The following is a 56,600-nucleotide window of genomic DNA, read 5'->3' on the forward strand; positions in this document are numbered from 1 at the left end:
CCGCGCCGGATCCTCCGGCGCCTCGGTCAACGCGACCAGTTCCCGACTCCCGGGCTCCGCCGCCCCGTCGTCCGCGGGGGCTTCGGAGACTTCTGGGGCTGCGGGGGCTGCGGGGGCTGCGGGGGCTGCGGGGGCTGCGGCAACCTCAACGACCTCGCCGTCCGCTACGACCTCGGCGTCCACCACGTCCCCGTCGGGCTGACCGGACCGGCCGGACTCCCCCGCACGGGACCCCGTACCGACCTCGGCACCCGCCTCGGCACCGGCCTCGGCCCCCGCCCCGGGCGACCCACCGTGTCGGAACGGGCGCCGGACCAGTTTGGCGAGACCCAGCCACGCCTGCCGCCCGGCCTCCCCGGCCACCCCCGTGGCCAGCGCCGCGAGCACCGCCGCCGAGATCGGATCCATGAGCACGCTCCCCGGGTCGACTACCTGCACCCACCATAGGAGCAACGGGCGCCCAACCCGCCGGGTTCGGGGAAGCCTCACCCGGTGACGGCCGGGAACGTAGTGTGGGGGAATGGCCGAGGAGACCCACAACAGTCTGGACGGGCGGGCGGACGTGGTCGTCCAGGCCGGGCGCATCGGGGAACTGCACCAGCACTGGCACGGGCCGACCCCCTCGGACCCCCCGGTCCCCTACCAACTGCCGCCCGCACCCGTGTACTTCGAGAACCGGCTCGCCGAGCAGGAACGCGTCGCCCGGGCCGCCGAAGCGCACGGGGACGGGCCCGGCCCCCTGGTCGTCGCCCTGACCGGCATCGGCGGCATCGGCAAGACCGCCCTCGGCTTCCAGCTCGCCCGCACGCTCGGCGCACGCTTCCCCGACGGGGTGCTCTACGTCGACCTCGACGACCTGCGCCGCGACGGCACCGTAGAGGTGTCCGAGGCGGTGGCGGAACTCCTGACCGGCCTCGGGGTCACCCCGGACTGGTGGGAACGCACCTTCGCGGGCCGCTCCCAGCAGTACTGGACCCGTACCCGGGACAAGCGGCTCATCGTCGTCATCGACAACGCCCGCTACGGCGCCGAGGTCCTGCCGCTGCTGCCGTCGTCCGCCGGCAGCCTCGCCATCGTGTCCAGCCAGGGCGCCCTCTACGACCTGGACGGCGTCGCCGCGGTCGACGTGCCCGTCGACCCGCTGGCCACCGACGACGCCCTACGGCTGCTCGGCCGCCTGGTGGACGACCCGCGGTTGACGGCGGAACCCGCCGCCGCGGCCGAACTCGCCCGGTGCTGCGCCGGGCTGCCCGCCGCCCTGCACGTGGCGGGCCGCTGGGTGCGCAAACACCGCCGGCGCGCCCTGCCCCGGCTGGTCGCCGAGCTCACCACGGAACTCCACGAGAAGGGCATCCCGATGGTGGAGGCGGTGTGGGACGCCGCCCACGCGGGGCTCGGTGCGGACGCCGCGCGGCTCTACGTCCTGCTCCCCCAGCACCCGGCGCCCTCCGTCACCGTGCACGACGCCGCCGCCCTGCTGGGCACGGACCTCCCCGCGGCCGAGGACGCGGTGGAGGAGTTGGAGACCGCCGGACTGCTGGACGGCCGGCCCGGCGGACTCGGACTGCACGCACTGCTGCGCGGCCACGCCGAACGACGGGCCCGGGACGCCGACCCGGAGGGCACCGTGCGCGGTGCGGGACGCGAACGGCTGATCCGCTGGTACCGGCGTCAGGCGGCACGCGCCGACCTGCTCGCGGCGGGCCCGCGCCTGACCTTCGCCGCACCCGGCCCGCCCGTGCCCGGCGTCCCCGACCTGGAGTTCACCGACAAGGCCGCGGCACTGCGCTGGTTGGAGTCGCGCCGGCTCGCCCTGTTCGGCTGCGTCCGGCTGGCCTTCGACAGCGGACGGTACGAGGACGCCTGGGCGCTGTGCGAACCGCTGTGGACCCACTTCCTGGACCACCCGCACCACGCGGACGTCACCGACGCCTTCCGCATCGGCGTCGCGGCGGCCGACCGGGCCGAGCACCTGCCCGCGCAGGTGCGCATGCGGTGCCAACTGGCCCGGCCCCTGTGGGAGCAGAAGCAGTACGAACGGGCCGCGGAGCAGGTGGAACAGGCCCTGCGGGCCGCCGAGTCGCTGGGCGGGACGCCGCAGGAACGCAAGCTGCGGGCCTCGGCCGTGGAGTTCCGGGGCCTGCTGAAGTCGGCCCGGGAGGACTGGACGGGGGCCGCCGCCGACTTCACGGCCGCCCGGGACGCCCACGCGGCGATCCCCAACGCGTACGGGGTGCTGCTCCAGACGTCCCTGCTGGGGCGCACCGCGCTGAACCGCGGGGCGGCCGACGAGGCGGTCGTGCTGCTGACCCGGGCGCACCGGATGGCGCGGGAACAGCAGCGGGAGCGGATGACCGCACGCACCGGCTTCGAACTCGGCCGTGCGCTGCGGGCGGCCGGGCGACCGGCCGAGGCGGTGGCCCTGGTGCGGGCCGCCCTGGACGGCGCCCGGGAACGGGGCTCCACCTCCGACGAAGTGCGCGTACTGGAGGAACTGGCGCGCCTCGAAGAGGAGTTGGGGCATGCCGCGGAGGCGGCGGAGCACCGGGCGGCGGCCCGGGCCCTGGCGGAGCGCTCCGGCGGACTGGCCGGACCGGACGGGGGCCCGTAGCCCGCGCGGGCCGGTCAGAGTTCGTGGCCGAGGTCGCTCTCGTCGGCGGCCGTCAGCTCGGCCCGGACAGTGAGCGGACCGATCGTGCAGTGCAACGCCACCGGCCCGGTCCACGGCGGGGCGGTGGCCAGCCAGGCGTGCACCGCGGACAGCACCGCCGCGGGATCGGCGCGCAGGACCCGCCCGGCCGTGCGGTGCGGCTCGACGCGGACGCCGAACGTGCCCGCCGTGCGGTGCCGCAGCAGACAGCGCCCCGGGGAGAACACCACGGCGGCGGTCCGGCAGCCCGGGTGGTCGGCGAGGACCCGGTCCGTCCAGCCGGCCGCCGTCCACGCGCTGGTGTGCGGGGCGGTGGCGGCGGGCCGGGCCCGGCACCACACCACCGCGGCGCCCTGCGTCTCGCGCTCGGTCGCCTCGGGGTGTTCGGCGGCCAGGTGGTGCACCGCCTCACGGGTGTACGGGGGGAGTCGGGTGACCCCCACCTGGTGTCCGTCCACCTCGGCCCGGACCGCGAAGGCCGCCGGCCGTCGACGGGGGCCCGCCGGGCGGGGCAGCGGCCGGGGCGTGACCGGCACGTTCCGCGGTTCCAACCGCAACAGCCGGTAGAGCCGGTCGCGCAGCCCCGGCAGGGCCCGGCCGGGCAGGGCGAACGCGGCGGCCGCGGCGGCGCGGCCGGCCCGGTGGCCGGCGGCGTCGAGGGCCCGTTCCACCTCCGCGGCCCCCGCCGCCCGGGGCAGTCGGGGCGCCCGGGACAACAGGCGGTCCATGGGGCTGCCGGGGATCAGTTCGTCACCGCCGTCGTGGGCGCCGATCACCGGGCGGCCCAGGGCCGCGGCGTACAGCGCGGTGGAACCGTGGTCGCTGATCACCGCGTCGGCCGCGACCAGCAGCGCCGCCCACTCCTCGTACGGACCGGCCAGGACCAGGCCCGCGCCGCGCGCGGGGGCGAGATGGCGCGCGAGGTCGAACGAGCCGGTGCGGCTGTACTCGTTGGGGTGCAGCACCAGGGCGAGTTGGTACGCGTCGTGGGGCAGCCCGCCGAGCAGTTCGCCCGGCAGTTCGGGACGGCGGGCCAACAGCGACTGGGGTCCCCAGGTGGAGGTGAGCACGAGCAGGCGGCGCCCGCCCGTGCCCAGGGAGGCCCGGTAGTCGTCCCGGCGGGCGAGCGAACCGAGCAGCCGGTCCAGGGTGGGGTCCCCCACGACGGTCGCCCGGGCGGCGGCCTCGGGGCAGTACGCGAGGAGCCGGGCCACCTGCTCGTCGTGCCCGAGGGCGTGCAGGTCGGCCCAGGGCGCCCCGTCGTCGAGCAGGTAGTGCGGATCGAGGCCGGAGGGGAGCTGCGGTGAGCCGTCCGCGCCGACCGTCTTGTTGAAGCCGGCGCCGTGCGGCAGCAGTACCCGGGGGCCGGTCAGCGCCCGCAACGCGCCCTTGGGGCTGGCGGCCAGCACCAGATCGTGCCGGCGGCTGCGGGCCTGGGCCCAGTCGAGGGTGCGGGCGCCCGCCCGCTCCAGCGCGGCGAGGGCGTCCACGTCGAACTCCGAACCGGGGACGAGCGTGACGCGCACGGCGAGGCGTTCGTCGCCGTCGAAGACGGGCAGGACGTCGAGCAGCCGGTGCAGGGCCGTCGCCGAGCGGACCGCGAGGAGCACGGTGCGGCGTTCGCGGGCCGCGGGGGCGCCGACCGTGATCCCGGGGCCGGAGACCCCGGTCGACGTCCCGGGCCCGACGGCGCCCAGCCGGGTCCCGGAGCCGGAGGCACCCGTCGTGGCCCCAGGGCTGGGGGTGCCCGCCGTAGTCCCGGAGCCGGAGGCACCCGCCGTGGCCCCAGGGCTGGTGGCACCCGTCACGGTCCCGGGGCTGGGGGCACCCGTCGTAGTCCCGGAGCCGGAGGCACCCGCCGTGGCCCCAGGGCTGGTGGCACCGGTCGTGATCCCGGGGCTGGGGGCACCGGTCGACGTGCCGGGACTGGTGGCACCCAGCCGGATCCCGGGGCCGGAGGCGCCCACCGTGGCCCCAGGGCTGGTGGCACCGGTCGTGATCCCGAGCCCGGGGGCGCCCGTCGTAGTCCCGGAGCCGGCGGCGTCCGGCCGGGTGCCGGGCCCGGAGGCACTGGTCGACGTCCCGGGGCCGGAGGCACCCGTCGTGGTCCCGGAGCCGGAGGCGTCCGTCGTGGTCCCGGGCCGGGAGGCACCCACCGTGGTCCCAGGGCTGGTGGCACCCGTCGACGTCCCGGAGCCGGAGGCGTCCGTCGTGGTCCCGAGCCCGGGGGCGTCCAGCCGGGTCCCGGGCCCGGGGGCACCCGTCGTGGTCCTAGGGCTGGTGGCACCCAGCCAGGTCCCGGAGCTGGCGGCACCTGCCGTGGTCCCGGGACTGGGGGCACCGGTCGTGGTCCCGAGCCCGGGGGCGTCCGGCCGGGTCCCGGGGCTGGGGGCGCCGGTCGACGTCCCGAGGCCGGAGGCACCCGTCGTAGTGCCGGAGCCGGCGGCGTCCGTCGTGGTCCCGGGCCCGGAGGCGTCCAGCCGGGTCCCGGGCCCGGAGGCACCGGTCGACGTCCCGGGGCCGGAGGCGTCCCGCCGGGGCTCGGGGCTGGGGGCGCCGGTCGTCGTGCCGGGTCGGTGGGGCCCGTCGTGGGCCCGGGGCCGGTGGTACCGGTCGACGTGCCGGGGCCGGAGGCGTCCGGCCGGGTCCTCGGGGCGGGGGCGGGTTCGCCCCGGACCGGCGGGGAGCAGTCCTCACGGGCCTCGGGCGGCATGCGGCCGATCGTACCGGCGGCCCGACCACCCGCTCCCGTCGGTCACCGGCTCCGGGTGCCCCGTCCGAGCCGGGCGGGCTCACCGGTAACGGATGACCCGCACTCCGCACTCCCGCAACCCCTCAAGACCGCTGAACGTCCGCGCCGAACCGTCCACCAGACCCACCGCGCCCTCCGCGGTACGGAACCCGGTCAACAGCACACCGGTCGACGGGCGGCCCCGCCCGTCCAACCGGCGCACCCACACCAGCGCCCGACCGCCCGGCGGCAGCGCCGCCAGGGACGCCACCGCCCCGGTCGCCGTCGCGTGCTCCGTCACCGCGAGCACCCCGCCCAACTCCGCGAGCGTGGGCGCGAACCAGGCCGCCCGCCCCGGCTGCGGCACCGGGCCCGCCGGACCGCCCCGGTCCCAGGCCGCGAAGTGACCCCACGGATCGGAGTTCGGCAACAGGAACGGCTCCTGGGGGTCCTTCGGCACCACCACCGCCGCGTCGACCATCGACTCCCGCCAGTCCCCGGTGCGCAGGAACGCCGTGGTGTCGCAGGCGAACAGCCAGCCGCGGGCCGTCTCGTCCGCCGGATCGGGCGCCACCAGTTCCACCGGCTCCGACCAGGACGCGCGCAGCCACTCCTCGGCCTTGCGGCGGGCCGCCCCGAAGTCGGGCGCGGACGCCGCGCCGGACCCCGCCGGACGCACCCGCGCGAACGTCAACTCCCGTACGCCGACGGTGTCCAGGCGGCCGAGGCCGCCCGTCATCCCGTCCAGGAAGACGACGTTCCCGCCGTCGTTGAGCACGTACAGCAGGTGCCCGCTGGCCTCCGCGCCGCCGGCCTCGCGCCGGACCCAGACCACGCCCCGGGTGCCGGGCCCGGGCTCCTTCGCCCGGCGCACGACCTCGTCCCAGTCGGCGCAGCGCAGCGCCTCGGCACCCGGGAAGTACCGGCGCAGCAGCAGGTTCCACCAGCCGGGCGCCTCGTGCACCGGCTGCCACGGCAGCGGCGTCGAGGGGACGCCGCCGGTCACCTGCGCGGCGACCGTGACCACGCAGCCCCGGGCGTTCAACCGCCTTGCACGGGCGTCCGGTTGTCGTGCCTGCGGGGGGCCGGGGTAGCCGGCGGCGTCCCCGAACGGGTCGTCGGACGCGGGGTGGAACGGCTCGCCCCCGTCCTTCGGCACCACCACCGAGGAGGCCAGCATCGGGGTGCTCGGGTAGCCGGGCTGGGGGACCGTGCGGCAGCTGAACATCCAGGTGCGGGCGTCCTGCGCGACGGGGTGCGGGACGGCGAGTTCCACGAGGCCGCCGTAGGTGCGGTGCAGCCAGTGCCGGGCGGCGCCGGACGGGTCGACGGCGTTCACCGCGTCCCTCCCGGCCAGGTGCCGCTCTTCAGGAAGGCGTCGAACTGCTCCGACGTGGTGCTCGTGGGCGGCTGGTACGGCTCCGCGCCGTCACCGGGCACGATCACCAGCTTCGTCATCGGGCCCATCCAGGGCTGACCGCTGTCCAACGCCTCCTGGGAGTCGTAGCGGACCACCCAGCCCGCGACGTAGGCGTACGACTCCTCCGGCAGCACGACGATGGTCCAGCCGTCGGAACCGTGGGCGTACAGCCCGTCCAGGTAGTGACGTGCCGCCCGGACGGCCTCTTCCTTGGTCAACATGGTGCTCGATCCTGTCATCGCTACTTGTAGGGGATGTGGGCGATCTGTGCGGTGCCCTTCTCCAGGAGGGCGAGTCCGCCCGTCTGACCGTCCAGGAACACCACCCCGTCGGGTGTCTTGACGGCGTTGAAGACGTGCCCCGTGTTGTTCTCACGGATGATGGCGACCACGCTACGGGCACCGTCCCCGCGCTCGTTCAGATCGCGGACGATGTCGTCGTAGCCCTTCACGGGGGTGTACGCCGAAGGTTCCACCCCGAGTTCCTTGAAGGGGATGGAGCCCGCCTGCGGCCGGGGTGCCGCACTGACCTCGACGCCGTCGAGCCGTCGGTCGACGGTCACGACGTTGAACGTACAGTTCTGCGTGTAGCCGGGCTGGTTGGTGTTGTTGAGGTCCCGTAGCCAGGGGAACTGTTCGTCGAGGTACTTCTGCGCGGTGGCGGGGTCCACGGAGTCCGCGTGGATCGCCTTCTCCTTGACCGTGTCGGTCGACTTCGCGAGGTCCCCCCACGAGGGCGTCGCCGGCGCCGCCTTCGCCGCGTCCGCGACGTCGTCCGCGACCCGGGCCGTGGTGCGCACCGCGCCCAGGCCCTTCGTGCCGAGCAGTTCCGGGAGCAGCCGGCCGAACCCCTCGCTGGGGTCCTCCTCGAAGCTGTCCCACAGCGCCCCGGGGATGCGCTGCGGGTTCGCCGCGGCGGACACCACCCCGGCCAGGGTGGTGGCGACGTTCTGCCCGTACTGCGCGGGGTGGGTGAGGTTGTAGAGGTCCAGGGGGTTGATTCCGCGCACGAAGTTGACGGCCCCCGCGGCGCCCTTCAGCACGCCGCCCGCGACATGGGTCAGCTCGATCGCCTGCCCCACGGCGTGGTCGGCGACGTTCAGCACCATCCGGTCCGTGGGCGGCGGCTCGGCCGGGGCGTGCTCCAACGCGTCCTGGAGGACGCGTTGCGCCTCGCGGGCCGCCCCGTCGCGTTGCCGGCGGGCCTCCCGGAGCAGGTCGTGGGCCTGGCGCCGGTCGGCGGCCCCGGGGTCGGTGAAGGGCGGCGGTACGGGCCCGGGGTCCCGGTCGGCGGTGACGGCCGCGTTGTACGCGTCGACCTTGGTGTTGTGCGCGTCGACCGCGTCCTGGGACGCCTTCTTGCCGGTCCGGTACAGCTCGATCGCCCGCTGGGCCTGGTCCTGCGCCCACTGGACCACGTCCGCGTAACGGGTCAGGGCGAGGCCCGCCCCCTCGAACGCGTCGGCGGCCCGCAGCCAGTCGGCCGGGTGCATCGCGAACTCCGCCCGGAACGCGTCGGCCGCCTCGCCCTTCCAGCGGTCCGAGCCGAGCCCTCGCATCCCGTCGCCGACCCGGCCGAAGGCGCCGCGGAAGTCGGCGAGGTGACCCGCGGTGTTCCGGATGTCGCCGGGTTTGCCGTGGACCAGCTCGTTGGCCTCCTCGGTCTCGCCGAGCCGCTGTTCGCGGACCGAGGCCCCCAGCTCGGACGCGAGGTCGTCGCCGAAGTCCTCGACGGTGTCCGCGAGGTCCTCGGCGCCGACGCGGTCCAGGCCGTCGCCGATGCGGTCGGTGGTCCAGTCGACGCCCTCGCCGACCGCCTTCTTGCCCGCGTCGATGCCGTCCTCGATGCGGCTCAGGCCCTGGTCCGCGAGGTCCCCCAGGCCGCCGAGGTCGATGTCGGGTCCCCAGCCCATCAGCGGTCGCCTTCCCGGGGCGCCGGCTCGGTCGCGCGGTCCACCGCGCCCCGCACCTCGTCACGCACGCCGGCCGCGTCCAACAGCTGGTTCTGGAGCAGGTGATCGGCGCCGAAGACGTCGCGCGTCGCGCCCTTCCACGCCTCCTGCGAGGCGTGCCGTGCGTCCTCGAAGGACTCGCGGCTGTAGTCGGCGTCCCGGACGTGGGTGTACGGGTTGCTGGACAGCACCTCGCCCCAGTCCTTGCCGGTGATCTCGTCCTCGGTGGCGTACGGGTTGCCGATGCCCGCGTTCACCACGACCTTCAGGCTGCCCTGCACGTACTGGTCCACCTCGTGCAGCACGCCCGCGGACAGTCCGACGTCGTCGGCGAACTCGTTGCCCCGTTGCACGAGGGCGCGCACCCCCCACTCCCAGCGTTCGCAGAAGTCCTCCAGGGTGGAGCTGAGGCCGTCGTGGCCGGTCTGGAGTCCGGTCAGGGCCAGGTCCGAGAAGCCGCGGCCGGTGCTGGCCCGGCCGACCATGCCGAGTTCGCCCAGCTCCCCCAGGACGTCGGTGATGCCCTGGGCGATCTGCCCCAACGCCGCCTTGGACGACGCCAGGTCAACGTGGTCGGTCATGCGGGTGCCCCTCCGTCGTTCGGGTGCGGTGGTGTGCGGGGCGGGCCGGGGTGCGCGGCGTCGAGGGCGGCGCGGTCCGGGACGACGCCCCGTACCGGGGGCAGGACCCAGCCGTCCGGCCCGGCCGCGTCCAGCGCCACCCCGCACGGGAACCCGGCCGCCGGCACCACCTCGTCCAGCAGCCGGAACCCGTACGTCCTGCGGTACGGCCAGTCGCGCGCCGCCTCGCCGCGGGCCGTCGCGAACCGGGCGAGGGCCTCCTCGTCGGTGAACGCGCAGATCCAGGCCAACCCGCCGAAGGCGAGGGTCAGCGGGTCGCCGTCCCCGTCGAGCGGGACGAGCACCAGCGACTGTCGGAACCCGGCGATCCGCTCCAGCACCGCGACCCGGGCCGCGTCCGGCGACACCGGTGCCGGGGTGTCGCCAACAGCCCCTGACTCAGACTGGGCTGACGGTCGGTCATATCCATTTAGTGGAGCGGGTTGTGGCGGCGGGGGTCTGTTCCCCGGCTCCCCCGGCGCGGCCGTGTTCTCTTCGGCGGTCCGTGCGCGGCGGGCTGCCGCTTCCTTCAACTGCCGCCACTCCTCGGTGAAATCCACCTGGACTCCTCGTACAGCACGCGCGTTGCGCGCGTTCAGTCGGGACCGAACCTACCCGGTTCGCCGCTTCGACCACGGGCCCAGTAACTCGGGGTCACCCGCAGGCGTCGTACCGGCTCGGTAGGACACCCGAGGCTCCGCACCGGCGGCGACACGGCCCGTCGTGGGCAGGGCCCGCCACCACTACAGGAGGGCACCGTGCGCACGGCACAGTCCGGTACTGCCGCCCGGACCGTCCGGGGGAGCAGCTGCGTCCCGGACCGAGTGGCAAGCTTGAACCATGCCGCCCCGGCGTCCCGGCTCGGGTGGAGAGCCACGAGGGGCTGAGGTTTTGCCTGGACAGCGCGAAGCCCCGCCAGACTGCGTTGTTCCGCTGTCGCCGGACGGGGCACTCGCTGGGGGGCCGCCTCTTGGCTTGCCCGAGACATCACTCCGGCGGCTGGCTGTACCTCTCCAACATCGCCTTGCTCGTAGACCGGTCCACCAGCCGCAGTTCCCAGGGGCCGGTGTTCACGTCGAAGTCCTTGCCGAAACCGACCCACTTCCCGGCCATGCGCCGTCCGGTCGGCTCGACCAGGAGTTGGATGGCCCCGTGATAGCGGGCCCCGTTGTAGTAGCCGTTTGCGGCAGTCTGCTCGACCCACGTACCGGTGACCACGTTGCGATCAACAGTCAGGTCCAGCGTGAGCGGGCTGTCCGGGTTGCTGCTCGCCCTGGGCAGACTCTGAACGGTCAGCCGGTTCCCGTGCTGGACGATCACTACGTAGTGCTTGCCCTCGTACGAGTCGCCCCGGCCCGATGAGAAGAACTCGTAGCGGCTGAGCCACACCCCCGAAAACGTCTCCTCACTCCCCTGCACGGCAGGCTGCGCGCCTACAGCGGCAGATGGGGCACCGGTTGCGGCAGTCTCCATGTCATGTCCTCCCTTCCCGTCTGCGTGGACTCGTGCCGTCGGCACCGGCAGGGCAAACCCCAGCGCCTCGACCGGACGGCCAGTGACCCGTTCCAAGGCCCTGGCGTAGACGCCCCGAGGCGTCTTGCTCGTGCCGGACTCCCAGCGCTGCACCAGCCGTTTGGAAGCCTCGTTCGGCTCCCCCAGTTCCGCACCTGCCCGGCGGAGCGCCTTGGCAAAGTCGTCTTGGCTCAAGCGCAGGCCGGTACGCACGGCCCGCAGCACACCATTCGGCACCACTACGGTCGTCGTCATGGCGTCAAAACTAGACCGAACAGCCTTGCAATGACACCGGTTTGACGCCCTAGAGAGCGTCATTGACACCCCACTGGGTGACGCCCAGGCGACGCCCGAAGCGTCGTCGTTCCGACCGACCAACGGCGGGAACATCGCTTCACCAACCGGACCGGGCAGCGGAAGGCGAACCATGACCAAGTGCCCCAGATGCTCCCCACAGACCAGGAAGGCACAGACGTGACGATCACCGACACAACGAAGACCGTGTACGACCTCATCACTCCGGAACTGAAGGCCGACCTCATCACCATGGTCCGCGAGGACTCCTGGCCGGAGATGACCGACAACCAGGGCGAGCGCGGCGTCAACCAGGTGGCGGCCTTCCTCGCCGTCGCCGCGAACACCACGGAGAGGGCCACGCCCAGCCTTCGTGTGGACCTCTTCTGGCACGCGTTCGTGCTCCACACCAAGCACTACGCCGAGTTCTGCGACGCGCTCGGCGGCAGGTTCATCCACCACGTCCCCGACCGCAACAGCGGCCACAACCCGGGCGAGGGCCGGGCCGCAATGCGTCGGACGGCCGAGATGATCCGATCGGCCGGCTTCGACGTGGACTCGGAGTTCTGGCCGATCGACGGCGCGGCCGACTGCACCCAGAGCTACGCGGGCTGCTCCGACAGCCCCGTCGCCAAGTAGTTCCGGCGCAGGCGGATCGACCGGCTCCTCAGAACTTCAGCCGCCCGGTATCGTGCCGGGCGGCTGTCGCCGCGAACGAGAACGGACAGGTAGTGACTGACGCTCGCAGCACCGCATGGGACACGTACGCGCAGAGCAAGCCCCAGCGGCGGAAGACCAACGCCGAGGGCGACACCACGTGGTTCAACTGGACCCAGTACCCGGATCACGGCCCCAGGGGCGATGTGCTCCAGCTCAAGCCGGAAGACCGTGCACTCGACCTCGGGTGCGGGTCCGGAGGGAACACCGCTCATCTCGCAACGCTCGGCATGACGTCCGTCGGGATCGATCTCTCTGCCAAGCAGCTGGACAAGGCGCGCGAGCGGTGGCCGGGCGTGGACGGGATGGAACTCCACCAGGCCGACGCCCTCACCTACCTCGGAGACACGTTCACGATCTTCGATGCGGTCTACAGCGTGTTCGGCGCTGTCTGGTTCACCGACCCTGGCCTACTGCTGCCGGTCGTTCACGCGAACCTCAAGCCGGGTGGCGTGTTCGCCTTCTCCCAGCGGCCCCCGGTTGCAGGTTGCTACGGCTGCCAGGCGTCATACATCGCGCGCGGGCCCGAAGAAGACCCCGCTGTCGTCAAGCGGTGGGACTACGAACCCGATGCATGGGTGCTGATCCTCAAGGAACACGGCTTCGTGGACGTGTCAGCGGCCGTGCTTGCCCCGCCCCCGGGGAGTCACCGCACAGGCACCCTGTTCGTCCGGGGCATCCAAGGAGGCTAGGGAACGGGTACCAGTCTGACCAACGGAAGCCCCCGACAGCCACCCGTCAGGACTGCCGCCGGGGGCCAGAGTGCTCCCGACAGTCACCGGCCGGACCGGGCAGAGGATCTACCTCCGCGAATGCTCAAGGGTCACCGTGGTGGAGCGGATCCCCCAGCTGTTCGGGACAACGGCGTCGTACGGCCGTGATCCGGTGTTCTTGGGCCGATGGCAAGCTTGAAGCATGAACGATGCTGCCCCGGCGCCCGCCCCCGAGCCCACCGCCGCCCCCGTGCCCCGTCGCCGTGCCCGGGTCCGCGCCCCCGAGCTGGTCGGCGCCGGTGGCTGGCTCAACACGGGCGGCAACGCACTCACCCTGTCCGACCTGCGGGGTCGCATCGTGATCCTCGACTTCTGGACCTTCTGCTGTGTGAACTGCCTGCACGTGCTGGACGAGCTGCGGGAGCTGGAGGAGCGGCACCGGGACACCGTGGTGATCGTCGGGGTGCACTCGCCGAAGTTCGCGCACGAGGCCGAGCACACGGCCGTCGTGGACGCCGTGGAGCGGTACGGGGTGGAGCACCCGGTGCTGGACGATCCGGAGCTGGTCACCTGGAAGCAGTACGCCGTACGGGCCTGGCCCACGCTGGTGGTGATCGACCCCGAGGGGTACGTCGTCGCGCAGCACGCGGGCGAGGGGCATGCGCACGCACTGGCCCGGCTGGTGGCGGAGTTGGAGGCGGAGCACGGGGCGAAGGGCACCCTGCGGCGCGGTGACGGCCCGTACGTGGCGCCCGAGCCGGTGGCGACGGAGCTGCGCTTCCCGGGCAAGGCGCTGCTGTTGCCGTCCGGCGGGTTCCTGGTGTCGGACACCACCCGGCACCGGTTGGTGGAGCTGGCGGCGGACGGCGAGACCGTGGTGCGGCGGATCGGCTCCGGGCAGCGGGGTCTGGACGACGGGCCCGCCGGGGTGGCCGCGTTCAGCGAACCGCAGGGGCTCGCGGCGCTGCCGGACGGTTCGGTGGTCGTCGCGGACACGGTGAACCACGCACTGCGCCGCGTCGACCCGGCGACCGGTGCGGTCACCACCCTCGCGGGCACCGGACGCCAGTGGTGGCAGGGCTCGCCCACCGGCGGCCCGGCGCGGGAGGTGGACCTCTCCTCGCCGTGGGACGTGGCGTACTTCGACGACCGGGTGTGGATCGCGATGGCGGGCGTCCACCAGCTGTGGACGTACGACCCGGCGACGGACACGGTCGCGGTGGCGGCCGGGACCACCAACGAGGGCCTGGTGGACGGGCCGGCCGCCGAGGCGTGGTTCGCGCAGCCGTCCGGGCTGGCGGCGGGCGCCGACCGGCTGTGGGTGGCGGACGCGGAGACGAGCGCCCTGCGCTGGATCACCGCGGACGGCACGGTGGGCACCGCCGTGGGCACCGGGCTGTTCGACTTCGGGCACCGGGACGGTCCGGCGGCCGAGGCGCTGTTGCAGCACCCGCTGGGGGTGACCGTGCTGCCGGACGGTTCGGTCGCGGTGAGCGACACGTACAACCACGCGCTGCGCCGCTACGATCCGGCGACCGGTGCGGTGACCACCCTGGCGACCGACCTGCGGGAGCCTTCGGACGCGGTGGTGGTGGACGGGGACGTCGTCGTCGTGGAGTCGGCGCGGCACCGGCTGACCCGGCTGCGGTTGCCCGAGGAGGCGGTGCGGGTGGAGTCGGTGGCGCACCGCACCCGGCGGGAGCCGACCGAGGTGGCGCCGGGTGCGTTCCGGTTGGACGTGGTGTTCCGGGCGCCGGCGGGCCAGAAGCTGGACACCCGGTACGGTCCGTCGACGCGGCTGCTGGTGTCCTCGACGCCGCCGGAGCTGTTGCGGGCGGGCGCCGGCGCCGGTACGGAGCTGTCCCGTGCGCTGGAGTGGGACCCGGCGGTGCCGGAAGGGGTGCTGCACGTGTCGGCGATGGCGGCGTCCTGCGACGACGACCCGGCGAACGCGTATCCGGCGTGCCACGTCCACCAGCAGGACTGGGGGGTCCCGGTCCGGCTGGTGGCGGGCGGCGCGGGGCGGTTGCCGCTGGTGCTGGCGGGCCTCGACGAGGAGACGGCCGCCGGGTAGCGGGGCCGTCCGGTCAGCGGTGGTCCCGTTCGCCGTCGACGACCGTGGTGGTGCCGCCGGGCACCACCACGCGGCGGCGGCGGGCGATGCTGGTGAAGGCGACCGCGCCGATGAAGCCCACCGCCATCAGGATGAGTCCGACGACGTCGAGGTCGACGCCCTGCGCCTCCCAGTCCGTCGCGAAGGTGAGGATGGCCCCCACCGCGATGAACACGATGCATCCGCTCAGTCCCATGGATCTCGCCTCCCGGTCGGCTGTGCCCGTCAGTACGGCAGTTCCGTTCGGGCAGCGGGTACCCGGGGCGGGGGCGGTCATGCGGGCGGGTCCGCCGCCGGGCGGTCCGGGCGGGGTGGCGGGTCAGCCGGTGAGGAAGGCGACCAGGGCGTTGGCCAGTTGGTGCGGGTCGTCGGCGGCGCACAGTTCGCGGGCGCTGTGCATGGAGAGGATGGCCACGCCGATGTCGACGGTCTTGATGCCGTGCCGGGCTGCGGTGATCGGGCCGATGGTGGTGCCGCAGGGCATCGCGTTGTTCGAGACGAAGGTCTGGAACGGGACGCCGGCCTTCTCGCAGGCGGCGGCGAACACGGCGCGGCCGGAACCGTCGGTGGCGTAGCGGTTGTTGACGTTGACCTTGAGGATCGGTCCGCCGCCGGCGCGCGGGTGGTGCGTTGGATCGTGGCGCTCGGCGTAGTTGGGGTGCACGGCGTGGCCGGTGTCGGAGGACAGGCACACCGTCGCGGCGAGGGCGCGGGCCCGGTCCTCGACGGAGCCGCCGCGTGCGTACACGCTGCGTTCCAGGCAGGAGCCGAGCAGCGGGCCGTCGGCGCCGGTGTCGGACTGGGAGCCGTTCTCCTCGTGGTCGAACGCGGCGAGGACGGGGATGTAGGGGAGGTCCTCGGTGGCCGCGGCGGCGGCGAGGGCGGCGACCCCGGCGTGGACGGAGAGCAGGTTGTCCATCCGGGGGCCGGCGACGAGTTCCTTGTCCCGGCCGAGGTAGGCGGGGGCCTCGACGGGGTGGGTCATCAGGTCCCAGCCGGTGACCGAGTCCGGGGCGAGGTCGTACTCGTCCTCCAGGAAGTGGATGAGGTCGCCCTCGTGGGCGTCGCCGAAGCCCCAGACGGGCTGCATGTGGCGCTGCGGGTCGAGCTTGAGGCCCTCGGGGGTGACCTTGCGGTCGAGGTGGATCGCGAGCTGCGGTACGCGGGCGAGCGGGCGGTCGACGTTCACGAGCCGGTGGGTGCCGTCGCGCAGCGAGAGGCGGCCGGCGATGCCGAGGTCGCGGTCGAGCCAGGAGTTGAGCAGGGGGCCGCCGTAGATCTCGACCGCGAGTTGCCGCCAGCCGTGCGCGGAGCTGTCGGGCCGGGGCTTGATGCGCAGGTTCGGCGAGTCGGTGTGGGCGCCGACGATGCGGTACGGGGTGTGGGGGGACGCCGCCTCGGGGACGTACCAGGCGATGATCGCGCCACCGCGCAGGACGTACTTCCCGCCCGCTGTTCCGTCCCAGGCGTCGGTTTCGGCGAGTTGCCGGAATCCGGCCTTCTCCAGCCGCTCGGCGGCGTTCGCCACGGCGTGGTAGGGGGAGGGGCCGGCCGCGAGGAACGTCATCAGGTCGTCGGTGTGGCCGCGGTCGAAGCGGGGGGGTTGGCTCATGGGTTCACCTTAACGACGACCGGGGGCCCGCTCCCGTGGGTGGGAGCGGGCCTCAGCTGAAATGTACATGCCTTTGGCAGATGCCGACGGTACCGATCCTGCGGGGGCCGGTCGAGACGGCGTCCCGTCCGCGAGGCGCGCGGCCCCGGGTCAGAACGCCGCTTCGTCGAGGTCCATCAGCCCGAGGTCGACGCCCTCGGCCACCCGGCGCTCCGCACTCACGCCGGGCAGGACGTTCGCCGCGAAGAACCGGGCCGCCGCGATCTTGCCGGCGTAGAAGGCGCGGTCCTTGGCGGACGCCGACTCCCGCTTCTCGGCGGCGACCGCGGCCCCGCGCAGCAGCAGGTAGCCGATGACCACGTCGCCCGAGGCGAGCAGCAGCCGGGTGGTGTTGAGGCCGACCTTGTAGATGGAGCGGACGTCCTGCTCGGTGGCCGCGAGGTCGGTCAGCATCACGCCGACGATCGCTTCGAGGTCGGCCGCCGCCCGGGCCAGCTGCTCCCGGGCGCCGGCCAGCTCCTCGCCGCCGGAGCCGATGGCGAGGAACTTCTTGATCTCCTCGGCCAGCGAGTTCAGTGCGGCGCCCTGGTTGCGGACGATCTTCCGGAAGAAGTAGTCCTGGCCCTGGATCGCGGTGGTGCCCTCGTAGAGGGTGTCGATCTTGGCGTCCCGGATGTACTGCTCGACCGGGTACTCCTGGAGGTAGCCGGAGCCGCCGAGGGTCTGGAGCGACTGGGCGAGCTGCTCGTACGCCTTCTCGGAGCCGTAGCCCTTGACGATGGGCAGCAGCAGGTCGTTCAGCGCGTGTTCGTGCGCGGCGTCCTCGCCGGCCGCCTCCTTGGCGACGATGGCGTCCTGGACGCTCGCGGTGTGCAGCACCAGCGCGCGCATGCCCTCCGCGTACGCCTTCTGCGTCATCAGCGAGCGGCGCACGTCGGGGTGGTGGGTGATGGTGACCTTGGGGGCGGTCTTGTCCATGAAGTGGGCCAGGTCGGTGCCCTGGACGCGCTCCTTGGCGTACTCCAGGGCGTTGAGGTAGCCGGTGGAGAGGGTGGAGATCGCCTTGGTGCCGACCATCATCCGCGCGAACTCGATGATGCGGAACATCTGGCGGATGCCGTCGTGCTTGTCGCCGATCAGCCAGCCCTTGGCGGGGTGCCGGTCGCCGAAGGTGATCTCGCAGGTGTTGGACGCCTTGAGGCCCATCTTGTGCTCGACGTTGGTCGCGTAGACGCCGTTGCGCTCGCTGAGCTCACCGGTCTCGAAGTCGAAGAGGAACTTCGGGACGAGGAAGAGGGACAGGCCCTTGGTGCCGGGTCCCGCGCCCTCGGGGCGGGCGAGGACGTAGTGGAGGATGTTCTCCTCCAGGTCGTGCTCGCCCGAGGTGATGAACCGCTTCACGCCGTCGATGTGCCAGGAGCCGTCCTCCTGCTGCACGGCCTTGGCCCGGCCGGCGCCCACGTCGGAGCCCGCGTCGGGCTCGGTGAGGACCATGGTGGAGCCCCAGGTGCGCTCGACCGCGATCTCCGCGATCCGCTGCTGCTGGGGGGTGCCCTCCTCGAAGAGGATGCGGGCGAACGCCGGCCCCGAGGAGTACATCCAGATGGCCGGGTTGGCGCCCAGGACCAGCTCGGCGTACGCCCAGATGAGGCTGGCGGGCGCGGTGGTGCCGCCGATCTCCTCGGGGATGCCGAGGCGCCAGTACTCGGAGTCCATGAAGGTCCGGTACGACTTCTTGAAGGACGCGGGCAGGGGGGCGGCGCCGGTCTCCGGGTCGAACGCGGGCGGGTTGCGGTCGGCGTCGGCGTACGACTCGGCCAGCTCGTTCTCGGCGAGGCGGGCGATCTCGGCGAGGACGCTGCGGGCCGTCTCCACGTCCATCTCGGCGAACGGTCCGGTTCCGTAGATCTTGTCGCGCCCGAGCACCTCGAAGAGGTTGAACTCGATGTCGCGGAGATTCGACTTGTAGTGCCCCATGGCGACGGCTCCGTAGGTAGCTCGGGTATGACACACGTACTGACGAGTAGCGGGTACCTACGATGATGCTACCCACGAGTAATAACGGCAACCCCCGACCGGCGGACGTCTCGGAAACCCTCCGCGGCCGGGCCGTACCGGACGGTATTGCGGGCGGGGCCCGCCGCGGGGCCGCCGCTCGGTACGCTTGCGCCCATGTACGGCTACGACCAGCACGCAGGCGGCGCCGCCCCTGGGCAGAGTTACGCGCAGCCGCAGTCCCCGCCCCCACAGATGGCAGGCGGGTACGCGGGGCAGCCCCCGCTGTATCCGGAGCCGTCCCCACCCTCGCTCGCCGACGCGGTGCGGGCGTTCACCACGGGCTCGATGGCCGCCGAGGACTTCCAGCAGATCTTCGCGACCTCGAAGGTCTACTGCCCCCGCGGCGACAACCCCGGTTTCCTCGCCCTGCACAACACCCAGCAGCCGGTGATCCCGATGTTCACCACGCTCAAGGAGCTGCGCCGGTACGCGGGCAAGGAGTCCAAGTACTTCGTGATCACCGGCGCCGAGGTCATCGACCTGCTGCCCACCGGGTACGGGTTCGTGCTCGACATGGAGGGCGACCACCGGATGGTCTTCGACGCGAAGGCCGTCGAGCAGATGGTCGACTTCGCGATGCGCCGCATGTACGGATAGCCCGCCGGTCCGCGCGTCCCCGTCACTACGGGCGGTCCGCGGGCCTTCGCCTTTCGCGGCGCCCGGGTCACAATGGACGGGATCAGCCGCAGGGCGGGACGGGAGGCACCGGGTGAGTGACAGCGGACGCGGTTTCAGGTTCGGCAACACGATGAGCCGGCTCGCCGACTGGGCGGGACTGCTCGGCGCGGGCTTCCTGCTGGTCCTCGGGTCCGTCTCGTACGCCCAGGGCCGGGGCCCGCTGTGGTTCGTCCTCGGTCTGGTGGTCCTCGCCCTGAACCTGTTCACCTTCGGCCCGCGCCAGCGCAAGCGCCGCGAGGCCAAGGAGCGGGTGGAGCGGGCGCGGCTCCAACGCGAGCGGGAGACCGCGTAGGCGCCCTGCCGTCGGACGCCGACCGGGCGGCACGGACCGTGTCCGTACCGCCCGGATCGTGACCGCCCGGATCGTGACCGCCGGCTCCCGGATCAGCCCAGGTGCGCCGCGGGCGGGGCGCCGGCCCCGTCGGTGGGCCGGGTGTCGCGCAGCGCGGTGACCGTGATCACCAGTCCCGCCACGAACAGGCCCGCCGCCACCAGGTACGCCGTCGCGTACCCCTCGGTCAGCGCCTCGGCCGCCCGGCTCATCAGGCCCGCGTCACCCGTGGCCGCCGCCCGGTAGAAGGTGGCCGAGGCGTCCGGCACCAGGTCGTCGGCGGTCGTCATGGCGACCGTCGTCAGGGCCGCGAGGCCCAGCGCGCCACCGATCTGCTGAGCGGTGTTCAGCAGGGCCGAGGCGATGCCGGAGTCCTGCGGGGCGACCCCGCGCACCGCGCCCAGGGTCATCGGGACGAAGCTCGCACCCAGGCCCAGCGCGGTGACGAACATCGCGGGCGCCAGGTGCCAGGTGTACGAGGAGTCCGGCTCCAGGGTCGCGAACCACAGCATGCCGAGCGCGCCGACCAACAGTCCGGGACCCGCGATCCGACGGGCCGACCAGCGGGAGATCAACCGGGAGCCGAGCGTGGCCGAGATGCTCATGCCGATGCTGAACGGCAGGTACGCCAGGCCCGTCTTGACGGGGCTGTAGCCGAGCACCTGCTGGAGGTACAGGGTGAGGAAGTAGAAGGTCGCGAACATGCCCGCGCCCAGGAACAGCATGGTCACGTACGCGCCCGCACGACCCCGGTCGCGCAGCAGCCGCAGCGGCAGCATGGGGTGTTCCACCCGGGACTGGAAGACCAGGAAGAGCGACAGCAGCACCAGCGCCACGACGAACGAGCCGAGGGTGAGCCCGTCGGTCCAGCTGTGCTCGCCGCCGCGGGTGATCCCGTAGACGAGCGCGATCAGACCGCCGGTGCCGGTGATGGCGCCGGGTATGTCCAGCCGCCCGTGCTCCGGCCGGCCCTCGGCCAGCAGCCGGGTGCCCAGGAGCACCGCGATGCCGATCGGGACGTTCACGAAGAACACCCAGCGCCAGTCCAGGTAGTCGGTCAGGACGCCGCCGAGCAGCAGACCGACCGTCGAGCCGATGCCGGCCATCGCCGCGTAGACGCCCATCGCCTTGTTGCGCGGGGCGCCCTCGGGGAAGTTGGTCGCGATCAGCGACAGCGCGGTCGGGGCGGCGACCGCCGCGCCCACGCCCTGGAGCACCCGGGCGGCGATCAGCAGGACCTCGTTGGTCGCGAAGCCGCCGAGGATCGACGCGACCGTGAACACGACGATGCCGAAGCGGAACATCCGACGGCGCCCGAAGAGGTCGCCCGCCTTCCCGCCGAGGAGCAGCAGACCGCCGAAGGCCAGTGCGTACGAGTTCACGATCCAGGCGAGCGTGCCCGCGGAGACGCCCAGGTCGGTCTGGATGCTCGGCAGGGCGATGTTCGTGATCGTGCCGTCCAGCACCACCATCAGCTGGGCCGCGGCGATCACCACCAGGGCCCAGCCGAGGGATCTGCCGGCGGGTGGCGCTCCGCTGGCGTGCGCGGTCGCTGTCGTCGTCATGGGGAAGCTCCTCGTCAGGGCGGACCGGTCCGCCCGGACACGCCAAGCGAGAAAACTATACGCATGTTGAGTTTTATTTCTCACCGGGCGGTGAGAAACACGTCACACCGCGCACGGCACCCCGTGTCCCGGCCCCTGTCCCGCCCTCCTCCGCACGCACCGAAGCCCGCCGCACGGGGGCGCGGCGGGCTTCGGTTACGGGCTGGGTACGGGGTACGGGCTCCGTGTACGGGTTACGGCTCGGGGGCGATCAGTTCGCGCAGGACGGGGACGGCGAGGCGCAGGACGTCGTCGAGGTCCGCTTCCGCGAGGTCCGGCATCCGCAGCACGTGGCGGTGCGTGGCGATGCCCATCATCATCGCGCCCACCAGGGCCGCCCTCAGCCGGGCGTCCGGGTCGTCGCCGAGCCGTTCCGCCAACGGGTCCACCGCCTGCTCGGTGATCCGACCGCGCAGCAGTTCCGCGGTCTCCTCGCTGCTCATGCTGGCCCGCAGCAGTGCGGTCGGGGTCTCCGGGGCGTTCGACCAGGCGCCGAGCATGATCCGCAGGTAGTTCCCGACGGACTCACCGAGGTCGTCGGTCGTCAGCTCCGCCACCGGGATGTGCCACTCCACCGCCTCCCGGAAGAGGTTCAGCTTCGTCCCGAAGTACTGGATCACGGACGCCTTGTCGACCTCCGCGTCCGCCGCGATGGCGCGGATCGTCGTCCGCTCGTAGCCCGACTGCGCGAACTGGCGCCGGGCCGCCTCCAGGATGCGGCGCCGGGTGCGCTGCCCCTTGCGTTCCGGGGCCGGGGCGGCGTCCTGCTGGTCCGGGGCGTCGCCGCTGGTCACGACGGGGCTCCTCTCGGGGCGGGGCGGGGGGACCCCGATGCTACGCGCCCGCCCGGGCGGACCGGGCCAAGGGGAGCGGGCGCACGTCAAGCCGGCAGGGCGCTCATGAACGTGAGCGACGGGGTGAGTGCACCGAGGGCGCTGACGGGCCAGTAGACCCGGGAGCGGGTGCGCACCCTGCGCCGCAGGGGGAGGTCGATCAGCCACCGGAGCAGCCGCACCGGGACGACGCACGGGACCCCGGACAGGAGGTTCACCCCGAGTGCCGTCGCCCACCACCTTCGTGATTCCCACGGAGTACGCACGGCAGGTCAGTTGTGTCGTTCCTGCCGGTCGTTCTTGACGATGACGACCTTGGGATTCTTGGGCAGTGGCGTGCCCGGGTCCTCCGCCGTGAGTTCCGTGGGCCACGAGGTGCCGGGATAGACACCGACCACCGCTGTTTCGACGCGTACCGTCGCGTCGAATCCGCCCGGTCCGGTGAGGCGCACGTCGACCTCGTAGAAGGCGCGCCTCGTACCGTGGTTGGTGATCTTGACTGGTACGGACAGTGCGTCACCTCGGCGAACTGGAACGTACACAGTCACGTCGCCGTCGGTGAGGAGCGGTTTCCCGAAGTCCTCCTTGCCCTGGGGCATCCCCGTTTCGGAGGACCGTGCGATCGGGTCGCCGGGCGGCGCGGCTGCGGCCCGTTCCCGGTCCAACGCGTCGGACTCCTCCTGGGAGAGGTCGCTGTTGGGTATGTCGGACGGCGAGGGGGAAGCGGGCGCGGTCACCGGCGCCGACGCGGACTTCCCGGCGGGGGGCGAACCCTGCACCGCCTTGTCGCTCTCGTTGTCGCACGCGGTGGTCAGCGAACCGGCCGCGAGCGCTACTACCGCGATCCAGCGCGGTAACCGTGGTGTTGTCGTCAGTTGCATGGCTGAGCATTACCCTTACGATCGAGGATCGTCGGCTGGCTTTTTCGAGGTCTTCATGACGGCGACAACTGTGGCGTCGCAAGCCCGCACTCTCCTGCGTACCGGCTCAGCCTACTGACCGAAGACTGCCTCATCCGTCACGCATAGGGGCGTCAGGTAGTGGTCGCAGACCCTGACCTTCATGAATCTGGCCGAACCCGTCTGGTTGGCCAAAGATCCCCCATGTCCCCCTGGCACCACCCCCGCACGGGAACCGAGCGGAGCACGCGCGCCATCTTCGAGGCCAACCACGCACAGTACGTCAAGGCCGCGAAGGCGCGCGGCTCGTAGCTGATCGAAGGGACCTTGTCATCAGTGGACGCCGTTTCGGTAACGGCCGCCGTGGTGCTTCCCCCGTTCCTGCTGGCCGCCATCGCCCTGAGCGTCTGGAAGACCGCGCGCGGACTGCCCACCCGTCAATGGCGGCGCCCCCGTTGGTGGGTGTTCCCCGCCGTTCTCCTGGTCGTCGCCGGATGCGTCACCTGGTTCATCGGGACGTTTTCGAGTGGTCTCGACGCCAGGGAAACGTGCCTGGAACGTGGATTCGCCTACGACGACGCCCACCGACGCGATCCCTCACAGGGTTTCCCGCTGCACCACTGGTGCAACGCCGATCAGGACCTGGTCCCCGCCTTCGTCAACCCCTCGCTCGTCGCCATCGCGGTCGCACTCCTCGGCTGTGCCGCGGGATCGGTCGCCGCCGCGGTCGCCGGAAGGAAGAAGGGGAAGGGAGGGGGGTGAGGAGCGGGTGTGACCGACGCTGCGTGGGGCGAGCGGTCCGCCGCCCGCCCGGGGGAGGTCACGGGTCCTCCGGGCCGGGCGGGGGGTCCGGGGTGTGGTGCTCGTCGAGGGGGGCCCAGGCGCCGGGGACGCCGTCGAGGGGGAGCACCGGGCCCGCCGCCCGCACCGCGAAGATCGTGGTGTCGTCCCCCAGGTGCCCCCCGCCGTGCCGCAGCGTCGCGTCCCGTACGAAGGCCACCAGGCGATCGGGCCGGGCGGTGGCCGGATCGTCCGCGAGCGCCTGGGCGACGGCCGCGGCCAGCGGGAAGAACGTCCCGTGCGCGTCCCGTGCCTCGGTGACCCCGTCGGTGACCAGGAGCAGCGTCTCCTCGGGCCCGAGGGCGACCTGTTGGACGTGGACGCGGCTCTCGAAGAGGTCGCCCAGACCGAGCGGGAGCCCGTCGCCCGGCGGGAGTTCGCGCACCCCGGCCGGGCCGACCACCAGGGGCGGTTGGTGGCCGAAGTTGACGAAGGTGACCGGCCGGCCGGTCACCGCGAGCGGCGGGAACCCGAGCAGGACGGCGGTGGCGAACCGGTCGCTGTCGTCGCGCCCCACCTGCATGCAGTAGAAGCGGTGCCGCATCATCCGCGACTCCAACCGTTCCGCCACGGTGCTCAGTTCCGGTTCGTAGTAGCCGGACTCCCGGAACGAACTGAGCAGCACCGCCGCCCCGTCCACCGCGCCGAGGCCCTTGCCCTGGACGTCCCCGATCAGTACCCGGGTGCCGTGCGGGCTGGGTTGGATGTCGTAGAAGTCGCCGCCGACCTTCGCCGCCCGGTCCGCCGCCAGGTACACGGCGGCGTGATCGAGTCCGCCCCAGCGCGCGGGCAGCGGGCGCAGCACGGTCCGCAGGGTCGTCTCGACCACGTCGCGCATGTGCAGCGCGCGCCGTTCGTTGCGGATGCGGACCCAGGAGGCGGCCACGGCGAGCACCCCGCCGGCCGTGACGAGGATGAAGTCGGGCAACCCCGTCTGGTACTGGTGCGGCCAGGTGTTGTCCATGCTGAGGTAAGTGACGATGGCGAGCACCGCGAAGACGGCGGTCGTCCACACCCCGCACAGCGCGGCGGAGATGCCGGGGACCATCACGATCCAGGAGATCACCCGGAACTCGCCGGAGGTGTTCAGGTCGAAGAGGAGCAGTCCGGCCAGCAGGACCAGGGGCGCCACCCACGCCACGCTGTAGCCCCTGATCCGTAGCAGGGAGGACGCGCCGAAGCCGCCGGACAGCCGGTCCACGGGGCCGTCCGACAGGTCGGGCGGAGTGCGCTCGGGCGGGGGCATGGGGCGCGCCGGACGGCCGGTGGGCTCAGTCCTCGGTCACGTAGTAGTGGTAGAACGTCGCGACGCCGGTGCCGAAGGCCGCGCCGAGGGCGATCCCGGTGGCCAGCAGGACCGAGTGGCCCGTTTGGCTGTAGCAGAAGCCTACGGCGAGCCCGGCGAAGACCGCCCAGGCGAGCGCGCGGGCCTCCTTGGGCAGTGCGGGGCCGACGCGGTGCAGTCCGAAGGCGATCCCGGCGAAGAGGATGCCGCTGACGAAGCCGAGCAGGATGTTCCAGCCGGTGACCTGGTAGCCGCTGGCGTCGCGGCTGATGCCCGCGACCCAGAAGCCGTAGACGATGCCCGCCAGGACGGGCAGCCAGGTGCCCGTCGCCCGGGGGTCGACACCGGTACGGGTGCGCGGGGCGCGGTGGCGTCCTGCGGTGCGTCCTGTGGTCGGGGTGCCGCCGGGTGCCGCGGGGGTGCCGGGGGCGGGTGCCGCATGCGTCATGGGACCACTCCTCTCGGGGTGCCGGTGGGCCGCGGCGGTCCGCGCCGTGCGCCCCACCTCCTCCAGAGCACACCCGGGGCCGCACCCCGGCAACTCGTGACCCGGCGGTGCGTGCCGGCCCGGCCGTCACGCACCCACCCCCCTTGATCGCTCACACGTTCGAGAAAAGTGCCGCAGAAGCGATGAGTTTCCGGTTGCGGGTCGGTCTTCCCCTTGACCCGTGCACCACGGACCATGGAACGAAGCACCATAAATGCCCCACAAACACACACTTCACGGCGAGGCGGATATGAGCAGCAGAAAGGGCGGGCGGGCGGCAGCGCAGCCCGGTGCCCCGGCGATCGAGACCGCGGGCCTGGTGAAGGTCTTCGGCGACAACCGGGCGGTCGACGGCGTCGACCTGACCGTCCCCACCGGCACGGTGTACGGCGTCCTGGGGCCCAACGGCGCCGGCAAGACCACCACCGTCAGGATGCTGGCGACCCTGCTGCGCCCCGACGGCGGCGAGGCCCGGGTGTTCGGGCACGACGTGGTCCACGAGGCCGACGCCGTGCGCTCCCGGGTCAGCCTCACCGGCCAGTACGCCTCCGTGGACGAGGACCTCACCGGCATCGAGAACCTGGTGCTGCTGGCCCGGCTCACCGGACACGGCCGCAAGGCCGCGTACGGGCGGGCCGAACAGTTGCTCGGCGCGTTCGGACTCACCGAGGCGGCCGGCCGGCAGGTCAAGAGCTACTCCGGCGGGATGCGGCGCCGGATCGACATCGCCGCCTCGATCCTGAACACCCCGGACCTGCTGTTCCTGGACGAGCCCACCACCGGACTCGACCCGCGCAGCCGCAACCAGGTGTGGGACATCGTGCGGGCGGTCGTCGCCCAGGGCACCACCGTGCTGCTGACCACGCAGTACCTGGACGAGGCCGACCGATTGGCGTCCCGGATCGCCGTGATCGACAAGGGCCGGGTCATCGCCGAGGGCACCAAGGGCGATCTGAAGGCGTCCGTCGGCGCGGGGGCCGTGCACGTGCGGCTGCGCCACGCCGACCAGCGCCCCGAGGCCCGGGACCTGCTCGGCCGGGTGCTCGACGCGCCCGTCACGCTCGAATCCGACCCGGTCGCCCTCACCGTCCGGATCGGCCAGGACCCGGTCGACGGCCAGGACCCCACCGGGCAGGCGTCCCGGGCGCTCGCCGAACTGTCCCGGGCCGGGATCAAGGTCGACAACTTCGCCCTCGGCCAGCCGAGCCTGGACGAGGTCTTCCTCGCCCTCACCGACCGCCCCGCCGGTCACCCCACCGACGGCTCCACTGACCGGCCCACCAACGGCTCCGCCACGGGCGCCCCCGCGAAAGAGGTCCTCTCATGAGCACCGCGACCACGACCACGGACGCCCAGGACCTCGCACCGGTCAGTGCCGACTCGCTCGCGGAACTCCTCGTCCCCCGGGAGCGTCCGCACCGCCCCGGACCGCTGTCGGCCTCCCTCACCTTCGGCTGGCGGGCCATGCTGAAGATCAAGCACGTTCCCGAACAGCTGTTCGACGTGACGGCTTTCCCGATCATGCTCATCCTGATGTACACGTACCTCTTCGGCGGGGCCCTCGCCGGCTCGCCCCAGGAGTACATCCAGTACCTCCTGCCCGGGATGCTCGTCATGTCCATCGTCATGATCACGATGTACACGGGCGTCGCCATCAACACCGACATCGACAAGGGCGTCTTCGACCGCTTCCGCACGTTGCCCATCTGGCGGCCCGCCGCGATGGTCGGCTACCTCCTCGGCGACATGCTGCGTTACGTCATCGCCTCCATCGTGATGATCACCGTGGGGCTGATCATGGGCTTCCGCCCCGACGGCGGCCCGCTCGGCGTCCTCGCCGGCGTCGCGCTGCTGATCGTCTTCTCGTTCGCGGTGTCCTGGGTGTGGACGATGCTCGGACTGCTGCTGCGCACCGAGAAGTCCGTGATGGGCGTCAGCATGATGGTGATCTTCCCGCTGACCTTCCTCAGCGACATCTTCGTCGACCCCAAGACCATGCCCGGTTGGCTCCAGACGTTCGTCAACCACAACCCCATCACCCATGTGGCCACCGCCGTGCGCGACCTCATGGCCGGTGCGTGGCCGGCCGCGGAACTCGCCTGGTCGCTGGGGTGGTCCGTGCTGCTGGTCGTCGTCTTCGGCACGCTCACCATGCGCATGTACAACCGCAAGTAGCACCGGGCGGCGAACCGGGCGGCGAACCGGGGGGCGAACCGGGGGGGCGGGCCCCTGCAACCGGCAGCACACGCCCCCCGACCCCGCCACGCAGCACGCGCCGCTCGGGTGCAGGTCCACCCGAACACCACCCCCCGGCTCGCGCCGACCGCCCGCGCGCCGTTGCGTGGAACCGTGCCCCCCACCAGACGCGGCCGACTGCGCCGCACGGCCTCCGCGACGCTGATCGTCGCCGCCTGTGCGCTGCTGCCCCTCGCCACCGCCGCCGTCTGGGCCCGCAGCGAACTCGGCGACGCCGACGCGTACACCGCCGCGATGGCGCCCCTGGCCACCGAACCGGGCGTACGGGACGCCCTCGCGGACGCCGTCACCGCCGGCATCATGCGCGAGGTCGACCCCCACGCCCTCCAGGAGGGCACCGTACGGGTCTTCGTCCGGGACGCGGTGGGCTCCTTCACCGCCACCGACGCCTACCGCGGCAGCTGGGACACCGCCAACCGCACCGCCCACGACGTGGTGATGCGCGCGGTCCGCGAACAGCACGGCGAACGCGTCACGATCGACCTGGCCGCCGTCACCGCGCAGGTCAAACAGAGCCTCGTCGACGACGGGGTGCCCTTCGCCCGGCGCATCCCCGTGCAACCCACCGTCGTCACCGTGCTCAGCGGCGAGGAACCCGAACGACTCCGCAAGGGGGTCCACATGCTCGAACTCGCGGGTCTCTGGCTGCCCGTCGGCTCCGTCCTGCTCGCCCTCGCCGGCATCCTGCTGGCCACCCTGCGCCGGCGTGCCGTCACCGCGACGGCCCTCGGCACGGCCGCGGCCGCCGCGGTGCTGGCCATCGCCATCGCCGTGGTCCGCGAGGTCACCCTCGGCGACCTCCCGCCCCATGTGTCCCGTGCGGCGGCCGGCGCGGTGTTCGACGCCCTCACCGGCTCGTTGCGCACCGCGGTACGGGTGATCCTCGTCCTCGGGCTCGCGGTGGGCCTCGCGGGCTGGGCCGCCGGACGGTTCTCCGGGGTGCGCGGAGCACGCGCCGCGCCGCCCGCCCCCGTGACCGAACCCGCCGGGCGCACCCTGACGGTCACCCCGTTCACCCACCCCGCAGGACACCCCACCGGACACCCGACCGGACACTCCACCGGAAACGTCACCGGAAGCCCTGCCGGGCACCCCGTCGGCCCGCCCCTGCTCGCCGCGGAAGCCGCGCCCCGCACCCACCGCCCACCCGCCCGGGCAACCGTGACCGGCCGGTCGCCGTCGTCCTTGGGAGAGGATGCAGACAACGACACGTAGCCCACGGATCCGCGCGGAACCACCGGACAGCACCGGAAGCGGGCCGCACGGCCGGAAGGAACAGCGGGACATGGCAACGCCCACGCGGACCGACGACGACACCCTCCCCGGCCCGCCGCCGCCCGCACCCCGGCGCCGACGCGGGGCCAGGGCCTGGCTCGCGGGCCTGCTGCTCCTGGGCGTCAGCGTGGTGACGGGCTGCCGGCTCCTCGACAGCGACGGCTTCACCCCCGTACCGCAGCTCCTGGCGTTCCTGCCCTGGCTGGCCGTCCCGACCGGGGCGGCCCTGCTGCTCGCCGCGTTCGCCCGCTGGCGCACCGGCCTGGTCTGGGGCGTGCTCGCGCTGGCCCTGGTCGCCTGGTACTCCGAGCCCTACGGCAAGACCTCCGCGCCCGACGGCCCGCCGCACGCCGAGCTCCGGGTGATGACCTCGAACGTCGAGTACAGCGTGGCGACCGGCACCCTGATCGACGCGGTCCGCCGGGAGCGCCCCGACCTGCTGTTCGTCCAGGAGTGCGACCCCGGCTGCCTGGCGGAGCTGCGCAAGGAGATCGGCGCGGACTACCCGCACCGCACCGCGGTCGAGGCGTACGGCGCGGAGGGCTCCGCGATCCTCAGCCGCACCCCGCTGCGGGCGACCGCCGGCCTACCCGGCAGCACCCTCGGCATGCCGGGCGCCACCACCGAGATCAAGGGCGAACGGGTCCGCCTGCAACTCGCGCACCCCATGCCCCCGCTGCCCGGTGGACTCGGCACCTGGCGCCGCGAGCTGGACGCCCTGCACGACCTCGCCGCCGCCGACGACGGGGTCGCGGCCGGCCCGATGATCGTCGCGGGGGACTTCAACGCCACCCAGGACCACGCCGCGTTCCGCCGGATCGTCGACGCGGGACTGCGCGACGGCGCCCGGCTCGCCGACTCCTCCCGCACCGCCACCTGGCCCTCCTCCACCGCCGCACTGATCGGCGCGCAGATCGACCACGTGCTCGTGTCCCGCGACTTCGGCGCCCGCGACGCCCGCTTCCTCGACCTGGGCGACACCGACCACCGCACGGTCGTCGTCGACCTGACCCTGCACAAGACGCCCCGCGGATAGTCCGCGCCCCCGAAATCGGCTTGCGCGACGGCCCGATGACCATGACGTTGGAGCCATGCGGATACGTGTGGGAGTCATCGGGTTGGGCATGGGACTGCACCTGGCGCACTGGTGCCGACGGGTCGGGATGGACGTCGTGGCCCTGTGCGACCGCGACCCCGAACGCCGCGCCGCGGCCGCCGCCGACCTCCCCGACGCGGACCTGACCGACCGCTGGGAGGACCTGCTCGAACGCCCCCTGGACGCCGTGGTCCTCGCCAACGACTTCGATGCGCACGCACCGCTCGCCGTCGCCTTCCTCGACCGCGGCGTGCACGTGCTGTCCGAGTCCGCGGCCTGCACCGACGAGGCGGAGGGCCGGGAACTGATCGCCGCGGCGGAGCGCTCGACGGCCACGTACTCGTTCGCCGAGAACTACGTCGTCCACCCGCACGCCCGGTTGATCCGGGCCGCCGTCGACGCGGGCGAGCTGGGCCGGATCTCCCTGATCGAGGCGGACTACCTGCACGCCATGGCGCCCGGAACGGTCGCCTCCCTGATCGGCGACCCGAACCACTGGCGGGGCCGCATCGCCCCCACCGCGTACTGCACCCACACCCTCTCCCCCGTCCTGGCGCTGACCGGCGCCCGACCGGTCGAGGTGGCGGCGTTCACCGTCGACGAACAGGACCCGCGCAGTGCGGTGGTGATGACGGTCCGCCTGTCCACCGGGGCGCTGGCCGTCACCCGACACGGCTTCCTCCAGGGCGAACCCGACAGCCACTGGAGCTGGCTGTCGGTGCGCGGCACCCACGGCCTCGCGGAGTCGCTGCGCGCACCCGGCGACCGCGCCTACGCGGTACGGGTGCGCAACGAGGGCTGGACCACGCCCGACGGGGCGGTGCGCGACGAGGAACGCGACCCGCCGCACGTCCTGGTGGACGGCTCCCCCGTCGAACGCCGCGCCGAGGGCACGGTGTTGCTGCTGCGCGCCTTCCGCGACACGGTCGAACGGGGCGCCCCGCCGCTGGTCCCGGTGCGGGACGCGGTCGCCGCCTCCCTGGTGGGCGTCGCGGGCGCCCGTTCCCTGGCGGAGGGCTCCCGCCCGGTGCCGGTGCCGCAGCTGTGACGAGCCGCTCAGCGGTAGCCGGCCAACCCGTCCGCGAGTTCGTCCTCGTCACCGTCCCGCACGGCGAAGAGTGCCTGTTGCAGGGCGAACGTGCCCCGTACCGCGGCGATGCGCACCCCGAGCCCGGGGTCCTCATCGTCGATCCGGCCGAGCAGCCGCGCCAGGAACCCGGGTCCGTAACCGGCGCCGACGGCCGCAAGGTCTTCGGCGCGGTCGCCGAGGGACACCTCGTCCCAGTCCAGCACCCCGGCGAGGTGCGGCGAGCCGTCTCGCCACTCCCACAGGACGTTCTCGGCCCCGAGGTCCCCGTGCACCACGGCTCCGGTGCGGTGCGGAAGCCCGTCCAGCGCGGCCAGCTCCCGCCCGGCCCGTAGCCGCCCGTCCCCGGACATCAACGGGAACAACTCCGTACGCACGCCGTCCGCGAACCGGCTCCACTGGTCCTCCGGCGCCACGGGCACCAGCCCCCGCACGCTCGCATCGGAGCCGGCGCGCGCCAGCCCCGCCAGCAACGCGGCGTACTGCGCCGCGACGGCGTCGGCCACGGCGGCGTCGCCGAGCACGTCCGCCCGCAACGGCTCCCCTGGAATCCGACTCAGCACCAGGAACGGCACCTCACCGTCGCCACGGTCCAGCGGCTCGGGCGTCCGACAGCCCAGGTCGAGCCCGGCGAGGGCGCTCAGCACGGCGGCGCGCTCCGGGAGTCGACCGGCCGCCGCCCGGGTCCGCGGCAGACACACGACACGGTCCGCGCCGATGACGACGTCATGGAACTGCCCGCTGCGCACGTCCAGTTCGCCCGGTGCGTCGTCGGGCAACAGGCGACTCAACAGGGCGCTGTGCGTCTCGCGTACGTTCATGGCGTGACCTCCGGTTCCGGAACCACGGGGCGGGTGGGGCCGTCCTCGCATCTGCGTACCGCGCGAGCCGAACAGGAGTACGACCACGATGAGCACCCTACGCACCGGGACGGTCCGGTGAAGAGGTCCGGCGTGGTCGCCGGCGTCATCACCTTGTTGCTGCTGGTCTGGGCGTTCCTGCCCTACGACACCGACAAGACCCCGCAGCGCCACAGGACCGGCGTCGCCGATCTCGACCTGAGCGTCACGGGACGGCCCTCCCCCGGAACCCTCTCCGCCGTCGAACGCGTCCTGGCCCGCCTCCAGGAGCAGGACGCGGACGGCCTGAAGGAACTCGCACTGGACGGCGACGAAGCCGAGGACATCGCTCGGACCTGGGTGTCGGAGTGGGGAGGCCGGGCGCAGGGTCCCATGACCGCGGACTTCGGGCCGCTGGACAAGGAGGAGGTGACGGTCCAGGTCGCCTTCGAAGGGGAGCAGCGGCGGCTACGGATCCTCCTCGCTCCGAAGGACGACGGGTGCGAGGACTGCTTCGGCCTGATGCTGACGAGGAGATGACGGAGGCCCGGTCGAGGGTGTTCGGCGCCAGCGGCACGCCTACGGGAGCGGGCCCGGCGTGAGCGTACGGGGCCTCGTTGTCAGTGGGGCGCCCTACTGTCCGGGGTAGTGAGAACGGGCCGACGGAACGGCCGGTTCCGTCCTGGGGAGGGGTCCGCCGTGGCGCGTTCGACGACGTATCTGGAGCTGTCGCAGGAAGGCGGCGGCGCGCACAAGTTCTACGAGGTGACCGTCGACGGCACCGTGGTCTCCGTGCGGTACGGGCGGATCGGCGCGGACGGCCAGACGACCGTGTCCTCGTTCCCCACCGAGGAGAAGGCGCGGGCCGCCGCGGCGAAGAAGGTCGGCGAGAAGGTCCGCAAGGGCTACGCGACCGCCGTGCAGGGGGCCAGGGCCGCCCGACCGGTGACCCGCCGCCAGGTGAGCTCCGCCCCGTCGACGGCCCGCTCCACCGCACCGGTGCTGTGGCGACTGCGCACCGGCTCCGCGGCGTTCGGCATCCACATCGACCAGGACCGCTGCTGGGTCGGCAACCAGGCGGGTGACGTCTACTCGCTCAGCCACGGCGGTGAGGTGCTGGCCCGCTACTCCCTGCCGGACGGCGTCAAGTGCCTGGTCGCCGACGACTTCTGGATCTACGCGGGCTGCGACGACGGCACGGTGTACGACCTGTCGTCCAAGCTGCCGTTCGGCGCGTACACGATCGCCCCGGACGTCGACATCTTCTGGCTGGACATCCACGAGGGCGTCCTCAACGTCTCCGACGCCCGCGGCGGGCTCACCGTGATCGACCACGAGGACGAACACCAGTGGTCCCGAAAGTCGGACGGCCAGCACGGGTGGATGGTCCGGGCCGATGCGCGGGGCGTCTACCACGGGCACGGGGCGGGAGTGACGGCGTACGCCCAGAACGGCACCGGCGAGCTGTGGCACACGCCGACCCGGGGCGGGGTGCTGTTCGGCTGGCAGGAGGACGACTCGGTGTACGCGGGCACCGCGCGGCACGTGGTCCAGCGGCTGGCGAAGTCCACCGGGGAGGTCGTCGCCGACTACCGCTGCGACACCTCGGTGTACTCCTGCGCCACCGCGCCCGGCGGCGCCTACGTGTTCGCGGGCGACTCCTCGTCCTCGGTGTACTGCTTCGACGCCGCGGGCAACCGGCTGTGGAAGCTGGGCACCGGCAGCGGTTCGGCGCTGTCCATGCAGTACCTGGACGAGCGGCTGTACATGGTCACCACGGACGGCTCGCTGGTCTGCATCGACGCCTCGGACGCCGCCATCGCCGCCGCCCAGCAGGGCACCGTGCCGGTGGCCAGGGACGTCAAGTCGGCCGCCGCGCTGCCCGCGTACACGCCGGTGAGTTCGGTGTCCGCGCTGGCGACCGTATCGGCGGCGCCGGCGGGCGGGATCGTCGTGGAGTGCGTCCAGACGGGCTCCCGGATGCGGGTGCACGTCGTGTCGGAGGGCTACGACCCGCGGTGGAACGTCCAGTTCCCGCGCGGGATGCGCGAACCGGGCGCCCGTTACGTGGTGGACGAGTTGCACACCTCCGCCGGGGGCTTCTACCGGGTGCGCGGCGAGATACGCCGACTGGTGTGAGGCACCCCGCGCCGGAGGGAAGGGGTGGTGCGGGCCGCCCGGCGAGAGGGGCGGCCCGCACCTGTGGGGGGTGTGAGCGGACGTACCTGGTGTGGGGGTGGTGCGTCAGCCGTTCTTGGCGGTGCCGAGCGTGGCGCCCGCCTTCTCCAGGGCCTTGGCGAAGCCGTTGACCCAGAGCTGGTTGACCCGTGCGCGCTCCGCCGCGTTGGGGTAGGCGTTGCGGCACGAGGTGCCCGGACCGCCGCCCGACATCAGCTCGCTGCACGGGCCGCGGTAGTTGTCGTACAGGCCGAGCACGTGGCCCGTCTCGTGCGAGGTGACCCGGGTGGAGTCGTACTGCTGGTTCTGGCGGTAGTCCAGGAAGATGAACCCGCGGCCGTGCATGTTGGTCGAGGCGTACGAACCCCGCGGGTCGTTGCCCTCGCGGTAGGTGAAGTCCGCGGCGCCGGTGACCTCCTGGAGCCGCACGTTGGACACCGAGCTGTTCCAGATGGCGGTGCTGCTGGCTATCTGGCCGCGGAAGGACGGGGCTTGGGACGCGTTGTAGCGGACGGTCACCAGGCGGGCGCCGGGGTTGGCGGCCTGCTTCTCGGCCACCGACTTCACGACCGCCTCGAAGAACCTCTTGGTCGCGGCGGAGTCCTCCTTGGACCCCTCGTAGCGGGCGATCGACTCGGTGGTGGAGGCGGTTGTGGTGGCCTCGGCGGCGCGGGCGTCCGCAGCGGCGGCGGGGAGGGTGGCCGCGGCGGCCGTCACCGCGGCGATGCCGAGGCCCAGGGCGGCTGACAGGAAGCGTGTGGGGGGCTTCATGGTGCGCTCCTCTTGTGTGCGATCGGGTCCGGGTGGGGCCCCGGGGATGGGGGTCCCGAGGGAGGGTGGGGGGTGGGAACCGGTTCGACTGCTAAGGAGTTTCAGGGAGGAACGCGAGTTCGGGATGATGGCAAGTGGTGATAGCCCGGCCCTATCACTTCCTTGACGCATCCCGTTACGGACGCGTCAACAACCGGACCCCGTACCGCTCCGCGCCAGGGGCCCCGCACGGCTCCGGGACCCCTGGAGCCCCGGCAGTGTGACGAGGACCGTCTGGTGCCGGTGCCCTGAGCGGGCCTACGCTCACTTGCCATGGACCTCGAAGTGAGGCACCTCCGCGCCCTGTGCGCCATCGCCGACACGGGCAGCCTGCACAAGGCGGCCCGGTCCCTGGGCGTCGCTCAGCCCACGCTCAGCACACAGTTGCGCCGCATCGAACAGGCCGTGGGCGGACGGCTGTTCACCCGGGAGCGGTCCGGTTGCCGTCCCACGCCGCTCGGCCGGGTGCTGCTCGGGCGGGCCCGCCCGCTGGTAGCGGAGATGCGGGCGCTGGTCAACGACACCCGGGCCGCCGCCGCGCGCGCCACGGACGGCACCCAACTGCTGATCGGCTCCACCGCGAGCCGCGCACTGCCCGGTTGGCTGCGCAGGCTGCGCCAGCGCCACCCGGGCACGGAACCCACGCTCCAGATGGACGTGTCGTCCAACGCGCTGCTCGGCATGGTCGCCGACGGTCAGCTCGACGTGGCGTTCGTGCACGAGGTGGAGGGCAGCCCGCTGCGGTTCCCCGCCGAACTGCGCAGCCGGGTCCTCGTCGAACGGGAGCCCCAGTTCGTGACCTTGGCGGCCGACCACCCGGCGGCGGCCCTGCGCTCCGTACCGGTCGACGCGCTGGCGCACGACCGCTGGATGGTCGACTCGACCGTGGACGGGGAGTGGGACGCGGTGTCCCGGGTGCTGCGGGAGGCCGGCCTCAATCCGCGGGTGCTGCACGGGGACTACCTCACCGCGTACACCCTGGTCGCCACCGGCGAGGTGGTGACGGTGTCCCAACCGACCACGCTGCCCCGACCGGACACCGTGGTGCGCCCCCTGGAGGGCGACCCGATCGGGGTGCGGCTGCTGCTCGTGGCCCGGACCTGCACGGAGTTGGACGCGGCCTTCGACGATCTGGCCGCGGCGTACGCGGAGGCGGCGCAGGAAGCACCGGCCTACGCCCGGTGGTTGGCGGACCGGGGCCGGAGCAGCCCCGTCCGGTCCGCCACCGCCCCGGCCCCCGTGGTCGAACGTCCCGCTGAACATCTCGCTGAACGTCCCGTCGAGCGCCCGGCCGAACACCCCGCCGCGCCGGTCCGCCTACCGGGGCACGGCCGGGTCTCCGTAACGGGATCGGTCCCCGTATCGGGATCGGTGCCCGTGGTGAGTGCGGGGCCGGAGCCCGGGCCCGTGCCCTCGCCCCGGCGGCCGAGTCGGTGGGGTCAGGTGCCGATGGCGTGACCGTCGGTGCGCCAGACCGCGACCACCGAGGGCCGCACGATCCGCCCCGGACCGTCCGGCCAGGTGCTCGCCGGCCGCTCCACGCTCGCCCCGTCCACCTCGCCCGGGTGCTGCACGGCGACCAGCACCCGACGGTCCTGGACGATCGGGCCGCAGGTCTCCGCACCGGTCGGCACGGTCAGGAACTGTTTCAGTCCGCCCCGGCGTTCCCCGCGGGTCGCGACGCCGAACAGGCCGTCGTGGGTGCCGAGCGCATTGCCGTCCGTGGAGATCCACAGGTTGCCGTGCGGGTCGAAGGCGAGGTTGTCCGGGCAGGAGATCGGCGAGACCCGGTCCTTGGGGAAACCCGCGAAGTACGTCGCCGGGTCGTCCGGGTCGCCCGCCACCAGGAACAGGCTCCAGGCGAAGCGCGTGGCCTCGGGGCGGTTGCCGTACTCGGTGAGTTCGAGGATCTGACCGTGCTTGTTGCGGTTGCGCGGGTTCGCCTCGTCCGCCCCGGGCTTGTCGGGCTTGCCGCGGTCGGAGTTGTTGGTGAGGGCCACGTACACCCGGCCGGTGTGCGGGGACGGCTCCACGTCCTCGGGGCGGTCCATCTTGGTGGCGCCCGCCTTGTCCGCGGCCTGCCGGGTGAAGACGTACACCTCCTCGGCGGTCATGCCCGGCACGTGTGAGACGGCGCGTCCGCGCGGGCCCGCGGTGGCCAGCGGGATCCACCGGCCGCCGCCGTCGAACTCCCCGTCCGAGGGGAGCGTTCCGGTGCCGTCGAGCTCCGCGGCCGGGGAGTCCCCGGTCAGCTTCGCCACGTAGAGGGTGCCCTCGTCCAGCAGGGTCAGGTTGTGCGCGTGCGCGGTGCGGCTGTTACCGCGCATGCGCCTCTTCGAGGAGACGAACTTGTAGAAGTAGTCGAAGCGCTCGTCGTCGCCCATGTAGACGACGGGCCGGCCGTCGGCGGTGAGCCGGGGCTGCGCCGCCTCGTGCTTGAACCGGCCGAGCGCGGTCCGCTTGCGCGGCGTCGAGTCCGGGTCGTACGGGTCCAGCTCCACGACCCAGCCGAACCGGTTCGCCTCGTTGGGCTCCTTCGTCAGGTCGAACCGGTCGTCGAACCGCTCCCACTTGCGCTCCGAGGCGCCGCCCGTGATCCCGTACCGCTTCAGCCGGGCGGCCGTCACCGGATCGCTGACCCGGTCGGCGTGGCCGAAGTACTGGTTGAAGTTCTCCTCGCCGTGCAGCGTGGTGCCCCACGGGGTCTCGCCGCCCGCGCAGTTGTTGAGGGTGCCGAGCACGGTGACGCCGCGCGGGTCGGCCCCCGTGCGCACCAGCCGGTCACCCGCGACGGGGCCGGTCAGCCGGAACTCGCTGGTCATGGTGAGGCGCCGGTTCAGGTGGTGGCGCGGTACGGCGGTCAACCGGCCGCTGCGGCGCTCGTCCGCCACGACCACGACCGACAGCCCGTGCGCGGCCCAGGCGATCTCCACCTGTTCGCGGGTCGGGTTCGCGGGGTCGTAGTCCCGGAACATCAGGACCTCGTCCGTGTACTCGTGGTTGGCCACGAGCAGCTGCCGGCCGTGCTCCCGGGGCAGCGGCAGCAGGCTCAGGAAGTCGTTGTTGTAGCCGAACTGACCGGCCTGCGCAGCGGCGCTCTGCCGCTCCGGGTCGAAGGCCGGGGCGCCCCGCAGGATCGGGTCGCCCCAGCGGATCACCAGGTTCTGCCCGTAGCCCTCGGGCACGGTCACCGCGTCGTTGCGGTTCGGGGCGACCGGAGCGAACCGCAGCCCGCGGGCCGCCCGGTCCCGCGGCGGCCGGTGCCGCCCTGCCGCGGCCCCCTCGGCCGGGGCGGCCTGCGCCTCGGGCGCCCCGGGGCCGAGCAGGGCGCCGCCGGCCGCGGCGGTGACGGTCACCACGGCCGCCGACCGCATCAGCGAACGACGGCTGACGGCTCCGGCGATGACGTCGCCCGCGTACGCGTTGTCGCTGGTGTTGGGCACCTCGCCGAAGCAGGCGTCGCCGCAGCGGAAACGGCAGGTGAGGGCGGAGCGACCGCCCGGGTGAGAGGTGGTGGTGATCGGCAGCAGTCTGCGCACGTCTCGTCCCCTTGTGGGTGTGTTCGGCTCGGTGTGCGTACGGCGCGAACCTAGGGCGTTCCCCTCGCGAAGGGAGGGACGAAACGTGAACGCGGAGTGAACCCGGCAGGGAGAGCGGGGGTGCCGTTGGGCCGTCGGGGTGGGTCGGCCGCTGATCGCCGGGGCGTTTGGCTAACCTTACGTGGCCATCCTGGCCAGGGATTGACAGAACAACTCATCTGAAGGGTTGCGCACATGGGCATTCTGAGTCGGCTGCGGGGCGTTTTCGGTCGGTCGAAGAAGTCGGAAGGCCCTGCGCAGGGTGCCGAAGGCGAATCGCCGCAGGTGGCGGAGGGGGTCGACACGGCTGCGCCCGCCGCGGAAGCGGCTGCTCCCGCGGCCACGGCCCCTGCCGAGGCATCGGCTTCGGCCTCGACCCCGGCCCCGGATTCGGCCCCGGGCGAGCCGTCGGGCAAGGGCACCCGTACGGAGTCCGGTGCCGTCACCGGTTCCGCGCCGTCGGACACCGCGTCCGGTACGACCGCGTCCGGTGCGGACGGGGACACGGACACCGGGGGGCGGGTACCCGCGCAGTCGTCCGTCGCGGACGAGCTGGTCTCCGCCGCGTTCGACCGGGTGAGCGTGCCCCGGCCCGCGGAGCCGGTGCGGGACCCGTCCCCGGTGGTCCCGGCCCAGCCCGCCGCGCCTTCCGCGGCCGCCGCGTCCACCACGTCTTCCGAGTCGGTGCCGTCGGCCTCGGAGCCCGCCGCGTCGGCAGCGGCGACGGCCCCGACGGCTTCGGTCACCGAGGTCGAGGCCAAGCCGGTGATCCCGGCCCCCGCCACGGAGCCGGACCCGACCCCCGCGCCGGTCGCCGCGACGGTGACCGAACCGACCGCCGAGCCGGTCGTCACCGAGGCGGCGCCCACGATCCCCGCGCCCGCGGAGCCGATCACCGCACCGGTCACCGCGCCGGTCACCGCGCCGGTCACCGCGCCGGAGCCCGAGGCCGCCGAGCCCGACCCCGTACCGGAGCCCGACCCCGTACCGGCAGCCGAGGTCGTACCGGAGGCCGAGCCCGTACCGGAGCCCGAGGTCGTAGCGGAGGCCCAGGTCGTAGCGGAGGCCCAGGTCGTGGCGGAGGTCGAGGTCGCCGCCGAACCGGAACCGGCCGCCGCGCCCGTACCCGCCGGGAAGCCCGCGTGGAGTCTGGCGCGGGTGCGGACCAGGGCGCCCGGCCTGCTCACCGGGTACAAGGCGGCGGGCGCCGCACTGCGCAAGCGGGAGCTCACGGGCACCCGACTGCGGGTGTACCTGGTGCTGGACCGTTCCGGCTCGATGCGCGGCTACTACAAGGACGGCTCCGCGCAGGGGCTCGGCGAGCAGGCGCTCGCCCTGTCCGCGCACCTGGACGAGGCGGCGACCGTCCCCGTCGTGCTGTTCTCCACCGAGGTGGACGGCACCGGGGAACTCGACCTCACCACGTACGAGGGACGGGTCGACGAGCTGCACGCCGCCGCCGGACGCATGGGCCGCACCAGCTACCCCGCGGCGATCGCGGAGGTCGTGGCCCACTACGAGAAGTCGGGGTCCCGGGAACCCGCCCTGGTCGTGTTCCAGGTCGACGGTCCCCCGGACGTCAAGGGCGCGGCCACCGAGGCGCTCGCCGAGGCCGCCCGGCTGCCGCTGTTCTTCCAGTTCGTGGCGTTCGGCGAACACGAGGCGAAGGGCTTCGACTACCTGCGCAAGCTGACCGCCGACAACGCGGCGTTCTACCACGCGGGCCCCGCGCCCCGGGAGCTCACCGACAAGGAGCTGTACGAGGGACTGCTCGCCGCGCTGCCCGACTGGCTGGCCGCCCGGAACGGCTGAGCGACCCGGCCGCGTAGCCCGGTAGAGGGGTCCCACAGGGGCGTCCCCGCGGAAAAACTCCGCGCGGGGCGCCCCTGCCCGTCGGATACGATTTGTGGATTCCGCACCCGGCGGGGCGGGGCCGCGAGGCCCGGTCACCGGCCGGCACCGGACCATCACCGCACACCGCGAACTGGGAGCAGCCCCCGATGGCTCGACACCTCATCACCAGCGCCCTTCCGTACATCAACGGGATCAAGCACCTGGGCAACATGGTGGGGTCCATGCTTCCGGCGGACGTGTACTCCCGGTACCTCCGCCAGCGCGGCCACGACGTCCTGTACATCTGCGCCACCGACGAGCACGGCACCCCCGCCGAGCTGGCGGCCAAGGAGCGCGGGCTGCCGGTGGACGAGTTCTGTGCGCAGGCGCACGACGCGCAGAAGGCCGTGTACGACGGCTTCGAGCTGGCCTTCGACTACTTCGGCCGCAGCTCCTCGGCGCAGAACGCGGAGATCACCCAGCACTTCGCCCGCAAGCTCAACGAGAACGGGTTCATCGAGGAGCGGGCGATCCGCCAGGTGTACTCGCCGACCGACGGCCGCTTCCTGCCGGACCGGTACGTCGAGGGCACCTGCCCGTACTGCGGCTACGACAAGGCGCGCGGCGACCAGTGCGAGAACTGCACCCGGGTCCTCGACCCGACGGACCTGATCGACCCGCGCTCGGCGATCAGCGGGTCCACGGACCTGGAGGTCCGCGAGACCAAGCACCTGTTCCTCCTCCAGTCGAAGCTCCAGCAGGAGGTGGAGGCGTGGATCGACGAGGTCGGCGACGCCTGGCCGCAGCTCGCCTCCTCCATCGCCCGCAAGTGGCTGACCGAGGGCCTGCACGACCGCGCGATCACCCGCGACCTGGACTGGGGCGTGCCCGTACCGGCGGACACCTGGCCGGAGCTGGCGGCCGAGGGCAAGGTCTTCTACGTGTGGTTCGACGCGCCCATCGAGTACATCGCCGCGACGAAGGAGTGGGCCGACGCGGCGCCCGCCGGTGAGGTCCGGGACTGGAAGTCGTGGTGGTACGAGGCCGACGACACCGTCCGGTACACCGAGTTCATGGCCAAGGACAACGTCCCCTTCCACACGGTGATGTTCCCGGCGACCGAGCTCGGCGTGCGGGAGCCGTGGAAGAAGGTCGACTACGTCAAGGCGTTCAACTGGCTGACGTACTACGGCGGCAAGTTCTCCACCTCGCAGAAGCGGGGCGTGTTCACGGACGCGGCGCTCGACGTGCTGCCCGCGGACTACTGGCGGTACTTCCTGATCGCCAACGCCCCCGAGTCCGACGACTCCTCGTTCACCTGGGAGCACTTCACCGCCACGGTCAACAAGGACCTGGCGGACACCCTGGGCAACTTCGTCAACCGGGTGCTGTCGTTCTCGAAGAAGCGGTTCGGGGACGAGGTCCCGGCCGGCGGCACGCCCGGTGTCGCCGAGGAGAACCTCGGTACGGAGATCGCCCGGCTGCTCGCCGAGTACGAGGAGCAGATGGAGGCGCTCCAGTTCCGCAAGGCCGCGGCCGCGCTGCGCGCGCTGTGGTCGGCGGGCAACTCCTACCTGGAGGAGAAGTCCCCCTGGCTGGAGATCAAGACCGACCCGGAGGCGGCGGCGCTGACGCTGCGCACGGCGATGAACCTGATCCACCTGTACGCGGTGGTCTCCGAACCCTTCATCCCGGCCACGGCGAAGGCGATGCGGGGCGTGTTCGCCCTGGAGGGCGACACGGCGCTGTGGGTCACGCCGGCTGAGGCGTCCGCGTTGGACACCGTGCCGGTGGGGACGTCGTTCACGGTGCCGCCGGTGCTGTTCGCGAAGATCACGGACGAGGACCTGGAGGCGTTCCGGGTGCGCTTCGGCGGCGGCGAGTAGTCCGTCGCCGCTCCAACGTGACGAAGGGCCGCGCGGTTCGTCCGCCGCGGCCCTTCCGTACGTCCACCTGCGGTGCGCTGTCCGGGTGCGGGTGCGCAGTGGTTGCTCGCGCAGTTCCCCGCGCCCCTGATCGGGTGCGTTGCGGCCAGGGTGCGCTGTCCGGTGCGGGCCGGCCTCAGGTCGCCCCAAGGGTCCCCGTCGGCGCTCTACTCGAACTCGTATTGCAGTTCGTACAGATGGCCCGCTTTCGCCGTCACGGTCACCTCGATCGGGCGTTCGTCGTCGCTGTACACGACCCGCAGCGTCCGCAGGATCGGCAGATCCGTCGGTAGACGCAACGCCTCGTACTGGGCTTGGGTGGGCACGCGGGCCGATACGCGGTCGACGGTGAGCCTCGGCGGATATCCCATTCCGGCCAGAAGAGCGGGCGTCCCTCCCCGGATCTTCCGGGGTTCCGCCAGGGCGGTTCCCCACGCGAGGTCGAGAGGGTAGTACGACGAGACCAGTTCGACGGGCTCCCCGTCGTGCAGCAGGAGTTGCTTCCGTTCCACCGCCGTTCCGGTCCCGGCCAGGCCCAGCCGTTCGGCTACGTCGTGCGGTGGCCGCACCTCGAACACACCCAGGAGTCGGACGCTGCCGCTCCTACCGCGCTCGGCGGCCTCGGCGAGCCACGGGTAGGGCTTGCCCGGGTCAGCGGGCCTTCCGAAGTCGGCCGGGCGGATCGTCTCCTGCCGGTGTTCGCGGACGGTCACCCCCGAGCCCGCTCGACCGATGACCAGGCGTTCGTCCTTCAGTATCCGCAACGCCTTCTGCACAGTGGCGTTCGACGCCTCGAACCGCTCCTTCAGTCGCTGCGTGGAGGGCAGGTTGGTGGCGGGCGCCAGGACACCGGACATGATCTCGTCGCGTAGATCCGCGGCGATGCGCTCGTGCAGGGGACGCCGGTCGAAGGTGTCTTCATGGGTCTCGGGCATGTCAGTCCACCCTCCTCTCGTAGCTGAGTTGCTGGGTGGCGGCCGGGAAGATCGACACATCGACCTGGAACGGGACGCCCCGGTCGTCCGCCGTGACCCGGGTCAGGGTCAGTACGGGGGCATCGGCGCCCATCGCCAGCGACTCCCGTTCCTGAGCGTCCGGCATCCGCGCACGCACCACTTCGCGTACGACGTGAGCGACGTGTCCGAGGTCCGCCAGCAGCGTGACGGCGCCACCGGGGATCTTCGAGGTCTCCGTCAAACGGGTGCCCCGGGCGATGGCCGCCGGGTAGTAGGTGTCCGTCAGCTCCGTGGGCTCCCCGTCGAGGAACATGACCCTCCGGCGGACGATCACCTCCGCCGCTTCGTGGAGCCCCAGCAGCTCCGCCACCTCACGGGAGGCCCGGACTTCCTCGGCCCGGACGACGCGCTGCGTCCCCTTGCGCCCCTTGACAGCGGTCTCGGTGGTCCAGGCGTCGGCCTGACCCGGCGCAGGGGGTCTCAGATACGGCGCGGAAGCGTGCGTCCACCCGTCTTCGGGCACGGGTCCTCCCCTCTTCAGCAGCGTCCCAGAGCCTTGCCGCTCTACACAGTAAAGCGTTCCACTTACAGGCACCTTGCTGCTTTTCGCGAAAAGCGATACGTTCGCGCCGCTGGTCACCGCTGGGACGTGAAGGAGAGCCGACATGCCGCAGAGTTCGAGCGTCAGCAGGGACGGGGGAGAACGCGCATGAACCACCGTCCCCCAGCAACCGAGACCACGCCCCGGCCGGACACGGAAGCCCTCGCCCGTTGGCTCCTCCTCGCCGCCGAGGACCGCTCCACCGCTCTCACCGAGTGGGCGTCACGCGGTGTGGCGCTGCTCGCCTGTGGGCGGACCTTCGACGCCGTCCGCGTACCCTGCGACCTGGTGCGCGTTGCGACCGGCGCCGCGGACGACGCGCGGGCCGCTGCCGTCCTGCGCACCGCCCTGAACGGCGGACCCGTCTTCCTCGACCGCACCACCCGGCAGACCTACGTCCTGACCGCCTGCGGCACCTGGGCCACGGACCGGATGCCCCAGGTGGAACACCTGGGAGCCGGGTACTACCTCGGCGTGCCCCGGCTCGACCTCGCCGCCGGACGGAGACGGTCCCATTGGGCCGGGCCGGTCGACCGGTACGCCTGCCCCACCGCCCCCCTCCACACCCTGCTCGTACACGGATTGCAACGGCTGCGCCGAGCCGAAACGGCGACGGACGAACACGCGTGACCCGAGAGGCGCCCCGTCAGGGGCGCGGGGAACTGCGCGGGCAACCACCATGCACCCGCAGGGGAACGCGTACCGCCGGGAACCGGACGGCGCGCCGAAGGGCCGGCGCCTCCGGGGAGGAGGTCGCCGGCCCTTCGGGGAAGAGAGGAACTACTTCGGCTGGGGCTTGCGCACGCTCAGGTGCAGCTCCCGGAGCCGGGACTCGTCCAGCTCCGTGGGCGCACCCATCATCAGGTCCTGCGCGTTGCCGTTCAGCGGGAACGCGATGGTCTCCCGGATGTTGGGCTCGTCGGCGAGGAGCATGACGATCCGGTCGACGCCCGGGGCGATGCCGCCGTGCGGCGGGGCGCCGAAGCGGAACGCGCGGAGCATGCCCGCGAACTCCTGCTCCACGGTGTCGCGCTCGTAGCCCGCGATCTCGAACGCCTTCAGCATGACCTCGGGCTCGTGGTTGCGGATCGCGCCGGAGGACAGTTCGACACCGTTGCACACGATGTCGTACTGCCAGGCCAGGATGTCCAGCGGGTCCTTCTCCTCCAGGTCCTTCATGCCGCCCTGCGGCATGGAGAACGGGTTGTGGGAGAAGTCGATGCGGCCGGTCTCCTCGTCCTTCTCGTACATCGGGAAGTCGACGATCCAGCAGAAGCGGAAGACGCCCTCCTCGAAGTGGCCGGAGCGCTTCGCGGCCTCGACGCGCACCGCGCCCATGATCTTCGAGACCTCGTCGTACTCGCCCGCGCCGAAGAACACGGCGTGGCCGGGGGCCAGGGCCAGGCGCTTGGTCAGCTCGGCGACGTTCTCCTCGGTGAGGAACTTGGCGATCGGGCCGGTCAGCGAACCGTCCTCGGCGACCCGGACCCAGGCGAGGCCCTTCGCGCCCTGCTCGACGGCGTACTCACCGAGCTGGTCGAAGAACTTGCGCGGCTGACCGGAGACGTCGGGCACCGGCAGGGCCCGTACGTGCTTGCCGGCGAACGCCTTGAACGCGGAGCCCTCGAACACGTCGGTGATGTCGACCAGCTCCAGCTGGGCCCGCAGGTCCGGCTTGTCGGAGCCGTACTTCGCCATGGACTCGCGGAACGGGATGCGCGGGAACGGCGAGGTGACGGGACGGCCGCCGCCGAACTCCTCGAACAGCTCCGTCATCAGCTTCTCGATGGGCCGGAACACGTCCTCCTGCTCGACGAAGGACATCTCCACGTCGAGCTGGTAGAACTCGCCCGGCGAACGGTCCGCCCGGGCGTCCTCGTCCCGGAAGCAGGGGGCGATCTGGAAGTAGCGGTCGAAGCCGGAGATCATCAGCAGCTGCTTGAACTGCTGCGGGGCCTGCGGCAGCGCGTAGAAGCGGCCCGCGTGCAGCCGGGACGGGACCACGAAGTCACGGGCGCCCTCGGGGGAGGTCGCGGTGAGGATCGGGGTCGCCATCTCGTTGAAGCCGAGGGCGACCATCTTGTGGCGGATCGCGGAGATCACGGCCGTGCGCAGCATGATGTTGCGGTGCATGCGCTCGCGGCGCAGGTCGAGGAAGCGGTACTCCAGGCGCCGCTCCTCGTTGACCCCGTCCTCGGCGTTGATCGTGAACGGGATCTGCTGGGCGGCGCCCAGCACCTCGACCACGTCCGCCTCGATCTCGACCTCACCGGTCGGCAGCTCGGCGTTGACGTTGTCGGCGCCGCGGGACACGACCTTGCCGTCGATGCGGACGACGGTCTCCTTGGTCAGCTTGTCCAGGACCTCGGCCGCGGCGGTGCCGGGGCGGGCGACGAGCTGGGTGATGCCGTAGTGGTCGCGCAGATCGATGAAGAGGATGCCGCCCAGGTCTCGACGGTTGTGCAGCCAGCCGCTCAGCCGGACGTCGGCGCCGACGTCAGAGGCGCGGAGCTCGCCGCAGGTGTGGGACCTGTACCGATGCATCGTGGTTCATCCAGTCTTGACGGAGTGCAGTGCCGGGCCCGTCAAGGTTACCGCCCGCCCCCAAGATCCCCCGCCCCGTTCGTACGCCCGTCCCGGCCGCCCCGCGCACCCCGGCCGCCCCGCGCGTTCCCCGCGTTCCGTGCCCCCCGCCGGGCGGCGCCGCCCCGGACGCGGTGGCCTTTTCCGGTCCGATATTCCTACAGTGGGGCAATGCGTACCGAAGAGCCCCCGCCCTCCGCACGGGCCGGGGCGTCCGCGCTGCCCGGCGCCGAGGAGGTGCTCAGGGCGCTCCGCACCGGGCTGTGGCACTGGGACACCGCCGCCGGTGTCGTCACCGTCGACGCGGAGGCCGCCCGGCTGCTCGGCCTGCCGCCGGTCGCCGGCGAGGTCACGGAGGCCCGGGTGCGCGCCCGCTTCCACCCGGTCGACTGGAACGAGATCGACGGGGTCGTCCGGCTCGCCGTCGCGGAGGACTCCCTCGCCGAGGCCCGCCTGCGGATCATGGACGAGCGGGGTCGGGTGGTCCGCACGGTGCGCAGCCGCTCCAAGCCCACGTACCACCGCGAGACCGGTTCGTACGAGCTGCTCGGCGTGCTCCAGGAGATCGGCGAGCAGCCGCCGGGCGCCGCCGCGCACTCCCCCGTCACCGGTGACTGGCGCCGCTCCCGGGAAGCGTTCCTGCTGGACGCGGGGCGGGCGCTCGCGGAGGCCCGGTCGACGGCGGAGGTGCTGCGGGTGGCGGCCCGGCTGTCGATGCCGGGCTTCAGCCCCGACGGCCTCGCCGTGTTCGGGTTGGCGGGCGACCGCCTCACCGTCATCGGCCACCACGGGCACTCCCCGGGCGCCGAAGGCCCCTTCACCGCGATGCCGCTGGACACCGACTACCCGGCGGCCGAGGTGGTGCGCACCGGACGGGCCGTGTACCTGTCGTCGCCCGGTGACTACCGGCGCGCCTACCCGACGGCGTGGCGGCTCGCGGAACCCTTCGCGCGGCAGTCCTGGGCGTACCTGCCGCTGGTCGTCGCGGGCCGCACCATCGGGGCGTGGATGGCGGCGTTCGCGTACCGGGTGACGTTCACCCCGGACGAACGGGCGGTCCTGACGACCGTCGCGCGGATGCTGGCCCAGGCGCTGTCGCGGGCGGGCGCCGCCGAGAGCGAACGGGAGCTCACCGACGGCCTCCAGCGCTCGATGCTGCCCACCCTCGGACCGGAGATCCCCGGCGTACGGCTGGCCGCGCGCTACGTGCCGACCGGCGGCGGACTCCAGGTCGGGGGCGACTGGTACGACGTGATCCCGTTGCCGTCCGGCCGGATCGCCCTGGTCATCGGGGACGTCCAGGGGCACGACGTCCGGGCCGCCGGGCTGATGGGTCAGCTGCGGGTCGCGCTGCGCGCCTACGCCGCCGAGGGCCACCGCCCGGACGCGGTGCTGTCCCGCGCCGGACGGTTCCTCGCCGGACTCACGGACGCCGTCCCGTACGGTGCCACGGGCCCCGCGCCGCCCGGCGAGGCCGCCGAGACGCGTTTCGCGACCTGTCTGTACGTGGAGGCCGACCCGGTCACCGGGGTACTGGAGATCGCCCGCGCCGGGCACCCGGAGCCGGCGATCCGGCTGGCCGACGGCACGGTCCTGCTCCGCTCGACGGCCGGCGGGCTGCCGCTGGGCATCGACCCGGACACCGACTACCCGACGACCCGGTTGGTCCTGGAACCCGGCGAGACCATGCTGATCTGCACGGACGGCCTGATCGAGACGGGCGGCCACGACTGGGACACCGGTTGGGCCCGCATCCGCAGCACGTTGGAGGAGCACCCGGGCGACAGCCTGGAGGAACTGGCGGACGGCCTGGTCCAGGCGGTGCACGGACCGTCCTCGCACCACACGACGGGACCGCTGGCGGACCGCCGCGAGGACGACATCGCCTTCCTGCTGCTGCGCCGCGGTGAACGTCCCGCACCGGTGGCGCCGGCCCGGCGGACCCTGCTGACGGTGGCCCAGGCGGAGCCCCACCGGATCGCCGCGGGCCGCCAGCAGTTGCGGGAGCTGCTGCACGACTGGGCCGACCGCGAACAGGTCGACGCGGCGGTGCTGATGGTGTCCGAGACGCTCACCAACGTCCTCGTCCACACGGACGGCGATGCCCTGATGACGGCCGCGGTGACCGGTGAGCCGGGCCGGCGCCGGCTGCGGGTCGAGGTCACCGACGCCAGTGACGACCTGCCGCACCGGCGCGAGCCCGGCGAGTTGGCGTCCTCCGGGCGGGGCCTGGTGCTGATGGACCTGCTCGCCGACGCGTGGGGCGTGGACCCCCGCGGCGAGGGCAAGAGCACCTGGTTCGAACTCGCCGAATCCACGAAGCCCGCGGGGTCGGAGCCGGAGCCCGGCACCTAGCGCGGTCGTACCGGACGGCGCTCGTACCGGACGGCGTTCGGAGCACGACAACTCCCGGTACCGGGGCGGGTGTCCGGCCTGATACGGGCTTGGCTCCCGAAGCGGCGGTGGGGCACCATGACCACTGGACAAGTCAACTGGCCAACCAGTGAGGGACACGCGAACCCATGGCACTGCCGAAGTACGAACAGATCGCGACCGAGATCCGGGGCCGCATCGTGCGGGGCGAACTCAACGCGGGCGACAGCCTGCCGAGCGAACGCGAGATGACGGACCGGTGGAGCGTCTCCCGTCCGACGATCGTCCGGGCGCTCCAAGTGCTGCGCCAAGAGGGCCTGATCGCCTCCCGCCAGGGCGTCGGAACCACCGTCCAGCCGCGCATCCCGCTGGCGCGCAGCGCGGGCGAGCGGTACCAGACCGCCGTGGCGACGGGGAACATCTACACGGCCGGCGAGTACGCCGAGATCCTGGCGGCAGAGCTGACGGCCGCTCCGGAGCACGTCGCCACCGCGCTGGGCGTGGAGCCGGGAGCGAGCGTCGCACGGCGACAGCGCGTCACTCGTGAGGGTGATCGGGCTTCGGCCATGTCCACCTCGTGGTTCACCACCGAGGTGGCCGACGCCGCGCCCCGGCTGTTGCAGCGGGAGCGGGTGCGCGAGGGCACCACGCGTTATGTGGAGATGCAGACCGGTCGGCGCCCGCAGACGGGCCGCGACTGGTGGAGTGCGCGCCTCGCCACCGACGACGAGCTGCGCGTTCTCGGACTCGACGGGCCGCAGGCGGTCGCGGAGGTGCGCCACATCTCCTACGACTCGGAGGGCAAGCCGCTGGCCTACGAGGTGGGCGTGACGCCCGCCGGGCGGTGGGCCAGGACCGAGGAGTACGCCCTGCGGCAGGAGTGACACGCTGGCCGGAAGGCCCCCATCGACCCCAACAACCCCTGCTTCGGCAGGGGTTGTTGCGTTGCCCCTCCTTGACTGGACAGGTCAACCGGTGGAATGGTCCACCTGTCCAGTTCTCGTGACAGAAGGGCAGGCGACACCAGATGGCCGATCCCCGATACAGGCCCGGCGTCGGTTGGCGCGTGGACCGCATCCCGGGCAAACGCGTCCAGAAGAGCGAAGGTGACGACGGCACCCGCTACCGACTGCCGCTCATGGTCTTGCGGAACGGCGAGCACCGGGGTGACGCCGGTCTGTGGATGTCCCCCTCCGAAGCGGAAGCCCTCCACGCGGAGCTGTGCCACGTCCTCGCGGACAACGACGAGGACCGCCGCCGCCCCGCCTGCTCCCCCACCCGGTGAGGCACGCCCGCAGTCGGTTACGGCTGCGCGACGTGCTCGTCCGTTACACCGGCGTACTGATGATCGTCATGGTCAGCGGCACGTGCGGCCCGGTGATCGGGATGGCCCTCGGCATCACCTGAGCCCCCTGGGTGCCACCTGTCCGGCCGGTGGCACCCAGGGCCCGCCACGCAGTGGCCGTCCGAGGTCCGGCGTCGGATCAGGACCCGCCGGGTGAAGGTGCGGGCGGGGGCGGGGGCGTCGCGCCGCCGCCGTAGTGGATGCGCAGCTCCGAGATCACGCCGAACGCCGCCGCCGTGAGCGGCACCGCCAGCAGCATCCCGAGGATGCCGGCCACCGACGCACCCGCGGTGATCGCCAGCAGGACGATCGCCGGATGCATCTGCACCGTCCGGCTCTGGATCATCGGCTGGAGCACCTGACCCTCCAGCACCTGCACGGCGAGCACCACCCCGAGCGCCCAGAGCGCGATGACGAACCCCCGGTCGGCGAGGGCGACGAGGACGGCGACCGCCCCGGAGATGAACGCCCCCAGGTAGGGGATGTACGCGCCGACGAAGACCAGGGCGCCCAACCCGATCGCTCCCGGCACCTTCAGGACCAGCAGACCGACGGTGATGCACACCGCGTCGATGAAGGCGATGAGCGTGGTCCCGCGCATGAAGCCCTCCACGGCCCGGAACGCCCGGCGGGCCATCGCCTCCAGGGTGTGCCCGGAGCCGCCGGGCGCGAACGAGTGCAGCGCGGCGAGCGCCCGCCCGGAGTCCCGGAGGAAGAAGAAGATCAGCAGCAGGGCCAGGACCGCGGTCGCGATCATCGTGCCGACGACGCTGATCCCGGTGATCACCCCGGACGCCGCGGTGCTCCCGAACTTGCCCAGCAGTTGCTTGGCGTTGGCCGCCAGGTCGTCCAGGGAGGTGCCGGCCGCCCCGAAGTACTCGGTGAGCGACCGGCCGGCCACCCGTAGCGAGGTGATGATCTGCGGGCCCGAGTCGATGAGCGCCCCGACCACGATGTACACCGCCCCGCCGACCACCGCGACGACGGCCACGCAGGTCAGGCCCGCCGCCAGCGAAGCGTTCACCTTCGCCGCCACCAGCCGCCGGTACAGCGGTCGCAGCAGCGCCGTGCCCAGCAGGGCGAGCAGCACCGGGGTCACCGCCGTCTTGAAGACGATGCACAGCCAGATCCCGACCGCCGCGACCCCGGCGACCAGGAGGAACACGACGCACCAAGCGGCGGTCCGACGGACGGGTTCGGGCAAAAGGGTACGCACGGTCCATAGCGTACGCAGGGGGTCGGCGAACCACGGGCGCGCCCCGCGGGCGCCGCCGACGGGTGACGCCCCGGCGGCCCGCGGGTCCTCAGTCCCGGAGGTTGATCGTGCCGCGCTGCCGCGGACCGTCGAACTTCGAACGGTCGACCGGCGGTCGGGGCGCCGGGGCGGCCGCCGTCAGCTTGATGACCTCGCGACCGGCCAGGGCCACCCGCCACTGTCCGAGGTCGGGCCGCGCCCCGTACGGCCCGGCGGCCTGGTCCAACAGCCGCCGCACCGCGTGCTCCCGCCGCTCGTCCAGCACGCCGGGCAGCGGGGTGAACGGTGCGCCCGGGGCCGCGTACGCGTCGCGCGCCAGGATGCGGCTCACCGCGAGGGCGGCCTTGTAGCGGTCGCTGTCGACGGTGACCGCACCGGGCTTCGCCCCGGGATCGCCCCAGTCGATGGTGTCCGCCTGCGCCAGCACCGGCGCCCGGCCCACCAGCCGCGCGCCGTCGCAGTCCAGCAGGTACACCGCGGGGGCGGGCCGCAGGGTCCACAGCACGTTCGCCGCCGAGAGGTCACCCAGCACCAGGCCCATGGTGTGCAGCCGGTGCAGCGCCTCGACCAGGGCCACCGCCAGCGCGTACCGCTCGGCCGGCGAGGGCTGCGCCACCGTCTGCCAGGCGGCCTTCGGCGGGCGCAGCAGGAACGCCAGCTCCGTCAGCTTGGTGTCACCGGTGCCCGTGGTCCAGGTCATCGTCTCCGGGGCCCGGCGCATCAGGAAGCCCGTCACCCGGCCCGCGCTGACGACCCGGCACAGCGGCCACGCGGCCTCGGTGTCGAGGCGGCCGCGGTGCACCGGGTCGAGGACCCGGCGCACGCCGACCAGTTCGGCGAGCGCCTCCCCGTCGACCTGCCGCGGATCGCGGTAGCTCTTGTACAGCACCGTGGGCAGGTCGGCCAGGGTGAACACCTCGCCCTGGCCGCCGTCCCCGATGCGGTCCCGCACCGCCAGTGCGCCGAGGGGGACGTCCGCGCCGTCGTCCACGCTCATCCCTCGGGGCCCTCCCACAAGCACACGGCGGTGCGGTCGTCGTCGTAGGACTTCACCCGGTACTGGAGTTGCCAGAGGAAGTCGACCGGTCCGGGCACTTCGGCGGAGCCCCAGGCCGCGGCGAGGAAGTCCCGCATCCCGGCGTCCCCGGCGAGCGGGGTGGACAGGCCGTCGGTGCACAGCACCAGCAGGTCCCCCGGCAGGGCGGGGCCGTGGATCAGCGAGCGGGCGAACCGCGAGCCGGGCAGCGCCTCGGTGCCGGTGTCGATGACCCCGGAGCCGCCCTGCCCCTCACCGAACACGTCGACGGTCCACACGCCCCGGCGCAGCAGCGCCCCGCCGCCGTCGCCCACCGCGAAGAAGCCGCGGTCGCGCACCCGCGGGTCGAGGGGCACCAGCAGTCCGCGCAGGGTGGTGGCGTGGTCGGCGGGGTGCCCGCCGCGTTCGGCCACGCTGCGGGCGAGCCCTTCGGCGGCGCTGCCGACCGCGGAGTTCACCAGCGCGCTGAACGTCGACTCGTCGTGGGCGCGCAGCGATTCGGCGAGTTGCTCGGCGTACCGGTCGAGGAAGAGCGCGACGCTGCGGCTGACCTCGTGCGAGCCGATGTGCGAGCGGGCGGCGGAGCCCACGCCGTCGGCGACGGTGAGCAGCAGCAGTCCGTTCGCCGGGTCGGGGCCGCCGAGTCGGGTGACGCCCAGCGCGTCCTGACGCGGACCGCCCTCGTAACGGTGCGAGTCCCCGCGGATCGAGGCGGCCCGTACCGTCAACGCCCCGTGGGTGGCGCCGTCCACGACGATGTCCGCAACGACCGCGCCGTCGAGGTCGTCGCGCACGGACGGCAGGATGCCGGGGTGCGGCGCGTACAGCGGCGGCTTGGGCCCGCTGTGCCGCGGGGGTCCCAGCAGCGGTACGGCGACGGGCACCCGAACGGCTTCCGGAACGGCGCCCGGCGGGACCGGTTCCGCTGCGGGCACGCCCTCGACCGCGGGCACGGGCGCCGGGGCCGGTACGGATGCCGGAGCCGGTACGGGGGCGGGCTCCGGTACGGGGGCGTGCGGTACGGGGGCGGACTCCGGTACGGGAGCGTGCGGTTCGGGGAGGGCGACCGGTTCGGGGGTGGGCGGCGGCGGGGCAACGGGACGGTAGATCACCGCGCCGACGCCGGACGGCAGGCTGTTCCACGCCTCGTCGAGCGCGTCCGCGCGTGCCTGCCCCGCCCCGGCCCCGGGGACCTCCTCGGGGCCCGACGCGGGAGGCGGCCACTCCTGGGGGGAACCCGGCTGGGGGATGTCCGGCTGGTGCACGGCCGGCCTCAGAGCTTGTCGAGGGTGACGGAGGTGAACCCGGGCACGGTCTCGTCCACGGCGAGGTTGAACCCGCCGCTGCCGTCCGCCGGGATGCTGCTCGCCGAACGCACGATCGACCGGGTCAGACTGGCCGCGAACTCGCGCAGCGCCTGCGCCGCCGACACGCTCTGGTCCTGCTGCATGAACGCCCGGAAGTTGGCGACGTGACCGATGGTCGCCCGGTCCGCCTCGCCGATGCCGAAGGCGATGATGTTCGGCCGGTAGCGGGCGTCGATCAGTTCCTTGTGCGCCTGCTGCCAGTCGTCGTCGGTGGGCCCGCCGTCGGAGAGGAAGAACACCACCGGCCGGTACACGTCGTGGCCCTCGGCCTTCAGCGTGGTCACGTCCGCCTCGATGCAGGTGCGCAGCGTGCGGAACGCCTCCCCGTACGCGGTGAGCCCGCCGGCTGCGAGGCCCGGCAGGGTGTCGATGTCGCTGAGGTCCACCAACGGTTGCAGCACCTTGGCGTCGTTGGAGAAGCCGATCAGGCAGAAGCGGGTCTTGTCCGCGACGGTCGGGTTGGTGCTGATCTCGCGGTGCAGCTCCGGCAGGGCGCTGTTGATGCTGTCGAGCGGGTCACCGTTCATGGATCCCGACTCGTCGCACACGAGATAGAAGGGAAGGATCTGCACGGTTCTCGTACCTCCGGGCGGTGCTGTCAGGGTCGTGGGGCGGGGCGAACGTCCGGCGAGCCGGCAACGGTGCGCTGCGGAACGGTCGCTTCAGTAGGTGTAGAAGTAGATCTCCAGATCGGCGGAACCGGCGGCCCCGCCCTTCCAGAAGTCGCGGGTCGTCGCCCCCTTGAACATGCTCGGACGGGCCTTCGTCAACAGCGAGTTGACCCGGTGCGCGTAGTCGCCGCCGGCGCCCGGTTCACCGTGCCGCCCGAAGGTGAGGACGAACGCGGCCTGCCGGCCCCGGTGCTTCGCGGTCACCGCGCGCAGTTGGCGCACGATGCGGGACCCGTCACCGCGGGACGCCGCGATGGAGACCCGCACCGGTTTGCGGTTGACCGCGCGCGGACCCTTCGGCTTCGCCGGCGGCTTGCCGTCCGCCGACGCCGAAGAGCCGGGCCGCTTGCCCTCCGCGGCCTTGACCGGGTCGCCCTGGTCGCCCATCGCGACCAGCGCGAGGACCAGCAGCAGGTCCGCGAAGAGCCAGCCCGCCAGGTGCAGGGCGTTGAACCGGCGGGGACGCGCCGGCCGCCTCCCCGGGGGCCTCACCGGTGGCCCGCCGGGGGCAGCGCGCCGGGCGCGGGCGTGTCACCGCCGTCGACGGGACGGGCGTCCTGCGGCTCGTCGTCGAGCCACGGGCCGTAGGGGGCGGCGCTCTCCACTCCGGTGCCGGTGCGCCCCTCGGTGCTGCTGGAGCCGGGCGGCTGGTTGGCCAGGGTCGGCTTGACCAACGTCTGGTCGACCACGGTCGGGTCGCCCGACGACGAGTTCACCGACGTCCGACCGGTCGATGTCGAAGCGCCCTGCTCCGGGTGGCCGGCCGGGCCCGGCACCCGGGGGCGGAACGCGCCCTCGCGCGCCGCCTCCGCGACCACCGCGACGAGTTCCGCGAACCGTTCGGCGGTCTCCCGCAGGGCCCGGGCCTCCTCGGCGAGCCGTTTCGCCGCCTCCTGGGAGCCGGCGACCGCCCGCGCCGTGTCCTCGGTGACCTCCCCGAGCCGGTCCAGCACACGGGCCGACACGTCCGTGGCCACCTCCGTCGCCGTGGTGAACGAACGTTGGGCGGCGCCCAGGGTGTGGACCGAGTCCTCCACCCGCTCCCCGGCCCGCCCCAACGCGTCCCGCACCTCGCCGTTGACGGTGCGGACGCCGTCGAGGGCCTTGCCCACGTCGCCGCCCGTGGTGCGGACCGCCGTCTCGATGCGGTGCGCGGCCTCCTCCAGGGGCCGGGCCGCGGCCTCCACCCCCGCGAGCCGCTGTTCCGCGCTGTCCACGGCCTCCCCCACCACGGACGCGGCGGCCGTCAGCTCCTTCTGCGTGGTGGCGGACCGCCGCACCAAAGACCCCAACGAGCCGGCTGCTTTGCTGAGTTCACTGGTGAACCGGGCGGGCGAGGTCAGCTTCTCCTCGTTGAGCAGGAGTTGCGCCTTGGTCAGTACGGGGACGAGCCGGGCGAGCAGGTCGTCGGCCGTGCGCTGCGCCTCGGCCTCCCGGCGGTCCTCGCGGGCGCGTCGGATGCCGTGCACGGTGGTGAGGACCAGCAGGACGACGATCGCCCCGGTCGCCAGCATCGCCACGTTCCCGAAGGTGGACCAGCCGGTCAGTCGCCCTTCGAAGCCGGTCTGCCACAGCTGGAGGAACGGTCGGGCCGCCATCTTCGGGTCCGCCCCGATCAGCGCCTCGTACGCGCTCGACGCCCGGGTGAGTCCGATCCAGGTGAGCAGCAGGGGAACGAAGACCAGGGCGCCGAGCACCGCCTCCAACAGACCCCAGAGTCCGCGCCGCCCGTCGTCGCCGTCCGGTACGTGGACGCTCTCCGGGCGGGCGTAGGCGTCCAACAGGTCGAGTTCCGTCCAGGGTTCGAGATCGCTGTCACCGACTCCCTGGAGCGCGTCGGCGAGCGTGCTGAGCTCGTCCCGCCGTCGCGCGAGCCCGGGTTGGTCGGCCAGGTACCTCAGCTGTCCGGCGACCGCCGAACGGTCGGCCAGTACCCCAACGGGCATGAACACCCCACAGAACAGTGGACGGAGAAGACGGATCGGACGCAACGGGCAGGGGAACGGAGCGTACAAGAGGGGACACGGAAGGACACCGTGAACGGCGACAACGGTGACGGCGTCGAACGGTGGCACACCGCACCGCGGACCTTCCGGATCGGGCCGGCCGCCCGCCCCCGCGCGCCGGTCGTACTCACCCCCGTGACCCCCGCGCGCAGCCGCCGATACTAGCGCACAAGGCGCGGACA

Annotated in this window: 49 protein-coding genes and 1 pseudogene (1 of these 50 running past the window's edge); 21 read left to right on the forward strand and 29 right to left on the reverse strand. The window is 72.9% G+C overall.

Going from position 1 to position 56,600, the window contains the following annotated elements; genetic code table 11:
- A protein-coding gene (locus ACFYOU_RS23200; RefSeq protein ID WP_391308124.1) for a hypothetical protein crosses the window boundary here: on the reverse strand, positions 1–408 show its 5' portion. The gene continues 195 nt to the left of window position 1, outside the view; the window shows 408 of its 603 coding nt (coding positions 1–408); the start codon lies at positions 406–408; its stop codon lies off the left edge, out of view.
- Positions 409–520: 112 nt separating this feature from the next.
- Between ACFYOU_RS23200 and ACFYOU_RS23205 the strand changes: the two genes are divergently transcribed.
- A complete protein-coding gene (locus ACFYOU_RS23205; RefSeq protein ID WP_391308125.1) occupies positions 521–2,611 on the forward strand; it encodes an NB-ARC domain-containing protein in 2,091 nt (696 codons plus the stop codon).
- A gap of 14 nt (positions 2,612–2,625) precedes the next feature.
- Here the strand turns inward: ACFYOU_RS23205 and ACFYOU_RS23210 are convergent, their stop codons facing one another.
- The 7 genes from ACFYOU_RS23210 to ACFYOU_RS23240 form a co-directional block, all read right to left on the reverse strand.
- Positions 2,626–4,260 (reverse strand): translation initiation factor 2, encoded by a 1,635-nt coding sequence (locus ACFYOU_RS23210; protein ID WP_391308358.1) that lies wholly within the window; start codon positions 4,258–4,260, stop codon positions 2,626–2,628.
- 1,182 nt (positions 4,261–5,442) lie between these two features.
- Complete coding sequence (locus tag ACFYOU_RS23215) at positions 5,443–6,720, reverse strand: YrhB domain-containing protein (protein ID WP_391308126.1); 1,278 nt, start codon at positions 6,718–6,720, stop codon at positions 5,443–5,445.
- Complete coding sequence (locus ACFYOU_RS23220) at positions 6,717–7,022, reverse strand: YrhB domain-containing protein (RefSeq protein ID WP_391308128.1); 306 nt, start codon at positions 7,020–7,022, stop codon at positions 6,717–6,719. The genes ACFYOU_RS23215 and ACFYOU_RS23220 overlap by 4 nt, the downstream gene beginning before the upstream one ends.
- Positions 7,023–7,042: 20 nt before the next feature.
- Complete coding sequence (locus ACFYOU_RS23225; protein ID WP_391308129.1) at positions 7,043–8,713, reverse strand: putative T7SS-secreted protein; 1,671 nt, start codon at positions 8,711–8,713, stop codon at positions 7,043–7,045.
- Positions 8,713–9,333: a hypothetical protein gene (locus ACFYOU_RS23230; protein ID WP_389763849.1), complete on the reverse strand. Its 621-nt coding sequence runs from the start codon at positions 9,331–9,333 to the stop codon at positions 8,713–8,715. The genes ACFYOU_RS23225 and ACFYOU_RS23230 overlap by 1 nt, the downstream gene beginning before the upstream one ends.
- Positions 9,330–9,740, reverse strand: a complete 411-nt coding sequence (locus ACFYOU_RS23235; RefSeq protein WP_389763851.1) for an SseB family protein — start codon at positions 9,738–9,740, stop codon at positions 9,330–9,332. Before ACFYOU_RS23235 ends, ACFYOU_RS23230 begins: the two co-directional genes overlap by 4 nt.
- A gap of 619 nt (positions 9,741–10,359) precedes the next feature.
- Positions 10,360–11,139: a helix-turn-helix domain-containing protein gene (locus tag ACFYOU_RS23240; RefSeq protein ID WP_391308131.1), complete on the reverse strand. Its 780-nt coding sequence runs from the start codon at positions 11,137–11,139 to the stop codon at positions 10,360–10,362.
- A gap of 219 nt (positions 11,140–11,358) precedes the next feature.
- Here ACFYOU_RS23240 and ACFYOU_RS23245 point away from each other — a divergent pair, with 219 nt between their 5' ends.
- From ACFYOU_RS23245 to ACFYOU_RS23255, 3 genes are all read left to right on the forward strand, one after another.
- The gene (locus ACFYOU_RS23245) at positions 11,359–11,817 is read left to right on the forward strand and encodes a glycine-rich domain-containing protein (RefSeq protein ID WP_391308133.1); all 459 of its coding nucleotides are present in this window, start codon (positions 11,359–11,361) and stop codon (positions 11,815–11,817) included.
- Positions 11,818–11,909: 92 nt separating this feature from the next.
- Complete coding sequence (locus ACFYOU_RS23250; RefSeq protein ID WP_391308135.1) at positions 11,910–12,587, forward strand: methyltransferase domain-containing protein; 678 nt, start codon at positions 11,910–11,912, stop codon at positions 12,585–12,587.
- A 223-nt stretch (positions 12,588–12,810) separates the two neighbouring features.
- On the forward strand, positions 12,811–14,682 hold the full coding sequence (locus ACFYOU_RS23255) for a thioredoxin-like domain-containing protein (protein WP_391308136.1): 1,872 nt from the start codon (positions 12,811–12,813) through the stop codon (positions 14,680–14,682).
- A 13-nt stretch (positions 14,683–14,695) separates the two neighbouring features.
- Here ACFYOU_RS23255 and ACFYOU_RS23260 read toward each other — a convergent pair whose 3' ends face one another.
- The 3 genes from ACFYOU_RS23260 to ACFYOU_RS23270 all read right to left on the reverse strand — a co-directional run bounded on the left by ACFYOU_RS23260 (position 14,696) and on the right by ACFYOU_RS23270 (position 18,310).
- A complete protein-coding gene (locus ACFYOU_RS23260) occupies positions 14,696–14,917 on the reverse strand; it encodes a DUF6458 family protein (protein WP_385488920.1) in 222 nt (73 codons plus the stop codon).
- 123 nt (positions 14,918–15,040) lie between these two features.
- Complete coding sequence (locus ACFYOU_RS23265) at positions 15,041–16,333, reverse strand: M18 family aminopeptidase (RefSeq protein WP_389763857.1); 1,293 nt, start codon at positions 16,331–16,333, stop codon at positions 15,041–15,043.
- Positions 16,334–16,483: 150 nt separating this feature from the next.
- Positions 16,484–18,310: an acyl-CoA dehydrogenase C-terminal domain-containing protein gene (locus ACFYOU_RS23270; protein WP_391308138.1), complete on the reverse strand. Its 1,827-nt coding sequence runs from the start codon at positions 18,308–18,310 to the stop codon at positions 16,484–16,486.
- A 195-nt stretch (positions 18,311–18,505) separates the two neighbouring features.
- On the opposite strand from ACFYOU_RS23270, the gene ACFYOU_RS23275 reads away from it, so the two are divergent.
- Both ACFYOU_RS23275 and ACFYOU_RS23280 read left to right on the forward strand, forming a co-directional pair.
- Positions 18,506–18,988 carry an SseB family protein gene (locus ACFYOU_RS23275; protein WP_385488949.1) on the forward strand — a complete coding sequence of 161 codons (483 nt, stop codon included), beginning with the start codon at positions 18,506–18,508 and terminating at the stop codon, positions 18,986–18,988.
- A 112-nt stretch (positions 18,989–19,100) separates the two neighbouring features.
- Complete coding sequence (locus tag ACFYOU_RS23280; RefSeq protein ID WP_387001719.1) at positions 19,101–19,361, forward strand: hypothetical protein; 261 nt, start codon at positions 19,101–19,103, stop codon at positions 19,359–19,361.
- Positions 19,362–19,453: 92 nt separating this feature from the next.
- Here the strand turns inward: ACFYOU_RS23280 and ACFYOU_RS23285 are convergent, their stop codons facing one another.
- From ACFYOU_RS23285 to ACFYOU_RS23300, 4 genes are all read right to left on the reverse strand, one after another.
- Positions 19,454–20,965, reverse strand: a complete 1,512-nt coding sequence (locus ACFYOU_RS23285; RefSeq protein ID WP_391308140.1) for a DHA2 family efflux MFS transporter permease subunit — start codon at positions 20,963–20,965, stop codon at positions 19,454–19,456.
- A gap of 233 nt (positions 20,966–21,198) precedes the next feature.
- Positions 21,199–21,798, reverse strand: a complete 600-nt coding sequence (locus ACFYOU_RS23290) for a TetR family transcriptional regulator (protein ID WP_389763865.1) — start codon at positions 21,796–21,798, stop codon at positions 21,199–21,201.
- An 86-nt stretch (positions 21,799–21,884) separates the two neighbouring features.
- Complete coding sequence (locus ACFYOU_RS23295) at positions 21,885–22,055, reverse strand: hypothetical protein (RefSeq protein WP_391308143.1); 171 nt, start codon at positions 22,053–22,055, stop codon at positions 21,885–21,887.
- Between the two features lie 54 nt (positions 22,056–22,109).
- Positions 22,110–22,718 carry a hypothetical protein gene (locus ACFYOU_RS23300; protein ID WP_391308144.1) on the reverse strand — a complete coding sequence of 203 codons (609 nt, stop codon included), beginning with the start codon at positions 22,716–22,718 and terminating at the stop codon, positions 22,110–22,112.
- Positions 22,719–23,072: 354 nt separating this feature from the next.
- On the opposite strand from ACFYOU_RS23300, the gene ACFYOU_RS23305 reads away from it, so the two are divergent.
- Positions 23,073–23,498 carry a hypothetical protein gene (locus ACFYOU_RS23305; protein ID WP_391308146.1) on the forward strand — a complete coding sequence of 142 codons (426 nt, stop codon included), beginning with the start codon at positions 23,073–23,075 and terminating at the stop codon, positions 23,496–23,498.
- A 58-nt stretch (positions 23,499–23,556) separates the two neighbouring features.
- Here the strand turns inward: ACFYOU_RS23305 and ACFYOU_RS23310 are convergent, their stop codons facing one another.
- Both ACFYOU_RS23310 and ACFYOU_RS23315 read right to left on the reverse strand, forming a co-directional pair.
- Positions 23,557–24,822: a SpoIIE family protein phosphatase gene (locus ACFYOU_RS23310; protein WP_391308147.1), complete on the reverse strand. Its 1,266-nt coding sequence runs from the start codon at positions 24,820–24,822 to the stop codon at positions 23,557–23,559.
- A 25-nt stretch (positions 24,823–24,847) separates the two neighbouring features.
- The gene (locus tag ACFYOU_RS23315) at positions 24,848–25,309 is read right to left on the reverse strand and encodes a hypothetical protein (protein WP_389763871.1); all 462 of its coding nucleotides are present in this window, start codon (positions 25,307–25,309) and stop codon (positions 24,848–24,850) included.
- 289 nt (positions 25,310–25,598) lie between these two features.
- On the opposite strand from ACFYOU_RS23315, the gene ACFYOU_RS23320 reads away from it, so the two are divergent.
- The 5 genes from ACFYOU_RS23320 to ACFYOU_RS23340 all read left to right on the forward strand — a co-directional run bounded on the left by ACFYOU_RS23320 (position 25,599) and on the right by ACFYOU_RS23340 (position 31,023).
- Complete coding sequence (locus tag ACFYOU_RS23320; RefSeq protein WP_391308149.1) at positions 25,599–26,675, forward strand: ATP-binding cassette domain-containing protein; 1,077 nt, start codon at positions 25,599–25,601, stop codon at positions 26,673–26,675.
- On the forward strand, positions 26,672–27,523 hold the full coding sequence (locus ACFYOU_RS23325; protein ID WP_391308151.1) for an ABC transporter permease: 852 nt from the start codon (positions 26,672–26,674) through the stop codon (positions 27,521–27,523). Before ACFYOU_RS23320 ends, ACFYOU_RS23325 begins: the two co-directional genes overlap by 4 nt.
- Before the next feature lie 174 nt (positions 27,524–27,697).
- Positions 27,698–28,819 carry a hypothetical protein gene (locus ACFYOU_RS23330; RefSeq protein WP_391308153.1) on the forward strand — a complete coding sequence of 374 codons (1,122 nt, stop codon included), beginning with the start codon at positions 27,698–27,700 and terminating at the stop codon, positions 28,817–28,819.
- Positions 28,820–28,889: 70 nt separating this feature from the next.
- On the forward strand, positions 28,890–29,915 hold the full coding sequence (locus ACFYOU_RS23335) for an endonuclease/exonuclease/phosphatase family protein (RefSeq protein WP_391308154.1): 1,026 nt from the start codon (positions 28,890–28,892) through the stop codon (positions 29,913–29,915).
- Positions 29,916–29,970: 55 nt separating this feature from the next.
- The gene (locus tag ACFYOU_RS23340) at positions 29,971–31,023 is read left to right on the forward strand and encodes a Gfo/Idh/MocA family oxidoreductase (protein ID WP_391308156.1); all 1,053 of its coding nucleotides are present in this window, start codon (positions 29,971–29,973) and stop codon (positions 31,021–31,023) included.
- 8 nt (positions 31,024–31,031) lie between these two features.
- On the opposite strand, the gene ACFYOU_RS23345 is transcribed toward ACFYOU_RS23340, so the two are convergent.
- Positions 31,032–31,883, reverse strand: a complete 852-nt coding sequence (locus ACFYOU_RS23345) for a phosphotransferase (RefSeq protein ID WP_391308157.1) — start codon at positions 31,881–31,883, stop codon at positions 31,032–31,034.
- Between the two features lie 3 nt (positions 31,884–31,886).
- On the opposite strand from ACFYOU_RS23345, the gene ACFYOU_RS23350 reads away from it, so the two are divergent.
- Together ACFYOU_RS23350 and ACFYOU_RS23355 are read left to right on the forward strand one after the other, a co-directional pair.
- On the forward strand, positions 31,887–32,441 hold the full coding sequence (locus tag ACFYOU_RS23350; RefSeq protein WP_391308159.1) for a hypothetical protein: 555 nt from the start codon (positions 31,887–31,889) through the stop codon (positions 32,439–32,441).
- Positions 32,442–32,600: 159 nt separating this feature from the next.
- Entirely contained in the window at positions 32,601–34,040 is a 1,440-nt protein-coding gene (locus tag ACFYOU_RS23355) for a WGR domain-containing protein (protein ID WP_389763884.1), read from the forward strand.
- Between the two features lie 105 nt (positions 34,041–34,145).
- Here ACFYOU_RS23355 and snpA read toward each other — a convergent pair whose 3' ends face one another.
- Positions 34,146–34,850, reverse strand: a complete 705-nt coding sequence (snpA, locus tag ACFYOU_RS23360; protein ID WP_389763886.1) for a snapalysin — start codon at positions 34,848–34,850, stop codon at positions 34,146–34,148.
- 312 nt (positions 34,851–35,162) lie between these two features.
- On the opposite strand from snpA, the pseudogene ACFYOU_RS23365 reads away from it, so the two are divergent.
- Positions 35,163–36,128 (forward strand): annotated as a pseudogene (locus ACFYOU_RS23365) (LysR family transcriptional regulator); the annotation flags it as partial.
- Between the two features lie 200 nt (positions 36,129–36,328).
- Here the strand turns inward: ACFYOU_RS23365 and ACFYOU_RS23370 are convergent.
- On the reverse strand, positions 36,329–38,428 hold the full coding sequence (locus tag ACFYOU_RS23370) for an alkaline phosphatase PhoX (protein WP_391308161.1): 2,100 nt from the start codon (positions 38,426–38,428) through the stop codon (positions 36,329–36,331).
- Positions 38,429–38,662: 234 nt separating this feature from the next.
- Between ACFYOU_RS23370 and ACFYOU_RS23375 the strand changes: the two genes are divergently transcribed.
- Both ACFYOU_RS23375 and metG read left to right on the forward strand, forming a co-directional pair.
- Entirely contained in the window at positions 38,663–40,279 is a 1,617-nt protein-coding gene (locus ACFYOU_RS23375) for a VWA domain-containing protein (protein WP_391308163.1), read from the forward strand.
- Positions 40,280–40,467: 188 nt separating this feature from the next.
- Positions 40,468–42,186 (forward strand): methionine--tRNA ligase, encoded by a 1,719-nt coding sequence (gene metG / locus ACFYOU_RS23380; RefSeq protein WP_391308165.1) that lies wholly within the window; start codon positions 40,468–40,470, stop codon positions 42,184–42,186.
- A 206-nt stretch (positions 42,187–42,392) separates the two neighbouring features.
- Here the strand turns inward: metG and ACFYOU_RS23385 are convergent, their stop codons facing one another.
- On the reverse strand, positions 42,393–43,160 hold the full coding sequence (locus ACFYOU_RS23385; protein ID WP_391308167.1) for a UTRA domain-containing protein: 768 nt from the start codon (positions 43,158–43,160) through the stop codon (positions 42,393–42,395).
- 1 nt (position 43,161) lies between these two features.
- Positions 43,162–43,704, reverse strand: a complete 543-nt coding sequence (locus tag ACFYOU_RS23390; RefSeq protein WP_391308169.1) for a UTRA domain-containing protein — start codon at positions 43,702–43,704, stop codon at positions 43,162–43,164.
- A 186-nt stretch (positions 43,705–43,890) separates the two neighbouring features.
- On the opposite strand from ACFYOU_RS23390, the gene ACFYOU_RS23395 reads away from it, so the two are divergent.
- Positions 43,891–44,412 (forward strand): hypothetical protein, encoded by a 522-nt coding sequence (locus ACFYOU_RS23395; protein WP_391308171.1) that lies wholly within the window; start codon positions 43,891–43,893, stop codon positions 44,410–44,412.
- A gap of 150 nt (positions 44,413–44,562) precedes the next feature.
- Here ACFYOU_RS23395 and aspS read toward each other — a convergent pair whose 3' ends face one another.
- Positions 44,563–46,326 (reverse strand): aspartate--tRNA ligase, encoded by a 1,764-nt coding sequence (gene aspS, locus ACFYOU_RS23400; RefSeq protein ID WP_391308172.1) that lies wholly within the window; start codon positions 46,324–46,326, stop codon positions 44,563–44,565.
- 210 nt (positions 46,327–46,536) lie between these two features.
- Here aspS and ACFYOU_RS23405 point away from each other — a divergent pair, with 210 nt between their 5' ends.
- The 3 genes from ACFYOU_RS23405 (at position 46,537) to ACFYOU_RS23415 (ending at position 50,023) form a co-directional block, all read left to right on the forward strand.
- Entirely contained in the window at positions 46,537–48,720 is a 2,184-nt protein-coding gene (locus ACFYOU_RS23405) for a SpoIIE family protein phosphatase (protein WP_389763903.1), read from the forward strand.
- A gap of 167 nt (positions 48,721–48,887) precedes the next feature.
- Entirely contained in the window at positions 48,888–49,622 is a 735-nt protein-coding gene (locus ACFYOU_RS23410) for a GntR family transcriptional regulator (protein WP_389763905.1), read from the forward strand.
- 143 nt (positions 49,623–49,765) lie between these two features.
- Complete coding sequence (locus ACFYOU_RS23415) at positions 49,766–50,023, forward strand: hypothetical protein (RefSeq protein WP_391308174.1); 258 nt, start codon at positions 49,766–49,768, stop codon at positions 50,021–50,023.
- A gap of 199 nt (positions 50,024–50,222) precedes the next feature.
- Here the strand turns inward: ACFYOU_RS23415 and ACFYOU_RS23420 are convergent, their stop codons facing one another.
- The 6 genes from ACFYOU_RS23420 to ACFYOU_RS23445 all read right to left on the reverse strand — a co-directional run bounded on the left by ACFYOU_RS23420 (position 50,223) and on the right by ACFYOU_RS23445 (position 56,358).
- Positions 50,223–51,299 carry an AI-2E family transporter gene (locus ACFYOU_RS23420; RefSeq protein ID WP_391308175.1) on the reverse strand — a complete coding sequence of 359 codons (1,077 nt, stop codon included), beginning with the start codon at positions 51,297–51,299 and terminating at the stop codon, positions 50,223–50,225.
- Positions 51,300–51,387: 88 nt separating this feature from the next.
- Complete coding sequence (locus ACFYOU_RS23425; RefSeq protein ID WP_391308177.1) at positions 51,388–52,335, reverse strand: hypothetical protein; 948 nt, start codon at positions 52,333–52,335, stop codon at positions 51,388–51,390.
- On the reverse strand, positions 52,332–53,639 hold the full coding sequence (locus ACFYOU_RS23430; RefSeq protein ID WP_391308179.1) for a protein phosphatase 2C domain-containing protein: 1,308 nt from the start codon (positions 53,637–53,639) through the stop codon (positions 52,332–52,334). The genes ACFYOU_RS23425 and ACFYOU_RS23430 overlap by 4 nt, the downstream gene beginning before the upstream one ends.
- An 8-nt stretch (positions 53,640–53,647) precedes the next feature.
- Entirely contained in the window at positions 53,648–54,313 is a 666-nt protein-coding gene (locus ACFYOU_RS23435) for a VWA domain-containing protein (RefSeq protein WP_389763917.1), read from the reverse strand.
- A 90-nt stretch (positions 54,314–54,403) separates the two neighbouring features.
- Entirely contained in the window at positions 54,404–54,904 is a 501-nt protein-coding gene (locus tag ACFYOU_RS23440; protein ID WP_391308181.1) for a hypothetical protein, read from the reverse strand.
- Positions 54,901–56,358: a methyl-accepting chemotaxis protein gene (locus ACFYOU_RS23445; protein ID WP_391308183.1), complete on the reverse strand. Its 1,458-nt coding sequence runs from the start codon at positions 56,356–56,358 to the stop codon at positions 54,901–54,903. Before ACFYOU_RS23445 ends, ACFYOU_RS23440 begins: the two co-directional genes overlap by 4 nt.
- Between the last annotated feature and the right edge of the window lie 242 nt (positions 56,359–56,600).

Source organism: Streptomyces sp. NPDC005955 (assembly GCF_042871255.1).
GTDB lineage: Bacteria > Actinomycetota > Actinomycetes > Streptomycetales > Streptomycetaceae > Streptomyces.

What these genes read in the sequence shown, in the direction of transcription:
- ACFYOU_RS23410 (WP_389763905.1), top strand. Translation starts at nt 48,888, where the DNA reads ATGGCACTGCCGAAGTACGAACAGATCGCGACCGAGATCCGGGGCCGC.
- ACFYOU_RS23275 (WP_385488949.1), top strand. Translation starts at nt 18,506, where the DNA reads ATGTACGGCTACGACCAGCACGCAGGCGGCGCCGCCCCTGGGCAGAGT.
- ACFYOU_RS23385 (WP_391308167.1), bottom strand. Translation starts at nt 43,160, where the DNA reads ATGCCCGAGACCCATGAAGACACCTTCGACCGGCGTCCCCTGCACGAG.
- ACFYOU_RS23325 (WP_391308151.1), top strand. Translation starts at nt 26,672, where the DNA reads ATGAGCACCGCGACCACGACCACGGACGCCCAGGACCTCGCACCGGTC.
- ACFYOU_RS23415 (WP_391308174.1), top strand. Translation starts at nt 49,766, where the DNA reads ATGGCCGATCCCCGATACAGGCCCGGCGTCGGTTGGCGCGTGGACCGC.
- ACFYOU_RS23285 (WP_391308140.1), bottom strand. Translation starts at nt 20,965, where the DNA reads ATGACGACGACAGCGACCGCGCACGCCAGCGGAGCGCCACCCGCCGGC.
- ACFYOU_RS23260 (WP_385488920.1), bottom strand. Translation starts at nt 14,917, where the DNA reads ATGGGACTGAGCGGATGCATCGTGTTCATCGCGGTGGGGGCCATCCTC.
- ACFYOU_RS23230 (WP_389763849.1), bottom strand. Translation starts at nt 9,333, where the DNA reads ATGACCGACCACGTTGACCTGGCGTCGTCCAAGGCGGCGTTGGGGCAG.
- snpA (WP_389763886.1), bottom strand. Translation starts at nt 34,850, where the DNA reads ATGAAGCCCCCCACACGCTTCCTGTCAGCCGCCCTGGGCCTCGGCATC.
- ACFYOU_RS23240 (WP_391308131.1), bottom strand. Translation starts at nt 11,139, where the DNA reads ATGACGACGACCGTAGTGGTGCCGAATGGTGTGCTGCGGGCCGTGCGT.
- ACFYOU_RS23345 (WP_391308157.1), bottom strand. Translation starts at nt 31,883, where the DNA reads ATGAACGTACGCGAGACGCACAGCGCCCTGTTGAGTCGCCTGTTGCCC.
- ACFYOU_RS23225 (WP_391308129.1), bottom strand. Translation starts at nt 8,713, where the DNA reads ATGGGCTGGGGACCCGACATCGACCTCGGCGGCCTGGGGGACCTCGCG.
- ACFYOU_RS23340 (WP_391308156.1), top strand. Translation starts at nt 29,971, where the DNA reads ATGCGGATACGTGTGGGAGTCATCGGGTTGGGCATGGGACTGCACCTG.
- ACFYOU_RS23445 (WP_391308183.1), bottom strand. Translation starts at nt 56,358, where the DNA reads ATGCCCGTTGGGGTACTGGCCGACCGTTCGGCGGTCGCCGGACAGCTG.
- ACFYOU_RS23335 (WP_391308154.1), top strand. Translation starts at nt 28,890, where the DNA reads ATGGCAACGCCCACGCGGACCGACGACGACACCCTCCCCGGCCCGCCG.
- ACFYOU_RS23425 (WP_391308177.1), bottom strand. Translation starts at nt 52,335, where the DNA reads ATGAGCGTGGACGACGGCGCGGACGTCCCCCTCGGCGCACTGGCGGTG.
- ACFYOU_RS23300 (WP_391308144.1), bottom strand. Translation starts at nt 22,718, where the DNA reads ATGCAACTGACGACAACACCACGGTTACCGCGCTGGATCGCGGTAGTA.
- ACFYOU_RS23405 (WP_389763903.1), top strand. Translation starts at nt 46,537, where the DNA reads ATGCGTACCGAAGAGCCCCCGCCCTCCGCACGGGCCGGGGCGTCCGCG.
- metG (WP_391308165.1), top strand. Translation starts at nt 40,468, where the DNA reads ATGGCTCGACACCTCATCACCAGCGCCCTTCCGTACATCAACGGGATC.
- ACFYOU_RS23310 (WP_391308147.1), bottom strand. Translation starts at nt 24,822, where the DNA reads ATGCCCCCGCCCGAGCGCACTCCGCCCGACCTGTCGGACGGCCCCGTG.
- ACFYOU_RS23395 (WP_391308171.1), top strand. Translation starts at nt 43,891, where the DNA reads ATGAACCACCGTCCCCCAGCAACCGAGACCACGCCCCGGCCGGACACG.
- ACFYOU_RS23315 (WP_389763871.1), bottom strand. Translation starts at nt 25,309, where the DNA reads ATGACGCATGCGGCACCCGCCCCCGGCACCCCCGCGGCACCCGGCGGC.
- ACFYOU_RS23320 (WP_391308149.1), top strand. Translation starts at nt 25,599, where the DNA reads ATGAGCAGCAGAAAGGGCGGGCGGGCGGCAGCGCAGCCCGGTGCCCCG.
- ACFYOU_RS23270 (WP_391308138.1), bottom strand. Translation starts at nt 18,310, where the DNA reads ATGGGGCACTACAAGTCGAATCTCCGCGACATCGAGTTCAACCTCTTC.
- ACFYOU_RS23205 (WP_391308125.1), top strand. Translation starts at nt 521, where the DNA reads ATGGCCGAGGAGACCCACAACAGTCTGGACGGGCGGGCGGACGTGGTC.
- ACFYOU_RS23255 (WP_391308136.1), top strand. Translation starts at nt 12,811, where the DNA reads ATGAACGATGCTGCCCCGGCGCCCGCCCCCGAGCCCACCGCCGCCCCC.
- aspS (WP_391308172.1), bottom strand. Translation starts at nt 46,326, where the DNA reads ATGCATCGGTACAGGTCCCACACCTGCGGCGAGCTCCGCGCCTCTGAC.
- ACFYOU_RS23265 (WP_389763857.1), bottom strand. Translation starts at nt 16,333, where the DNA reads ATGAGCCAACCCCCCCGCTTCGACCGCGGCCACACCGACGACCTGATG.
- ACFYOU_RS23375 (WP_391308163.1), top strand. Translation starts at nt 38,663, where the DNA reads ATGGGCATTCTGAGTCGGCTGCGGGGCGTTTTCGGTCGGTCGAAGAAG.
- ACFYOU_RS23220 (WP_391308128.1), bottom strand. Translation starts at nt 7,022, where the DNA reads ATGTTGACCAAGGAAGAGGCCGTCCGGGCGGCACGTCACTACCTGGAC.